Source organism: Trinickia mobilis (genome assembly GCF_017315705.1).
Classification (GTDB): domain Bacteria; phylum Pseudomonadota; class Gammaproteobacteria; order Burkholderiales; family Burkholderiaceae; genus Trinickia_A; species Trinickia_A mobilis.
Genome location: NZ_JAFLRF010000042.1, coordinates 1 through 55,662, shown reverse-complemented (window position 1 = coordinate 55,662; position 55,662 = coordinate 1). Strand labels below are relative to the sequence as shown.

General features: G+C 63.9%; 48 protein-coding genes and 3 pseudogenes. 20 read left to right on the top strand and 31 right to left on the bottom strand.

The window, feature by feature from the left end; translation table 11 throughout:
• Positions 1-445 precede the first annotated feature (445 nt).
• The 11 genes and pseudogenes from J3489_RS31650 to J3489_RS31600 form a co-directional block, all read right to left on the bottom strand.
• A pseudogene (locus tag J3489_RS31650) lies at positions 446-688 on the bottom strand (amino acid permease); the annotation flags it as partial.
• A complete protein-coding gene (locus tag J3489_RS31645) occupies positions 685-1,548 on the bottom strand; it encodes a glycine betaine ABC transporter substrate-binding protein (protein WP_207004763.1) in 864 nt (287 codons plus the stop codon). The gene J3489_RS31645 and the pseudogene J3489_RS31650, both read right to left, overlap by 4 nt.
• A gap of 126 nt (positions 1,549-1,674) precedes the next feature.
• The gene (locus J3489_RS31640; protein ID WP_207004762.1) at positions 1,675-2,835 is read right to left on the bottom strand and encodes an FAD-binding oxidoreductase; all 1,161 of its coding nucleotides are present in this window, start codon (positions 2,833-2,835) and stop codon (positions 1,675-1,677) included.
• A gap of 18 nt (positions 2,836-2,853) precedes the next feature.
• On the bottom strand, positions 2,854-4,095 hold the full coding sequence (locus J3489_RS31635; protein ID WP_207004761.1) for an aromatic ring-hydroxylating oxygenase subunit alpha: 1,242 nt from the start codon (positions 4,093-4,095) through the stop codon (positions 2,854-2,856).
• Between the two features lie 60 nt (positions 4,096-4,155).
• Complete coding sequence (locus J3489_RS31630; protein ID WP_207004760.1) at positions 4,156-4,941, bottom strand: electron transfer flavoprotein subunit beta/FixA family protein; 786 nt, start codon at positions 4,939-4,941, stop codon at positions 4,156-4,158.
• Positions 4,938-6,113, bottom strand: a complete 1,176-nt coding sequence (locus J3489_RS31625) for an electron transfer flavoprotein subunit alpha/FixB family protein (RefSeq protein WP_207004759.1) — start codon at positions 6,111-6,113, stop codon at positions 4,938-4,940. Before J3489_RS31625 ends, J3489_RS31630 begins: the two co-directional genes overlap by 4 nt.
• Positions 6,114-6,117: 4 nt before the next feature.
• Positions 6,118-8,043 carry a (Fe-S)-binding protein gene (locus J3489_RS31620; RefSeq protein ID WP_207004758.1) on the bottom strand — a complete coding sequence of 642 codons (1,926 nt, stop codon included), beginning with the start codon at positions 8,041-8,043 and terminating at the stop codon, positions 6,118-6,120.
• 2 nt (positions 8,044-8,045) lie between these two features.
• Complete coding sequence (locus tag J3489_RS31615; RefSeq protein WP_207004757.1) at positions 8,046-10,109, bottom strand: oxidoreductase; 2,064 nt, start codon at positions 10,107-10,109, stop codon at positions 8,046-8,048.
• Between the two features lie 166 nt (positions 10,110-10,275).
• The gene (locus J3489_RS31610) at positions 10,276-10,818 is read right to left on the bottom strand and encodes a DUF5943 domain-containing protein (protein WP_207004756.1); all 543 of its coding nucleotides are present in this window, start codon (positions 10,816-10,818) and stop codon (positions 10,276-10,278) included.
• Between the two features lie 65 nt (positions 10,819-10,883).
• Positions 10,884-11,855: a dipeptidase gene (locus J3489_RS31605; protein ID WP_207004755.1), complete on the bottom strand. Its 972-nt coding sequence runs from the start codon at positions 11,853-11,855 to the stop codon at positions 10,884-10,886.
• Between the two features lie 68 nt (positions 11,856-11,923).
• The gene (locus J3489_RS31600; protein ID WP_207004754.1) at positions 11,924-13,198 is read right to left on the bottom strand and encodes a serine hydroxymethyltransferase; all 1,275 of its coding nucleotides are present in this window, start codon (positions 13,196-13,198) and stop codon (positions 11,924-11,926) included.
• A 317-nt stretch (positions 13,199-13,515) separates the two neighbouring features.
• Between J3489_RS31600 and J3489_RS31595 the strand changes: the two genes are divergently transcribed.
• The 13 genes from J3489_RS31595 (at position 13,516) to J3489_RS31535 (ending at position 25,679) form a co-directional block, all read left to right on the top strand.
• Positions 13,516-14,589 (top strand): GlxA family transcriptional regulator, encoded by a 1,074-nt coding sequence (locus tag J3489_RS31595; RefSeq protein ID WP_374193508.1) that lies wholly within the window; start codon positions 13,516-13,518, stop codon positions 14,587-14,589.
• 433 nt (positions 14,590-15,022) lie between these two features.
• Positions 15,023-15,199, top strand: coding sequence for a Flp family type IVb pilin (locus tag J3489_RS31590; RefSeq protein WP_207004752.1), 177 nt, complete (start codon positions 15,023-15,025; stop codon positions 15,197-15,199).
• A 94-nt stretch (positions 15,200-15,293) separates the two neighbouring features.
• Entirely contained in the window at positions 15,294-15,788 is a 495-nt protein-coding gene (locus tag J3489_RS31585; protein ID WP_207004769.1) for an A24 family peptidase, read from the top strand.
• Between the two features lie 19 nt (positions 15,789-15,807).
• Entirely contained in the window at positions 15,808-16,812 is a 1,005-nt protein-coding gene (cpaB, locus tag J3489_RS31580; protein WP_207004751.1) for a Flp pilus assembly protein CpaB, read from the top strand.
• A 161-nt stretch (positions 16,813-16,973) separates the two neighbouring features.
• The gene (locus J3489_RS31575) at positions 16,974-18,356 is read left to right on the top strand and encodes a type II and III secretion system protein family protein (protein WP_207004768.1); all 1,383 of its coding nucleotides are present in this window, start codon (positions 16,974-16,976) and stop codon (positions 18,354-18,356) included.
• Positions 18,357-18,373: 17 nt separating this feature from the next.
• Positions 18,374-18,748 (top strand): CpaD family pilus assembly lipoprotein, encoded by a 375-nt coding sequence (locus tag J3489_RS31570; RefSeq protein WP_207004750.1) that lies wholly within the window; start codon positions 18,374-18,376, stop codon positions 18,746-18,748.
• Between the two features lie 16 nt (positions 18,749-18,764).
• Entirely contained in the window at positions 18,765-19,985 is a 1,221-nt protein-coding gene (locus J3489_RS31565; protein WP_207004767.1) for a CpaE/TadZ family protein, read from the top strand.
• Positions 19,985-21,367, top strand: a complete 1,383-nt coding sequence (locus J3489_RS31560) for a TadA family conjugal transfer-associated ATPase (protein ID WP_242540458.1) — start codon at positions 19,985-19,987, stop codon at positions 21,365-21,367. The genes J3489_RS31565 and J3489_RS31560 overlap by 1 nt, the downstream gene beginning before the upstream one ends.
• On the top strand, positions 21,364-22,341 hold the full coding sequence (locus J3489_RS31555; protein WP_207004749.1) for a type II secretion system F family protein: 978 nt from the start codon (positions 21,364-21,366) through the stop codon (positions 22,339-22,341). Before J3489_RS31560 ends, J3489_RS31555 begins: the two co-directional genes overlap by 4 nt.
• Complete coding sequence (locus tag J3489_RS31550; protein ID WP_207004748.1) at positions 22,338-23,288, top strand: type II secretion system F family protein; 951 nt, start codon at positions 22,338-22,340, stop codon at positions 23,286-23,288. The genes J3489_RS31555 and J3489_RS31550 overlap by 4 nt, the downstream gene beginning before the upstream one ends.
• A 107-nt stretch (positions 23,289-23,395) precedes the next feature.
• Positions 23,396-24,148 carry a tetratricopeptide repeat protein gene (locus J3489_RS31545; RefSeq protein ID WP_309491450.1) on the top strand — a complete coding sequence of 251 codons (753 nt, stop codon included), beginning with the start codon at positions 23,396-23,398 and terminating at the stop codon, positions 24,146-24,148.
• Between the two features lie 14 nt (positions 24,149-24,162).
• On the top strand, positions 24,163-24,618 hold the full coding sequence (locus tag J3489_RS31540) for a TadE/TadG family type IV pilus assembly protein (RefSeq protein ID WP_242540461.1): 456 nt from the start codon (positions 24,163-24,165) through the stop codon (positions 24,616-24,618).
• Positions 24,619-24,626: 8 nt separating this feature from the next.
• Positions 24,627-25,679, top strand: coding sequence for a TadG family pilus assembly protein (locus J3489_RS31535; RefSeq protein ID WP_207004745.1), 1,053 nt, complete (start codon positions 24,627-24,629; stop codon positions 25,677-25,679).
• Positions 25,680-25,776: 97 nt separating this feature from the next.
• Here J3489_RS31535 and J3489_RS31530 read toward each other — a convergent pair.
• The 7 genes and pseudogenes from J3489_RS31530 to J3489_RS31500 form a co-directional block, all read right to left on the bottom strand.
• Positions 25,777-26,235 (bottom strand): annotated as a pseudogene (locus tag J3489_RS31530) (MDR/zinc-dependent alcohol dehydrogenase-like family protein); the annotation flags it as partial.
• Between the two features lie 288 nt (positions 26,236-26,523).
• Positions 26,524-27,051 carry a ubiquitination-like system serine protease family protein gene (locus J3489_RS31525; RefSeq protein ID WP_207004744.1) on the bottom strand — a complete coding sequence of 176 codons (528 nt, stop codon included), beginning with the start codon at positions 27,049-27,051 and terminating at the stop codon, positions 26,524-26,526.
• A complete protein-coding gene (locus tag J3489_RS31520; RefSeq protein ID WP_207004743.1) occupies positions 27,048-28,682 on the bottom strand; it encodes a phosphotransferase in 1,635 nt (544 codons plus the stop codon). Before J3489_RS31520 ends, J3489_RS31525 begins: the two co-directional genes overlap by 4 nt.
• A 1-nt stretch (position 28,683) precedes the next feature.
• Positions 28,684-30,021 (bottom strand): HesA/MoeB/ThiF family protein, encoded by a 1,338-nt coding sequence (locus tag J3489_RS31515; protein WP_207004742.1) that lies wholly within the window; start codon positions 30,019-30,021, stop codon positions 28,684-28,686.
• Positions 30,018-30,422, bottom strand: coding sequence for an E2/UBC family protein (locus J3489_RS31510; protein ID WP_207004741.1), 405 nt, complete (start codon positions 30,420-30,422; stop codon positions 30,018-30,020). The genes J3489_RS31515 and J3489_RS31510 overlap by 4 nt, the downstream gene beginning before the upstream one ends.
• Positions 30,419-30,673, bottom strand: a complete 255-nt coding sequence (locus tag J3489_RS31505; protein ID WP_207004740.1) for a multiubiquitin domain-containing protein — start codon at positions 30,671-30,673, stop codon at positions 30,419-30,421. The genes J3489_RS31510 and J3489_RS31505 overlap by 4 nt, the downstream gene beginning before the upstream one ends.
• Before the next feature lie 20 nt (positions 30,674-30,693).
• Positions 30,694-31,593, bottom strand: a complete 900-nt coding sequence (locus J3489_RS31500; RefSeq protein WP_207004739.1) for a BrxR family helix-turn-helix transcriptional regulator — start codon at positions 31,591-31,593, stop codon at positions 30,694-30,696.
• Between the two features lie 524 nt (positions 31,594-32,117).
• Here J3489_RS31500 and J3489_RS31495 point away from each other — a divergent pair.
• The 4 genes from J3489_RS31495 to betA all read left to right on the top strand — a co-directional run bounded on the left by J3489_RS31495 (position 32,118) and on the right by betA (position 36,867).
• Positions 32,118-32,687 carry a lysozyme inhibitor LprI family protein gene (locus tag J3489_RS31495; RefSeq protein WP_242540457.1) on the top strand — a complete coding sequence of 190 codons (570 nt, stop codon included), beginning with the start codon at positions 32,118-32,120 and terminating at the stop codon, positions 32,685-32,687.
• 242 nt (positions 32,688-32,929) lie between these two features.
• Positions 32,930-33,517 (top strand): transcriptional regulator BetI, encoded by a 588-nt coding sequence (gene betI / locus J3489_RS31490; RefSeq protein ID WP_207004738.1) that lies wholly within the window; start codon positions 32,930-32,932, stop codon positions 33,515-33,517.
• 78 nt (positions 33,518-33,595) lie between these two features.
• Positions 33,596-35,083 (top strand): betaine-aldehyde dehydrogenase, encoded by a 1,488-nt coding sequence (gene betB, locus J3489_RS31485; RefSeq protein ID WP_207004737.1) that lies wholly within the window; start codon positions 33,596-33,598, stop codon positions 35,081-35,083.
• A gap of 101 nt (positions 35,084-35,184) precedes the next feature.
• Entirely contained in the window at positions 35,185-36,867 is a 1,683-nt protein-coding gene (betA, locus tag J3489_RS31480) for a choline dehydrogenase (RefSeq protein ID WP_207004736.1), read from the top strand.
• A gap of 51 nt (positions 36,868-36,918) precedes the next feature.
• On the opposite strand, the gene J3489_RS31475 is transcribed toward betA, so the two are convergent.
• From J3489_RS31475 to J3489_RS31445, 7 genes are read right to left on the bottom strand one after another with little or no spacing between them, the layout of a single operon-like run.
• Positions 36,919-37,908, bottom strand: coding sequence for an aldo/keto reductase (locus J3489_RS31475; protein ID WP_207004735.1), 990 nt, complete (start codon positions 37,906-37,908; stop codon positions 36,919-36,921).
• 60 nt (positions 37,909-37,968) lie between these two features.
• A complete protein-coding gene (locus J3489_RS31470) occupies positions 37,969-38,430 on the bottom strand; it encodes a dihydroneopterin aldolase (RefSeq protein ID WP_207004734.1) in 462 nt (153 codons plus the stop codon).
• Positions 38,427-39,056 (bottom strand): sarcosine oxidase subunit gamma, encoded by a 630-nt coding sequence (locus J3489_RS31465; RefSeq protein ID WP_207004733.1) that lies wholly within the window; start codon positions 39,054-39,056, stop codon positions 38,427-38,429. Before J3489_RS31465 ends, J3489_RS31470 begins: the two co-directional genes overlap by 4 nt.
• On the bottom strand, positions 39,046-42,135 hold the full coding sequence (locus J3489_RS31460; RefSeq protein ID WP_207004732.1) for a sarcosine oxidase subunit alpha family protein: 3,090 nt from the start codon (positions 42,133-42,135) through the stop codon (positions 39,046-39,048). Before J3489_RS31460 ends, J3489_RS31465 begins: the two co-directional genes overlap by 11 nt.
• Positions 42,132-42,449: a sarcosine oxidase subunit delta gene (locus tag J3489_RS31455; RefSeq protein WP_207004731.1), complete on the bottom strand. Its 318-nt coding sequence runs from the start codon at positions 42,447-42,449 to the stop codon at positions 42,132-42,134. Before J3489_RS31455 ends, J3489_RS31460 begins: the two co-directional genes overlap by 4 nt.
• 24 nt (positions 42,450-42,473) lie before the next feature.
• Positions 42,474-43,718: a sarcosine oxidase subunit beta family protein gene (locus tag J3489_RS31450; RefSeq protein WP_207004730.1), complete on the bottom strand. Its 1,245-nt coding sequence runs from the start codon at positions 43,716-43,718 to the stop codon at positions 42,474-42,476.
• A gap of 33 nt (positions 43,719-43,751) precedes the next feature.
• A complete protein-coding gene (locus tag J3489_RS31445; protein ID WP_207004729.1) occupies positions 43,752-45,137 on the bottom strand; it encodes an L-serine ammonia-lyase in 1,386 nt (461 codons plus the stop codon).
• Between the two features lie 241 nt (positions 45,138-45,378).
• Here J3489_RS31445 and J3489_RS31440 point away from each other — a divergent pair, with 241 nt between their 5' ends.
• Entirely contained in the window at positions 45,379-46,467 is a 1,089-nt protein-coding gene (locus tag J3489_RS31440) for a GlxA family transcriptional regulator (protein ID WP_207004728.1), read from the top strand.
• A 96-nt stretch (positions 46,468-46,563) separates the two neighbouring features.
• Here the strand turns inward: J3489_RS31440 and J3489_RS31435 are convergent, their stop codons facing one another.
• The 4 genes and pseudogenes from J3489_RS31435 to J3489_RS31420 all read right to left on the bottom strand — a co-directional run.
• Positions 46,564-47,517 (bottom strand): choline ABC transporter substrate-binding protein, encoded by a 954-nt coding sequence (locus J3489_RS31435; RefSeq protein WP_207004727.1) that lies wholly within the window; start codon positions 47,515-47,517, stop codon positions 46,564-46,566.
• Between the two features lie 53 nt (positions 47,518-47,570).
• Positions 47,571-48,545 carry a GlxA family transcriptional regulator gene (locus J3489_RS31430; protein WP_207004726.1) on the bottom strand — a complete coding sequence of 325 codons (975 nt, stop codon included), beginning with the start codon at positions 48,543-48,545 and terminating at the stop codon, positions 47,571-47,573.
• Positions 48,545-49,441: a choline ABC transporter permease subunit gene (gene choW / locus J3489_RS31425; protein WP_207004725.1), complete on the bottom strand. Its 897-nt coding sequence runs from the start codon at positions 49,439-49,441 to the stop codon at positions 48,545-48,547. The genes J3489_RS31430 and choW overlap by 1 nt, the downstream gene beginning before the upstream one ends.
• A pseudogene (locus J3489_RS31420) lies at positions 49,434-50,748 on the bottom strand (quaternary amine ABC transporter ATP-binding protein); the annotation flags it as partial. The pseudogene J3489_RS31420 and the gene choW, both read right to left, overlap by 8 nt.
• 316 nt (positions 50,749-51,064) lie before the next feature.
• Between J3489_RS31420 and J3489_RS31415 the strand changes: the two are divergent.
• On the top strand, positions 51,065-52,051 hold the full coding sequence (locus tag J3489_RS31415) for a TorF family putative porin (protein WP_207004723.1): 987 nt from the start codon (positions 51,065-51,067) through the stop codon (positions 52,049-52,051).
• A gap of 184 nt (positions 52,052-52,235) precedes the next feature.
• A complete protein-coding gene (locus tag J3489_RS31410; protein ID WP_207004722.1) occupies positions 52,236-52,880 on the top strand; it encodes an NADPH-dependent FMN reductase in 645 nt (214 codons plus the stop codon).
• 20 nt (positions 52,881-52,900) lie between these two features.
• Here J3489_RS31410 and J3489_RS31405 read toward each other — a convergent pair whose 3' ends face one another.
• Together J3489_RS31405 and J3489_RS31400 are read right to left on the bottom strand one after the other, a co-directional pair.
• Positions 52,901-54,235: an ABC transporter ATP-binding protein gene (locus J3489_RS31405; protein WP_207004721.1), complete on the bottom strand. Its 1,335-nt coding sequence runs from the start codon at positions 54,233-54,235 to the stop codon at positions 52,901-52,903.
• A 12-nt stretch (positions 54,236-54,247) separates the two neighbouring features.
• Positions 54,248-55,662 (bottom strand): ABC transporter permease (locus J3489_RS31400; protein WP_207004720.1); only part of this gene is annotated, 1,415 nt, incomplete at its 5' end.

Below are 55,662 nucleotides of genomic sequence, written 5' to 3'. Positions count from 1 at the left end.
CTTGCTCGGGCGTCAGGTCTCGCATGGGCAACAGGTGGGCGCGGCCGCCGATTGGACGCGCGAGGCGTCGGCGGGCCTCCGGGGAGCGGTGCAGGTCTGACATGGCCCCCCCGCTCATCGGATGCAACGGCGGCCACTCAGGGCGCGGTCATCGCTCCGGCAAGGTTGGACCCTGGCAAGAGCGGAGCGAATTGTAAATCGAGGGGCGGTTTGTGAGGTGGCGCCGCACGGTGTGTGCATGTCTCGTTCTCCATGTTCTGATCAATGAGAGAACGCAACATAACCAGCCCGATGACTGGCGGGATATAGGAATAGTCTGAAATTCCGTTAAATCTTAGCAGTGCTATGCCTACGGCATCGAATGCGACTATCCGCGAGCCAAGCGGTGCGCGCCCCACATCACGAGCGCGGCCAGCACGAGTGCGCCATAAGGCAAGACCTTGCGCATCGCGCCCATCGCCATCGTGATGCTGGTGCCGTTCCACGCGCCAAACGTGGCGGTCGCGAGATTGCCTTGTGCATCGTGGCCGAGCGGCAAGAGCGGGATGAGATTCGACATCGGCACGTCGCCGGTGATAAACGGCACGATGCCGACTATCAAGAGCGGCGTAAGCGATGCAATACCAAGACACCAAGCGCACGGCCGACTGCTCCGTGCGCTCAACGTTTGCTGCATATCAAGCGTCATTGCGTTCCCGCCAACCAGCTATTGACCCGGTCGGGGTGCGCCGCGATCCATGCATCCGCGGCGGCATCAGGCTTCGTGCCGACTTGAGCCGCCAGCATCACACCGTCGATCTCACCCGGCTTCCATTGAAACTGCTTCAAGAACGCCACCACCGGTTTGGCTTTCGTCTCCAAGTCCGGGTTGACGACATTGTCCACGTGCTCGGCTTCGCCGTAGACCTTCTTCGGATCGTCGAGGAACTTGAGCTTCCACTTCGCAAACATCCAGTGCGGCGCCCAGCCCGTGACGATCACGGGTTTATCGGCATGCATCGAGCGCGCGAGTTCCGCTGTCATCGCGGTGCCCGAGCTCGGCATCAGTTGATAGTCGAGCTTGTAGGCCTTGATCGCATCCGCTGTCTTTGCCATCACGCCCGCGCCTGCGTCGATTCCCACGATACGTCCGCCAAATTCGGACTTCTGAGATTCGAGATCGGCGATGCTGTTCGCTTTCACGTCGGCGGGCACGATCAAGCCGATTCTAGCATCCGTAAAATTTGCACCGAGGTCGACGACCTTCGTCTTGTACTTGTCCCAATACGCACCCTGTGTCACGGGCAGCCACGCGGACAGCGTCGCGTCGAGGTCGCCGCGCGCGACGCCCTCCCACATCATGCCCGCCGCGACCGGAACGATCTGCACCGGATAACCCAGGCGCTTTTCGATGATGCGTGCGGCCACGTTGGTCGTCGCGACGCTGTCGTCCCAGCCTTCGACATAGCCGATCTTGATCGTCGGTTTCGTATCGGCAGCCACGGGCAGCACCGTGACCAGCGCGGCGCTAAGCGCGCCGCAAAGCAGCAGTTGCTTGAGAAGTTTCATCGTGATCTCCTTGTCGTCGACGGTGCCGGCGTCATGCCGGTGATGTCAGGATGATCAGCCAGAAATCGGCGGTAAGTCCGGATTGCGACATCGTCTTGTCATTGCGCGACCCGATCTTTCCCTTGCTTATTTGTCGATGATCAGATCGCTGAGCGGCTTGCTGCAGCAAAGCAGCACCATCCCTTGATCGATCTCGCGCTGACGAATGCCGCCGTTGTGCTTCATATCGACCTGGCCCGACACGAGCTTCACCTTGCACGTGCCGCACATGCCCTGCGTGCACGATGCCGGCAGGCGCACGCCCGCTTGCCGCGCTGCGTCGAGCACGGGCTGGTCGCTGCCGCATTCGATGTCGCGCCGGCTCTTTGCGAACGTCACGGCGAAGCGCGCAACGGTCTGCGGCGTGCCGTCGGGCGCGGTGCGAGCGGTGTCGTGCGCCGCCTCGCTCAAGGCCTGCGCCGCCGATTCGGCCGGCGTGTCGAACGAAAAACGCTCTTCGTGATAGCGGCTGCGATCGAAGCCGGCTTCGTCGAGCAGGTCTCGAACCGCTTTCATATACGGCGCCGGACCGCACGTGAAGATCTCGCGCTCCATGAAGTCCGGAGCCGTCAGCTTGAGCAGCGGCAACGTCAAAAAGCCCGTGATTCCAGGCCAATTCGTGCGCGCCCCAACCCGCTCGCAGACAAACGACGTGCGGAAATTGACTTGATTGGCCGCGATCAGATCGAGTTCTCGCGCGAAGACGATGTCGTCGGGGGTTCGCGCGCTGTGCACGAACACGATGTCGCGATCCTCGTTGAGTTCGTGATGCGCGCGGCTCATCGACATCAGCGGCGTAATGCCCGATCCCGCCGAGAGAAACAAATACTTGCCCGCCGGATGTCGGGCGCACGTGAATTCGCCCGCAGGCCCGAGCACGCGCATCGCCGTGCCCGCCTGCAGATGGTCGTGCAGCCAGTTCGACACCTTCCCGCCCGGCACGCGCTTGACCGTGATCGAAATCGTATGGGGCCGCGTGGGCGCCGACGAAATCGTATAGCAGCGATTGACCGTTTCGCCGTCGATCTCGAGTTCGAGCGTGACGAACTGCCCCGGCTCGAACGCGAACGCGCGGCTTTCCGGCGACGTGAAGAAAAAGCTCTTCACGTCGTGCGTTTCCTGACGCACCTGGCAGCAGACGAGCGTCTCTTCGACGTCGCTCGTCCAACGTTCCGGCAACGCGCTCCAGAATCCGGGCCGCGTGAGCCGGCTGCCGGCGGGCTCGAAGGTCTCCCCGTCTCGCTTCATGGTCCACTCCGGCATTCGCTATGCGTCGATCTGCGCAGCCACGCGACCGATGTACCAATCGCAGAACTTCTCGACAAGGCCTTCGGTGTACGGCGAATAAGGCCCCGGTTCATAGGCGCTGCTTGTTGCGCCGCGCTGCGAAAATTCGACGAGCGCGCGATCCTGGTCGTTGGTCGCGTTCCACACCGCCGTGAGGTTCCTGACGTCATAGTCGACGCCTTCTTGCGCGTCCTCGTGCACGAGCCATTTCGTGCGCACGAGCGTCTCGCCCGCGGACAGCGGAATCACCGAGAACGTCACGATGTGGTCGCTCATGAAGTGGTGCCATGAATTCGGCTGCGTCCAGAACGACAGGCCGCCAAGGTCGGCGCGCTTGAACTCGCCGAGCAGCTTCTTCGAGGCGACCTTCGCGTCGAGCGTCTGCGATTCGCCGCAGCGATCGAGCGGCAGCCGCTGCGTGCGAAATCCCGTCACGTCGCTCAAGCGATCGACTTCCACCGAAGGCAGGTCCATCGCCTCCCACTGCGCGGCGCGCTCGATACAAGTGCGCTCGAATGCGGCCAGCCCGTCCGCGTTGGCCGGCGACGGTTGATAGCCGAAGCCGTACTCGTAGAGTGAAACGGTCAGCTCGGGATGGTTCGCAACGCAGTGGTAGCACTCGCGATTGTTCTCCATCGTCAGCTTCCAGTTGCCTTTTTCGAGGATGTCGATCTGGGCCGCGATCTTGCAGTTCGACAGGTCGTGCGGCAGCAAGTACGGCTCCATCGCCGCGCGCATTACGTCGAAGTCGACAGGCGGTTCGTCCGCGAGGCAGACGAAGATCAGCCCCGCGAGGTTCTGCACGTGAACGGACTTCAGGCTGTGCCTGCAGCGGTCGAACTGCTCGCCCATGTGCTCGGCAAACATCAATTGGCCAGTGAGGTTGTAAGTCCAGCTGTGGTACGGGCACACGATGTTGCCGACCGAGCCCTTGTCGTCATTGCACAGGCGGGCGCCGCGATGGCGGCAGACGTTGTGAAACGCGCGGATCTGCATGTCGTCGTCGCGCACGATCAGGATCGAATCGCGGCCGAGCTCGACGGTCATGTAGTCGCCCGGCTCGGGAACGTCCGGCTCGACCGCGACTTGAATCCAGTGCTTGCGAAATATCGCTTCCATGTCGAGCGCGAAAATCTCGTCGCTCGTATAAAACGGCGCTTCGAGGCTGTAACCCTTTTTGCGCCGGTCCACCAGCGCGCGAATGTCTGCCGATACCTTCATATCGTTGGCTCCGGATTCAGTACGTCTCAGTGCGTACGCGCCTGATGAGGTACAGACGCGTCAATAATCGATGAGTTGATGCTCGCGCAAATACGCGAGGATCACTTGTGCTTTTTCGACCGAACTCCCGTCAATTACGACGCTGCCGCCGCGGCTTTCCGTCGTCGTTGCGGACAGCATCCGGGCGTGCCCGGAGCGCTTTTCCGCGGCAGCAAGCTTCACGGGCTTACGTTCGGCGCGCGCCACGCTCCACTGGGCGGCTTCGCTGTCCTTCTGCATCGCGGTCGGGTTCGTCACGATCGACCCCGCGCGCAAACGGGCGTACGCGTAACGCGGGGCGGCGTTGGCGAGCGGGTGCACGGCCACGACCGCGGGCAATGCGGCGTCGACGCGCCTGCGCAGTCCCTTCGGCAAAAATTGCCGAGCTGCGGCACGGCCGTTGTCGACCGATACGTCGACCGCCGAGCCGATCAACGGATAGCCGAGCGCAGCGGCGAGACGATAAGGCAGCATGCCGGTGTCGTACGCGCCCTCGGCTCGCGTGCCGGTCAGCACGAGGTCGCAGCCTTGCACGCGCTTCGCCAATGCCGGGACGGCATCGTCGCCGTCGCTGCATGCGAGCACATCGATGCGCTCGGCGCCGAGCGCGAGGTAGTCGGTCAGCGCCGGATTCGACGGATCGCCTGCGTGCACGACGTCGAGTGCGGCTTGGCAAGTCTTGGCGAGCGTGCGTGCGATTTCCAGCGCGGCAGCATCGTTGCGGCTAAAGCGCGCCGCGCCGCTCACCGGGTGGCTTCCGACCGACACCAGCACCGCGATCCGTTTCAGCGTTCCTGTGCCGTTCATGCGGCGACTCCTTCGTTGGGGGAGACGGTGACGGCTTCGGAAGCACTCGAGCTCGCCGCATGCGCTGCGCGAGCGCGCCGGACTTCGTCGGTAAGCGCGGCGATGGTCGTCTGCGCGTCGCCGATCACCGTGAGGTTCGCGCGCTTCACGATCGGCGCACTGCCGTCGAGATTCACTGCGATCACGTGCCGGCAATCCTTGATGCCCTGCAGGTGCTGGACTGCACCGGAGATACCCAATGCGATATACACGCTTGCGTCGACGGTTTTACCGGTGGCCCCGACCTGTTTGTCGCGCGTGAAGCTGCCGTTGTCGACCGCGACCCGGCTCGCCCCGATCGCCGCGCCGAGCACGCCGGCGAGCGTTTCGAACGCCGCGACGTCGCTCACGCCGTTGCCGGCCGAGACGATGAAATCGGCCTCTTCGAGCGCGACCTGTGCGGCGTCGATTTCCTCGATGCCGAGATCGCGGTACGCCGGACTTTCGGCGCGAATCGTTTCCTCGCCGATCAAGCGCACGCGTTCGCCTGCGCCGACGAACGGCAGTTTTGGGTCGACCGCATTCGGTGCAAGCAATATCACCTCGGGAAGCCTCCGCGTCGCGAACGATTGCTTGGCATTGGCATAGACGCCGACGTGCGCCGCGTCGATTTCCAGGACATGCGTCGCGATGCTGGCGCCCGCCTGTGCCGCGTAACGGCGCCCCACATCGCCGTCGCCCGACACGCTGTCGGGCATGACGATGTGCACGGGCGCCATGCTTGCGACGCAGGCTTCGAGCGCCCGCAGTGCCGGCTCGGGCGCGAACGCGCGACGCTCGAGCGCGGGCAACTCGATGACTTTGTCCGCGCCGAGCGCCGCCGCGTCGTCCTTCAACTCGCCGAGTACGAGCAGCGCGACTTCGGTGCGCGAGTCCGCAATCAGCGCAGCGGCGGCAACGGCTTGCCGCGCGTGCTCGTCGAGCGAGCCGCGATCGCTGTACGCGACCGCCAGCACGACCCGCTCGACAGCAACCAGCGGGCGGCGCGGCTTGACGCCCGGTCCGTGCGCCGTCTTCGGCACATCGCCGGCTGCCGCACCCGCAACCGCTTCCACGCCGAGCGCGATGCGCCTGAGCCCTGCCGCCGTGATCGTGAACGGGCGACGCGGATCGATTCTTTTGATGGGATTCATGGCCTCACTCCAGCGCGCCGGCGACGAGTTCCGCCACGTCCAGCACTTCAGGACGCGGACCGACCACGCCCTCCAGCATCGCCGTGCAGTTCGGGCAGCCGACCGCGACGACTTCCGCGCCTATCGCACGAGCGTCCGCGATCCGGATATCGGGAATCCGCTGCTTGCCGGGAATATCGGTCAGCGGCGCGCCCCCGCCGCCGCCGCAGCAGCGCCCGCGCATGCCATGCCGCTCCATCTCGACCACCTGGATGCCGATCGACTTCAGCAGCTTGCGCGGCGCTTCGGTCTCGCCGTTATAGCGGCCCAGATAGCACGGGTCGTGATAGGTCACGCGCTTGGCGCGCAGCGCGGCCGCGGCGCTCGGCGAGAGCTTGCCTTGCGCGACCAGCTCCGCGATGAAGCTCGTGTGATGCCGGACCGCATAGCGAGCGCCGAGTGCGCGGTATTCGTTGCGCAGGCTGTGCATCACGTGCGGGTCCGCCGTGACGATCTGCTTGAAGCTCAGTTGATCGAGCGTGCCGATCAGGCGTTTCGCGAGGCGCTGGAACGTCGCTTCATCGCCGAGGCGCCGCGCGACGTCGCCCGTATCGGTCTCGACGCTGCCGAGCACGGCGTAATCCACGCCGGCACGGTTCAACACCTTGACGAGCGCACGCAGCGTGCGCTGATAGCGCATGTCGAACGCGCCTTCGCCGGCAATCAGCAGCACGTCGACGGGCTTGCCCGGTTGCGCCGCCGGCGCGTTCAGGTCGACCGCCCAGTCGTAGCGCGCCGCGATGTCGTAGCCGCCCGCCGAGCCCGTCTCGCGCAAATTGGCGAGCACGTCGGCGCCCTTGCCCGGCACTTCGCCGTGCACGAGGGTCTGGTTGCGGCGCATGTCGACGATCGCATCGACATGCTCGATCAGCATCGGACACTCCTGAACGCACGCGCGGCATGTCGTGCACGACCAGAGCGTTTCGGCTTCGATCAAACCGGCCACGATCGGACGCTGCGGATCGCCGCCATGCTTGCCGAGCGCGATGCCCGGCGTAGGGCTGCCCGCGTACGCCGCGTCCGTGCCGCCGACCATGCCCGTCACGAGATCCTGAATCAGCTTCTTCGGATTGAGCGGCTGCCCCGCGGCGAAGGCCGGACACGCGGCCTCGCATTTGCCGCATTGAACGCAAGCGTCGAAGCTCAGCAACTGGTTCCAGCGGAACTCGACGGGCTTGCCCACGCCGTATTCGTTCGCATCGAGCGCGGGGAGCTTGAGTGCGGTCGGCGGCGTCGCGTCGGCGGCGGCACGCACTTCGCCGGACGCACGGAAGCGCTCCTGTCGCGGATGAAACGCCAGGTGCAGCAAACCGGCGAGCGCATGCTTCATCGGACCGCCCCGCGCGGCCCCGACCGTCATCGCAAACGCGCCCGCCGCAATCAACAGCGCGAAGATCACCGCGAGAGAGCCCGACATCGCAGACGCGGGCACCGTGACGAACAGCACGAGGCCAAGCGCGAACGAGCCGAGCAGCCAAGGCAGCGTCTTCCACGGACCGCGCGACAGCCGCGCCGGCACCCCCTTCGCGCCATGCCGGCGACGCCACACGAAGCCCGCGCCGATCAGCATCGCGAGGGCCGCGAGGACAATCAGCTTGTCGAGCCACGGCGAATAAATCGCGAGCCCGTAGTTGACGAACACGAGCGCGAACGCGGCAATCGCACCGCCCGCCGTCGCGACGTGCGTACGGGCAATGTACGGATCGCGTGCGACCACGTGGTGCAGATCGACGAAATAGCGCTTCGGGATCGCGAAGACGTTCGTCCATCCGAACGCGCCCGCCGCGGTGGCGCGCCCCAGCCGCCAATAGGACGCGCGGCGCACCAGCGCAAACGCCAGACCGGCGACCGAAACCCACAGCAACGCGGTAATGACCAACGCCGGGCTCATGGTCAAAAGTCCTTGCAAAGGCGCAGCGCGTCGTAGATCGCGCCGTGGATGTTGTGCATCGAAATGCAATCGCCGACGCGGAACAGCAGGAAGCGGCCGTTGCCGAGCGGCTCCGCGAGCGACGGCTGCGGCTCGGCGGCGAAGAGCTTGTGCACGTCGACCTGTCCGCGGTTCACGGATTCGGGCTTGAGCTTCCAATAGAGGGTGTCGTTGGGCGCGATGCCGTTCTCGATCACGACTTGATCGACCGCACGCTCCTCCTGCTCCTCGGTGTACTCGTTGCGCAGCACGGCGATCTTCTTGCCGTCCTCCTCATAGACGCGATCGAGCCAATAGTTCGGCGTGTGGATCACGCCCTGCGCGTAGAGACGGCGATAGAAAATCGGGAACGTCGTGCCGCCGACGTCGTCGGCCACCTTGACGTCGGGCGTCACGATCTCGACCTTCGAGCCGCGGCTCGAGATGAAATCGGCGACGCCGGCGCCCGCATGCGTGCTCACGCCGTCGTAGACGAGCACGTTCTGCTTCGGCTCGACGCGCCCCGAGAGCAGGTCCCATGAGCTGACCGCGAGCCCCTCCTCGACGCCCCACGCCGGCACCTGGTTCGTGAAGCTCGAACCGCCCGTCGCAAGCACGATGATGTCCGGCTGCTCCGCGAGAATCGTCTTTTCGTCGGCCGCGACGCCGAGGCGCCGGTCGACGCCGATGCGCTTCGTCTCCATGTCGAACCAGCGGACGATGCCCGCCATCTGCTCACGCTGCGGCGCCTTCGCGGCCAGCAGAATCTGTCCGCCGACTTCGTTCTGCATTTCGAACAACACGACGTCGTGCCCGCGCAGACGCGCGACGCGCGCCGCTTCGAGCCCTCCCGGCCCCGCGCCGACCACCACCACTTTGCGCTTCGGCCCGCGCGACATCTCGATCACGTGCGGCATCGTCGCTTCGCGCGAAGTCGCGGCGTTCTGCACGCACAGCACGTCGAGGCCGTTGTATTGGCGGTCGATGCAATAGTTCGCGCCGACGCACTGCTTGATCTCGTCTTCGCGCCCGTCGCGGATCTTGACGACCATGTGCGGGTCGGCGATCTGCGCGCGCGTCATGCCGACGAGATCGACCATGCCGCTCGCAAGCAGCCGCTCGGCCTGCCCCGCGTCGCGAATGCTCTGCGCGTGCATCACCGGCAGCTTGACGACCGACTTGATGCCCGCCGCGAGGTGCACGAACGGCTCGGGCGGCAGCGCCATCGGCGGCATGCAGTTGGCGAGCGTGTTGTGCGTATCCGCGCCGGAGCCGATCACGCCGAGATAGTCGATCAGCCCGGTTTCAGCCATCGCTTGCGCGATCTCTTTCAGTTGCTCGTGATCGAGGCCGTCTTCGTGGAATTCGTCGCCGCACATGCGCAGGCCGACGCAGAAATCGGGGCCTGCCGCTTCGCGCACCGCGCTCAGCACTTCGACGCCGAAGCGCAGCCGGTTCTTCAAGCTGCCGCCCCACTCGTCCGTGCGAAAGTTCGTGCGCGGGCTCCAGAACTGATCGATCAGATGCTGGTGCGCGGCGGAGATCTCGATACCGTCCATTCCCGCTTGCCGCACGCGCTTCGCGGCCGCCGCGAAATCGCCGATGATGCGGCGGATTTCCTCGACCTCGATCGTCTTCGCGTTGCCGCGGTGCACCGGCTCGCGCACGCCCGAGGGCGTCATCAAATGCGGCCAGTGCTCGCCATGAAACGCCGAGCGGCGGCCCATGTGCGTCGCCTGGATCATGATCTTCGCGCCGTGCCGGTGCATCGCCTCGGCGAGCCGGTTCAACGGCTCGACGATGCGGTCGGTCGCGAGGTTCACCGACTTCCACCATCCCTGCGGGCTGTCGATCGACACCGGGCTCGATCCGCCGCACACCGCAAGGCCGACGCCGCCCTTCGCCTTCTCCTCGTAGTAGCGGATGTAGCGATCGCCGGGCAGGCCGCCCGGCTCGGCATACACCTCGGCATGCGCCGTGCTGACGATACGGTTGCGCACCGTGAGCCGGTTCAGCGTCAGGGGTTTGAACAGATGGGGATAGCGCATCTCAGCCTCCCGCCGGTCCGCCCCAAGGGAGGCTGACGCCCCCTCGGGGGGAGCGTTGCATGGGACCGGAGTAAGCGCTAAAGCGCCAACTCCGGTCGACAGCGAACGATAGTGAGCGTGGGGGACGTTTCATTTTCGACCTCGAACGTAGTGCTCTTTTGACGTGTCATCGAGCGAGCGGCGAAACTTCGAACACGCAATGATCGTGGCCTTCGGCCGCGCATTGCACCTCTTTCGATTGCGAGCGCGGCGCGGGCTTGGCGCTGCCGCTCATGCTGCTCGTGTCGTTCACCCAGTCCATCGCGCCTGCAAACCAGCCGGCGAACAGGTAGCAGAGCTTGCCGTGCTTGCCCGGCTGCGCGAGCACGAACGACGAATGGCGCAGCTCGATGCGCGCACGCGCGCTCGCCGGATCGGCCTCGACGATCTTGAAGAGGCCCCAGCCGCGTTGCGACAAGCGCTTCAAGTAGTGCTCGAAGACCGCCATGCCGCTGATGCCGTGCTGCTTCGACTCTTTGTCGCACCAGTGGTACGCAGACTTGTAGCCGGCCTGGTAGAGAATCTCGGCATACGCTTCGCGGCCGAGCGCTTCCTCGACTGCCGTGTGGTTGTTGGTGAAGAAATGACGCGGCACGTACAGCATCGGCAGCGCGTCGGTGGTCCAGACGCCCGTATTGGGATCGACGTCGATCGGCAGTTGCGGTTGCATCGAATGACTCCGTGGGGTGGCGGCTTGATTGATCGTTTCTGCTTGGCTTGCGCTTGCTCTGATGCTCAAGCGCCCCAAACGTCCTTGAAAACCCTCACCCAGTTCTCGCCCATGATCTTGCGGATGCGGGTCTCGCTCCAGCCCGCGCGCTCCATCGCCGCGGTCAGGTTCGGAAACTCGCCGATCGTGCGGATGCCTTCGGGGTTGACGACCTTGCCGAAGTTCGTGAGGCGGCGGTAGCGGCCCTTGTCGTGCGTCAGCCAGTCGAAAAAATCGACGCTGAAGCCCTGCGTGAAATCGGTGCCGATGCCGACCGCGTCTTCGCCGATCAGATCGACCACGTAGCCGATCGCTTCGATGTAATCGTCGATGGTGGCGTCGATGCCGCGCTTGAGGAACGGCGCGAACATCGTCACGCCGACAAAGCCGCCGGCATCCGCAATCTCTTTCAATTGCTCGTCGCTCTTGTTGCGCGGATGCTCCTTGAGCCCCGACGGCAGACAGTGCGAATAGCAGACCGGCTGCTTCGAAAATGCGATCGCTTCCGACGACGTCTTTCCGCCGACATGCGACAGATCGACCATGATGCCGACGCGATTCATCTCCGTGATGACTTCGCGGCCGAAATCCGACAAGCCGCCATCTCGCTCATAGCAACCGGTGCCGACGAGGTTCTGCGTGTTGTAGCAAAGCTGGACGACCCGCACGCCCATGTCCCGGAACGCCTCGATGTAGCCGATGTTGTCCTCGAACGCGTGCGCGTTCTGAAAGCCGAAGATGATGCCGGTCTTGTTTTCCTGCTTCGCGCGCAGGATATCGCCGGTCGTGCGCACGAGCGTGAGGATCTCGCTGTGCTCGCGAATCTGCTGTTTCATGAGCGCGATGTTGTCGACCGTCTTCGTGAAGTTCTCCCAGACCGACACCGTGCAGTTCGCGGCCGTGATGCCGCCCTTCCTCATGTCTTCGAATACCGAGCGGTCGAACTTCGAGATGTTCAGGCCGTCGATGATGATGCTGTGCTCGTGCAGGGTGCTCATCGAATTCTCCAGGCGTTCTTGCGGATGGTCGGGTTGGCGTGCGCGTGGCGAGCGTATCGTCGTGCGGGTCAGTCAATCGGGAACCGTTCGCACAGCGCGAAGATTTCGCGGCGCACGCGCTGCTCGGCTTCTGCGTCGCCTTCCGGGTGCTTGCGCAGCGCGTCGAACACTTCGAGGATCAGGCGCCCGACCCGGCGGAACTCGTCGACGCCGAAGCCGCGCGTCGTACCGGCCGGCGTGCCGAGACGGATGCCCGACGTGACGGTCGGCTTCTCGGTGTCGAACGGAATGCCGTTCTTGTTGCACGTGATGCCCGCGCGTTCGAGCGCCTGCTCGACCTGCGTGCCCTTGAGTCCCTTCGGGCGGAGGTCGACGAGCAGCAGGTGGTTATCGGTGCCGCCCGTCACGAGATCGACGCCACCGTCCTTGAGCACAACGCCCAGCGCCTCGGCATTGCCGAGCACGCTGTCGATATAGGTCTTGAAGCCCGGTTGCAACGCCTCGCCGAACGCGACCGCCTTGCCGGCGATCACATGCATCAGCGGACCGCCTTGCAGCCCCGGGAACACGGCGGAGTCGATCTTCCTCGCGATCTCCTCGTCGTTGGTCAGGACAAAGCCGCCGCGCGGACCGCGCAGCGTCTTGTGCGTGGTCGACGTGACGACGTGCGCGTAGCCGATCGGATTCGGATGCCGCGCCGCCGCGATCACGCCCGCGATGTGCGCCATGTCCACCATCAGCTTCGCGCCGACGCTATCGGCGATCTCGCGAAAGCGCGCGAAGTCGAGCACGCGCGGATACGCGGAAAAGCCCGCGATAATGAGACTCGGCTTGTGCTGCTGCGCGAGCGCTTCGATTTGCGCGTAGTCGATCCGCAGCGTCTCGCGATCGACGCCGTACTGCACCGCGTTGAACCACTTGCCCGACAAGGCGGGCTTCGCGCCATGCGTGAGGTGGCCGCCTGCATCGAGCGACATGCCGAGCACCGTGTCGCCCGGCTTCGTGAGCGCGAGCATCACCGCGCCATTGGCTTGCGCGCCCGAATGCGGCTGCACGTTTGCATAGCGTGCGCCGAAGATCTGCTTCACACGTTCGATTGCGAGCGTTTCCACCTCGTCGACATATTCGCAGCCGCCGTAGTAGCGCTTGCCGGGATAGCCCTCGGCATACTTGTTGGTCAACACGGAACCTTGCGCTTCGAGCACGGCGCGCGACACGATGTTTTCCGACGCGATCAGCTCGACCTGCGACTGCTGCCGCTCGAGTTCCCTCAGCACCGCGCCGCGCACCGGCGCATCGCGCTCGGCAAGAGTCTGCGTAAAGAATGGAAGCGTGTTCGACATAGTGGGTCCGTGGGTAGTGGGTGGAGCACACCCGCTTGCAGCCAGGCTTGCGGGCTCTCGTACTTGACGGCTCTATTCTTGTCGTTCGCTTTTTGGGCCGATTTACGATTTCAGACGCTTTCTTGGTCTTTTCCGCCATCGAAGTCCATTTTCGACAAGTGACCGGTCGTGCGGAATGGCTCACCGCGCGCCACCGATCTCAGCTTTCAAACGGCTATCAGCGCGCGCACAGTGCAGCACGCGGCAACAAACTAGGGTTAAGCCGTATGGCACGCTTGTTGCCGCGGAATCCACAATAAACGAGCCTTTGTCCCCGCATCGGCAGCAATAATCCAGATTCGAAGGAACGCCTCTCCATGTCGCCCGAGCGAACTGCGTCGCTGTCTCACTTCGCCTTCATGCCCTTGCCGAACTTCACCATGATCGCGTTCACGAATGCGATCGAAGTGTTGCGCATGGCTAACTATCTGAGCGGCGAACCGCTGTACCGTTGGTCGGTCGTGAGCCCAGAGGGCGGGCCGGTGACAGCGAGCAACGGGTTATCCGTCGATACCGGCCCCGTCGAATGCCTCGGCAAGCCTGACATCGTGTTCGTCTGCGGCGGCATCGACGTGCAGCGCGAGACGGCGCCCGCCCATTTGTCCGCGCTGCGGCGCTTCGCGCGCGAGGGTGTCGCGCTCGGCAGTCTTTGCACCGGCACTTATGCGCTCGCCAAAGCGGGGCTGCTCGACGGCTATGCGTGTGCGATTCATTGGGAAAACATGTCGGCGCTAAAAGAAGAATTCCCGGGCACGCGTTTTCTGAAAGAGCTGTTCGTGGTCGACCGCGACCGCGTGACCTGCACGGGCGGCGTCGCACCGCTCGACATGATGCTCAACTTGATCGCCGCGCGCGTGGGGACCGCGCGCGTCACGCAAATCGCCGAACAGTTCATCGTGGAGCACGTGCGCGATACGAGCGCACAGCAGCGCATGCCGCTCGTCGCGCGCCTCGGTTCGGCGAACAAGTCGCTGTTCGAAGTGATTGCGCTCATGGAGAACAATATCGAGGAGCCGCTCTCGCGCGAGGAACTCGCCCGGCTCGCGAACATGTCGCAACGGCAGTTGCAGCGACTATTCCGCGAGCATCTCGGGATGACGCCGACGCATTACTACCTCACGCTGCGTTTGCGGCGCGCGCGGGAACTGCTGCTGCAAACCGACATGTCGATCATGCACATCACGATGGCCTGCGGCTTTCAGTCCGCCTGCCATTTCAGCAAGAGCTATCGCGATGCGTTCGGCACTGCGCCGACGAGAGAGCGGCGCCGGCAGGTTGCGCCGCTTGCGCCTGCGGCCGCTGCGCCTATGTTGCCTGCGGGGATGACGGGCGGTGTGCTGATGCACGCCTAGGCTGCGCGATCAGGGCGCGTTTGAACGGCTATTCGCCTTGCGCCTGGCATTCCGTCCGAACCCGCTTAGACGCAAACCCTCTGCTACAAAGATCGAGCGTACAGCTTCCATGTGCCCAAGCTGGAGGGTCCACGCGCGTTCGAATCATTGAATTAGCGGCCCATTTGCCTTCATTTCTTCGCATAACCGGTACCGGCCATAAGTATTATCAAGCCTTGTCGGCATTTCGCCGTCCTGTCCTGCCGAGTATTTTTTTGAAAAGCAAACGTTTGCTTACGTGACAAATACGTGACAAACGTTCTGCTATCGCCTCCCGGTACTGACATGACTGCCACTGCCAACAATCGATACGGAACCGGGTCACATTGCGTTCCAAGTCACCCCCTCGTCCGGTGGCGTCCCTCCAGAAAGCCACCCTACCTTTGGAGTTCTCATGCTGCAATTTATCAAGTCTCTGTCGCGCGATGAGCGCGGTGTGACAGCACTCGAATACGCAGTGCTCGCGGGGATCGTAGTGGTTGCTCTTGTGGCGGTCGGCGTCATTTTCACTCCCGGCATGACGGGCATATTCCAAAACCTGGTGACCAAAGCTACGGCTGCCGCCGGCTGATACACGTCTCTAACCGGCGCTGTGAGCGCGGGGCTGGCCTGGCGTCGAAGACCGCCGGGCTCTGCTCCCGCGGGCTCTTATGGATCTCGCCCCCATGCTTTACGCTGTCAAGTCGGCTACGTGCGTCGTGTTGGCATCGTTGGCAATGTTCGATATTTGTTTTCGACGTTTGCCCAACCGCTCAATCCTGCTCGTTGCGCTTCTCTATCTGGTCGATGCGGCTCTCGCGCGCCCGAGTGTCGCGTCGGTTGCGGTCCACCTGGGCACTGCTGCAGGCGCCTTTGCTCTGTTCGCCCTGTTGTTCCGGTTCGGGTGGATGGCCGGAGGCGACGTCAAGCTGGCCGCCGCGGTCTTCCTGTGGGCAGGGCCCGCTTTCGCTTTACCGGTTTTGTTCATCGTGTCGTTGTGCGGAGCGGCACTCGGCCTGACGGTGCTTGGGATCGCCCTGTTCCACGGGCGCAGTCGGCGCCTTGACCGCGCGTCGTTGCAGTCAGTCCGGATGGACGGTGTGCCATATGGCGTTCCCCTTGCGATTGGCGGCGTTGCAGCCATTTGGCTGCCCGTGCTGACCTCGCTCCAATTGACTTGATGGCCCCCAGGTTTCGGCAATGCCCAGACTCTTCAAGACGATCCTCCTAGTGCTGTTCGCCGCCGTCGGCGCAGTCGTGTTCCGCGCGCTGTTCGTCGCCGCTTCACAGCCACGCGCGCCGCGGCCGCCGGCAATGGATCGCGTGCGCGTCGCTGCGGCAGGACTGCCCGAAGGACTGTTGCTGCGCGACAGCGACCTCGCATGGAAAGACATGCCTCGCGCGCAAGTCCCGCCAGGAGCGCTGGTCAAAGCAGAGGCTGGGGACGGGCACGATACCGATCTGAAAGGCGATGTGTTACGCCACGCCGCAAGCGCGGGCATGCCTCTGGGCGCCGGTGACGTGATTTCTCCTAATGCACCTGGCTTTCTTGCTGCGGCGTTGAAGCCCGGGATGCGCGCCACTTCCGTCGCGATCGACGACGTGTCGGGGAACGCCGGTCTGATTCAACCTGGTGACTACGTCGACGTGCTGCTGACGCAGCAGCTCGGCGGTTCATCCGGTTCGCTGAACTCGCTACGCGAGGTAGAGAGCGAGACGGTGGTTAGCCGCGTTCGCATCCTTGCAGTCGGGTCAGCCTTTCAGCGACCGAAAGAGGATGCCGCCGAGCCGAAAACGCGAGCACGAACGGTGACGTTCGAAGTGACGCCGCATACTGCGGAGGTCATTGCTGTCGCGACGCACCTAGGTTCCTTATCGCTCGCGCTGCGCAGCTTTGCAACGAGCGACCGCAACGCCCCCGTGGCGGGCACCGAAACGTTACCGCAAACGCCGCCGGTGTGGGCGGGTGATGTTTCTCGCGCCTTGCGCGCGGCGCCCCCCGAGCGTGGGCCTGCGCGCGACGCAGCGACGGGCGCGCGGCCGCGCGCCGTGATCGTCTATCGCGGATCGCAGGCGTCCGCCGCGCCGGACGATTCGCGGCCAGGGGGCGGCACGGGTGCGGCACGCCGTGCGCCGGATTCGCCGATGTCCGTCGGTGCCGCGCAGCCGACACAGTTGGCGCAACAGCCGACTCCTCAACGCTGATGCTTCGTGGCGGCCTTCAGTGGCCAGCCCGTGTTCGACAGCAGGGTGCCGTGTGGCATGTCGTCTATCCGGTACTCCGACAGGAAGGATCCATGTTTCATTGTGTTCATTCGATATTCCGCCTGCGTCCGATGCTCCTGTTCGGGCTCGGCATCGCGCTGATGCACGGAGCGTTCGCCGCCGCCGTCGGTCCGTCGCCGTCGGTCGCGGACGGCGACGCAGCATCGTTATCGATCGCGGCTGGCGGCGGCGAAATGCTGCGCTTGCCCGAGCCGGCGGTCGCAGTGTTCGTCGCGGACCCGGATGTCGCCGATGTGCACGTGCCCTCGTCGCAAACGGTATTCGTGCTCGGCAAGAAGGCCGGCACCACGACGTTGTTCGCGCTCGGCCCGAACAATCGGACGATCCTGCGCAAGACCATCGTGGTCAGCGCCGATACGGTTTCGCTGCAACGTATGATCGACGCCCGCTTCCCTCGATTCCAGCTGACCGTGAGCGGCGCGCCGGGCTCGCTGATGGTAAGCGGCCAGGTGCCGAGCGCGGCCGACGCGGACGCGGTGGTCCAGTCGCTTACGCCTTATCTTCACGATAAGGAAACCGTCGTGAACCGAATGACACTGTCCCGCCCGATTCAGGTCAATCTGCGAGTGCGCATCACCGAAGTGGATCGTAACGTCACTCAGCAACTCGGCATCAACTGGAGCGCGCTCGGTAGCAGTGGAAACTTCTTTGGCGGGCTCTTCAGCGGAAATACTGTGTTCAGCACGGCCACCAGCATCGCCGGCGGCATAGTGGGCGCCGCCACGGGGAACGCCAGTACCGCCAACGGGGCGACCTCAGGGGCCTTTTCCATCCTTGGCGGCTTTCACACGTCTCATCTGGGCATCGACGGCGTCCTCAACGCGCTCGACCAGGAAGGCCTGGTGACGCTGCTCGCCGAACCGAACCTCACCGCCATGTCGGGCGAAACCGCCAGCTTCCTGGCGGGCGGCGAATTTCCGATTCCCGTTCCACAGGGGGGAGTGAACAACACGATCACGATCGAGTTCAAGCCGTATGGCGTATCGCTCGACTTCACGCCGACCGTGCTCGCCGACAACCGGATCAGTCTGAAAGTGCGACCGGAAGTCAGCGAGATCGATACGACCAACAGCATCACGACCGGCGGCATCACCGTTCCCGCGTTCACCGTGCGCCGTGTCGACACGACGGTCGAACTGTCGAGCGGGCAAAGCTTCGCGATCGGGGGGCTGCTCCAAAGCAACACCAGCGACGTACTTTCCGAGCTTCCCGGTTTGGGAACGCTTCCCATATTGGGCAAGCTGTTTTCGTCGAAAAACTATCTGAACAACAAGTCCGAGCTGGTGGTCATCGTCACGCCGTATATCGTCCAGCCAGCCGATCCGGGCCGCCTGCGGCAATCGATCGATACTCTGACGCGGCCCAGCAGCGATATCGAGTATGTGCTCCAGCACGCGCTGGGACTCGATCCCTTGTCCGGCCGGCGGCCACGCCTCGTCGGCGCCGCTGGCTTCGTCTACTGATCTCGGAGGAACGACAGATGCGCCCGCGATTGATTGGTATCGGACTTCTGCCGCTGGCGCTCGCCGCATGCATGTCCGCCCATCCGCCGTTCGGCATGCCCGACGCGTCGGTGATCGGGTTCGACGGTCGCCGGGCGATTTCGCCCGACTGCGCCGCGCTGGACCAGCCGTCAACCTTGGTCGACGCGGGCTCCGGGCGCCCAGGCATGCCGTTCGGCTGCGCGACTTACACGAATCTCGCGGTGATGCTCGCACGGCCGGCTGATCTGACCGAACCGCTGCCCTATGCCGGCGCGGACGCCGCGATGGCGGCAAGCGCGGTTCGCCGCTTCGACGAAAATCGCATCAAGGAGCCCAACGTCACTTCGACCACGACTCGACCGGGTCAGTAACGGGCCACCGACCATCATGAACGCCCAGGAATTTCTTCGTCCCAAGAGTTCGGCCGCGACACACGCGGTGGACTTGCTCGCGGTCCTCTCCGATGCAGCTAGCGTCGAAGCGGTGAAGAGCCTGATCGTCGATCAGGCCATATCGCACGCACGCGCGCAGATCGGCAGCATCGACGACGCCATCAGGCTCTTGCAGGTGCTCGAGAGGCCGCCCCGCCAACTGCTCGTGGACGTATCCGGCTCCACCATGCCGCTATCGGACCTGGAACGCCTGGCCGAAGTGTGCGCTCCATCGGTGGCGGTTGTGGTGATCGGCGATCGCAACGATGTGGGCCTGTTTCGCAGCCTGCTCGAGATCGGCATACAGGACTATCTCGTCAAGCCGCTGACGGTCGAACTCGTACAGCGCGCGCTATCGGCCCGGGACCCTTCGGCACAGGCGCGTACCGGAAAAGTGATCAGCCTCGTCGGTGCCCGCGGGGGAATCGGTGTCACGACGATTGCTGTATCGCTCGCGCGCCATCTGGCCGACGAGACGCAGAGACAAGTCGCCTATGTCGACCTGGACCTGCACGGCGGCGCGGGCAATTCGATGCTTGGGCTGCGCACCAACAACGGCCTGACCGGCCTGCTCGAGGACACGCGAGCCATCGACCCGCAGTCGATCGTCGGGGCCCTGGTTCCGGCCGGTGACCGGCTCTTCGTTCTGTCGTCGGAACTCCCCTACGACGCTGAGTTCGCGCTGCGCCCCGGCGCCATCAGCGAGCTGATCAATACGCTCAAACGGCGCTTTCACTATGTCTTGCTCGACCTGCCAGGCCGGGGTGGACACAGCGTCACAGAAGCGCTCGATGCTTCCCAGGTTGTCTGCATCGTTGCCGATCCTTCGGTCCATGCGGCGCGTGAATGCGTGCGGCTGCTCCGGTTCGCCGAGGATCGCACCGGAGAACCGGTCGTTTCGGTGCTGCTGAACAATCCGCTTGAGCCGGTCGCGGACCGCGTTCAACCCAAGGACTTCCAGCGTGCGCTTGGACGCTCGGTGCTGCATGAGCTGCCGTACGATCCGAAGTCCCTCGCGAGGGCCGAAAATCTGGGCGAGCCGGTCGCCGGCCGCAAAAAGCAGCCCGGGTTCGCCGCAGCAATCGAACGGATCGCCAACGGCCTGACCGGCCGCGAATCGTCGGCGGCGCCTCTTCCGTGGCATGCCCGTCTGATGACACCGAGGAGAACGCCGTAATGTTTGGCGCAAAAAAGCACATGCCGACGGATTCGTTGCCCGCCGACGCACACGTGCGCGCCGAGCAACCGGCGGCCGCTCCGCCCGCGCATCCGCGCATGCCGACGGACGGTCACGAGGCGCTGATTCGCTCGGACAACTTCAAGAAGATCCGAGCCGTGGTGTTTGCCTCGATGAACATGTCTGCGGCGCTGATGAAGACACGCGAGCAGGTGCGCGCCGGCATTGAGGAGATCGCCGTCGACGTAGCGGCGCGAGAGCAACTGAACGTCACTGCTGCGGAGCAGGCACTGATCGTCAGCGAAATACTCAATGACATGTTCGGTGTCGGGCCGATCGAACCGCTTCTGGCTGACGAGACCGTGACGGACATACTGGTCAACGGCCCGGATCAGGTCTACGCGGAGCGGCACGGCCGACTCGAACTCACGCCGCTGAAATTCCGCGACAACGCACATGTGGTCAACGTGGCACAGCGTATCGCCGCTGCGGTCGGCCGACGCGTCGACGAGAGCAGCCCGATGGTCGACGCGCGACTTGCCGACGGTAGCCGCGTCAACGTGGTGTTGCCGCCGATTGCGCTGCGAGGCGCGTCGATTTCGATCCGGAAGTTTTCCAAGCGCAATATCACGCTTGCGCGCATGGCCCAGCAAGCCAATATCTCGCCCGAGATGGTGCGGGTGCTCAAGATCGCCAGCGCCTGCCGCCTCAACATCATCATCTCCGGCGGCACAGGCTCGGGCAAGACCACCTTGCTCAACGCACTGTCGCACCACATCGACGAACACGAACGTATCGTGACCATCGAGGACGCCGCGGAACTGCAACTGCAACAGCCGCACGTGGTCAGCCTTGAAACGCGTCCCGAGAACAGCGAAGGACTCGGCGCGGTATCCCAGCGCGACTTGGTGCGTAACGCACTGCGGATGCGGCCGGACCGCATCATCCTCGGTGAAACGCGTGGCCCCGAAGCATTCGACGTACTGCAGGCGATGAACACGGGCCACGACGGGTCGATGACGACAATACACGCCAACACGCCGCGCGATGCCATCACGCGACTCGAAAGCATGGTGATGATGGCAAACGGCAATCTGCCGCTCACGGCGATCCGACGGCAGATCGCCAGCGCCGTGCACCTGATTCTGCAAATCGAACGCATGCGCGACGGCGTGCGGCGCGTCACGCGCGTAACCGAGCTTGCTGGAATGGAGGGCGACGTGATCATCACGCAGGATCTTTTCGCCTTCCGTTACGACGCCAGCGCCTATCAGGAAGACGTCAAAGGCGCGTTCGAGTCGTCGTCGTTGCGTCCCGTGTTCGCGGCACGCGCCGCCTACTATGGCCTTGAAACGACGCTCATGGAGGCGATGCGCACATGACTCCAGCGGACATCGTGGCAGCGGGTGCGTTTTTCGCCATCGTACTGGCCGGAATGATCGTGTCGTCGTTGCGCGAGATGGCTCGTCGCCGGCCAAAGCCTCGCATCCGGGCGCGGCTGAGCCAGATTCAGCAGTTGCGCGTCGCAAGTCAGCAACCCGCGGCGCGGGACACAAGTGGAGAACTCTTCGAGCGGCCAAAGGACTATGGAGCGATCGAAGCGTGGTTCCAGCAACGCGTGCGGCGCTTGCGAGCCGTGAGCGGTGCGGGCGGCATCCGCCTCGTATTCGCCAGTGGCATCGTCGGCGCGGCGATAGCGTTTATCATCGTGCGCCTTTCACCGCTTCCGGGATGGTCCGCTCCGTTCGTCTACGGAGGCACGCCGGTCCTGGCGATGAGGATCACTCAACGATTTTTGATCGCGCGCTTTCGCACGCGGTTTCTCACGGTGTTTCCGGATACGCTGGACCTGATCATCCGGGCCGTGCGCGCAGGAATACCGGTAGTGCAGGCAATCAGCACGGCTGGGCACGAGGCGGAGGAACCGGTGCGCTCGACCTTTCGCACGATGGGCGACAGCTTGCAACTTGGCGCGGACCTGAAAGAGGTGCTCGACAAGGCCGCCGAACGACTGCAGATCGCCGATTTTTCTTTTTTTGCAGTATGCCTGCTGTTGCAGCGGGAAACGGGCGGGAATCTCGGAGAAACCCTTGAGAATCTGTCGGGCATTATTCGCTCCCGCAGGGACATTCGACTGAAAACCAGCGCGCTGACCGCAGAAGGCCGCATCGCAAGCAAGATCATTGCGGCGGTGCCGTTCTTGATCACCGGCCTGCTCTATGTGATCAACCGGCCTTATGTGGACCTGCTGTTCCATACGCGCGCCGGCCACAAGATGCTGACGTTGGCGGCAGTGCTTCTCGTCGCCGGCCTCTCGATGATTCAAAAAATTTCGAAGCTGGACACATCGCGATGAATTTCATTGGAACCGATACGGCTCGCGAACTGGCGCTGCTGCTCGTGCTGTGCGGCGGCCTGCTGTTCGCGCTGATGTGGCCGCGCAGAACGCGCCGCCGCATCGCACAGCGGGCGTACCACGCGGCGATGGGCGCGGACACACAGCACCTGCCGGGCGCGGAAGAGCACGCTACCGAGATGTGGCAACGGCTCATAAGGCGTTTCGCGACGCTTGGCGAAAGCGTTCCGCTGGGCGATGCGGCTCAGCGCAACAAGTTGGCCGAGCAACTGGTCCGCGCGGGCTTTCGTGAGCGCCGGGCGATCTCCGTGATGATCGGCCTCAAGCTGCTGGCCGGCGCATTGCCGGCACTGGCGGCGATCGTGCTCGGCCCTCATGTGCCTCGAATCGGCGGCTACTTCGTGTTTCGCGCACTGATGATGGGCGGGGCGTTCATCGTCGGGATGATCCTGCCCGAGTTGGCGCTCGGCGCCATGGTCAGCCGTCGTCAAAAAGCAATAGCGTCATGCCTGCCCGATGCGCTCGACCTGCTGGTGATTTGCACCAATGCCGGCAACAGTCTCGTAGTAGGCGTGAAGCGCGTTGCGCGCGAATTGAAAACGATTTGTCCGCCGCTCGCCGACGAGTTCTCTGTCACCGGCGACGAGTTGCAGATCGGCGGTGACAGCGCGGTCGCACTGCGCCGCCTGGCTGCCCGAATCGGCCTGCCGTCGGTACGCGCGCTCGTGACCACGCTGGTTCAGTCGCAACAATACGGCACGCCGATCACGCAATCGCTTCGCATGCTGTCTCGAGCCGAGCGGACCGCGCAAATGCTGGCGCTCGAAGAAAAGGCCGCGAAACTGTCGGTCAAGATGACGTTGCCGATGATGCTTTTCATTCTGCCGACGGTCGGCCTGATAGCAGCCGGACCGGCGGTGATTCGCCTGGTGACCCTATTCAAATGAAACATTTTCCAGTGTTGTTGCGGTCCCTTGCGACTACGTTGCCGCTGGCCTGCGCCCTATTGGCCGGCTGTGCCGGCGGCGGAAGTTTCAGCCCCCGTCCAGTATCGTTGCAACACGGCACCGATGGCACGAGCGACGAACGGCTCGCAGACAGTGTGTTGCAGGCGGGCGACGTTGAACTCGCCGCCACGCTGTTCGAGAAAGCGCTCAAGTCCAACCCGAACTCGCTCGATGCGCAACTGGGTCTCGCCGACTCGATATACGAGACCGGCGACCTGGAGCGCGCCCGCGCGCTATACCAGCTGGCGGCCCTTCAGCTTGCGGCACGACCGGCAGCGCAGCTTGGTCTCGCGCGCATCGCGTTACGGCAGCGTCGCCTCGATGATGCAGCGGCGCTCTATCGCGGCCTGCTCGCGGCGCAGCCTGACAATCCAGTGATCAGCGAGGGTCTCGGCACCGTGCTCGACCTGCAGGATCGACACAGCGAAGCGCAGGACGTTTATCGCAAGGCGCTTGCCGTGCATCCCGAGGTAGAAGGCTTGCGCGTGAACCTCGGCCTGTCGCTGATCCTTCAAGACAAGCCGCGTGAAGGTGCGAACGTCCTGCTCGACGTTGCCGGCCTGCCCGATGCGCCATCGCAAGCGCGCCAGGACCTGGCGCTCGCCTACGGGTTGCTTGGCAATGCGGATGCGGCGAAGAGGATTCTGCTGGTCGACTTGCCTCCTTCGTCAGTCGACGACAACTTGCGCTTCTATCAGAGCCTGCGCGGCAGGCTCGACGAGTATCGAGCCGCAGGCGGCCGCGCGGACGGCACGGCCACGCCGGCAGTTTCGCCGGGCGCCAAAGCGTCGCCGCAATGAATCGGCGCGCGTTCATGTTGAATCGATCGCCGCGAGGTGCGCAGGCGCGCAGTGCGGGACTGCCCCGCGCCAGCCGTGGAGCGATCGCGCTCGAGTTCGTTCTCGTGCTCCCGTTCCTTTTGATTGTGTTGTTCGGCATCATCGACGTGAGCCTCCTGCTAAGCGACAAGGCGCTCATCACCAACGCCAGTCGCGAAGCGGCGCGCGCCGGCGTGGTGGTGCGGGTTCCGCAGTTGACGCCCACCGAGATCAGCAACGTCGCCCTCAACTACTTGCAGAACAGTCTTATCACGGGAGGCACCGCGACGACACCGACCGTAACCGTGAAGCAACCTGTGGGTACGTCGCCCGGCAATCCGCTGAAGGTCACCGTAATCTATCAGTATCAAGGCCTCGTGCTGGGTTCTATATTCAGCTCGCTGACCGGCCCGATTACGGTGACGGCCGTCACCGTAATGAATTACGAATGAGGCCGGCGATGCGCTATCGGACATTCCCTTCGCGACATCGGGCTCCTCGCGCCGCGTCCCGGCAACGCGGCTCCGTTGCACTATTCTTTCTGCTGTTCCTCATAGCGTTGCTGGGCTTCGGTGCATTCGCGATCAACCTCGCCCGTGTGGATGTGGTAATCAACGAACTGCAAAATGACGCGGACGGCGCGGCACTGGCTGGCGCCTCCCAGTTGGTGACTGCCGGCGGCAACGGCTCGAACTGGACCCAGGCCCAGGCGGCAGCGGCCAACGCCGTAACGTTGAACCGCTCCGACGGACAAACGCTGACGACGGGTGCGGTTCAGGCCGGCTACTGGAATCTAACGGGCAGTCCGGCCGGTATGGAAGCAACGACGATTGCACCCGGCATCTACGATGCTCCCGCTGTGCAAGTCACCGTGACGCGCGCGACGAACCAGAACGGAGGCCCGATCGCGTTGTATCTAGGGAGCCTGCTGAACCTGTTGAGCGTGCCGGGCAGTGCCACTGCGGTGGCGGTGGCCGCGGCGCCGAGCACGGTCGATGCGGGCGGCTTGTTTCCCGTGGTCCTGGCTCAGTGCGTCTTCAATCAATACTGGGACGCGACGACCAATCAACCCGTGATCGATCCGACGACGGGCCAGCCTTACGAGTTCCGTATCACCAACGGCCAGATGAATGGCGGCTCGTGTGATGCCGGTCAATGGACCGCGTTTCTCGAAAACGCGAACAATGTGCCGACGATCGACAACCTGATTGTGAACGGCAATCCGTCACCCCTGAGCATAGGCGACAGCATCTGGATCGAACCCGGTGCAAAAACCGCCATTTATGGCTCGGTGCCGACTAATGTGACGGTCGTCATGCCTGTCGCCGCACAGATCGACAGCAAGACGTATGTTCCGATAGTGGCTTTTGCCGCGTTTCACATCGACGCATCGGTCGGCGGCAGTGGGAAATACATTCAAGGACATTTCGTCGGCGGCTACACGCTGACCACGGCAGCGGGCGGCGTCGGACCGGCCTACGGCGCGTATATGGCACCGCGGCTCGCGCAGTGACGGCCGTCGCCGAATGCCGCGATGGATCGGCGGCGGGGACCAAGTCCAGATCTACGCCTATCGCGACAACACATCGATACGATAGCGATCCGCACGCTCAAGCCGCCTTCAACAACCCATGCGGATCGATCACAAACTTCCGCGGCGCGCCGCCATCGAACTTGCGATAGCCTTCCGGCGCTTGATCGAGCGAAATCACCGGCACGTTGACGATCTTCGCAATCGGCAGCCGGTCCCACAGAATCGCCTGCATCAGATTGCGGTTGTATTTCATCACCGGTGTCTGCCCGGTATGGAACGAATGCGACTTCGCCCAGCCGAGGCCGAAGCGGATGCTCAAGCTGCCGTTGCGCCCGGCGGCATCCACGGCGCCCGGGTCGTCGGTCACGTATAGGCCGGGAATGCCGATCGAACCCGCTGCCCGCGTGATTTCCATCAGCGAATTGAGCACCGTCGCGGGTGCTTCTTCCGTGTGTCCGCTGCCGTGGCCGTGCGCTTCAAAGCCGACGCAATCCATGGCGTAATCCACCTCGGGCCTGCCGAGAATCTGCTTCAAGAGAGGTTCATCATCGAGAGGGGCTCGAATCCATTTCGACGCTGGTCAACACAAAGGTGCGGAAAATGCTGCGATTTCTTACCAGACACGGACCACGGACGAGGAGACAACTGGCGGCCATAAGCTGTCCTTCGCCAAGGTCGGCTTTCCGGTAGCTCGTAGAGTGGTACTCGGGCCGGGCGGGGAAGCGAGTGCTTCCAGCTTTCACTTCCAACTTCGACACGCGTAGCCGTTTGGCAAGTCGGCCTGAGCCAGCGCGCAGGCGGCATCAGGCCAACTGCTGGGTTGCTAGGAACGACGGAACATTCCCCGCTGTTTGCCAAGACCTTCGATAAGCCGACCAGACTTGACCAATGCACGACACGCCTCCTGAACATCCCACGGAATTTCGTTGAGCGTATCCGCGACATCGACGTATGGAACGAGACCAGCGCGCGGCCAAACGTCCAAAACCCTCTTAGCGAGTGATCCGATGTCGATGCTTTCTACAGGAGCGGTGCCTGAGACGCGATCGAGACCGAACATCAAGATGCGGTCTCTCCAAATTATGAAGTGGCTCTGACAGCCGGTGTCACGCCATACCGATGGGAACAACGTAACGCTCTTGTCGGCGTCGCAGTAGAAGCGCCAAGCCTTGCCGGCGCGCTTGTCAACGTTCACCGGAATCTGTTCGCCACAGCCGCAAGGGCATTGCAGCAAGAGCCACCTCGGTGTCTCACGGCAAATCAAGACGGCATCGCCAGGTGCTTTCAAGAATTCGTCTGCACCTGCGCGCGACGTGAGTTCAGCTTTGAGTGCAATTCGAAGCGTCTTCATAGGCTGGGCGTGGTTTCCGGCGCCGACAGCGCCATTAGGATTTTTTCTCCGAGCACGTATGCGAGAGCTCGAACGGCCTCACGTGTCAAGGGAGCCGGGTTCACATCCATCTCCTCGGTTGAGGAGCGGAAGTCTTCGGGATTGCATGCCTTCTTAAGCAACACAGCTGCGAGAGTCAATCCATACTGCCGTGGCGAACGCTCCATTTGCCGGGCCTGCATTCGAATCTGGCGTACGCTGTCAACGAACCAAGCGGAGCCGTCCTGCGGAAGACAAAAGTGATCGTCACCATAGAAGGCACTAGCTGAATACATCGAGACCAGCGAAGCCAACAGTGCGGCGCCGGTCCGTCGGTCGCCAATGAACCCATCAATGAAGAGACCGCCTTCGAGGGATGCAGCGTCATAGAGCAGCGGCATGCCGAGTTGAATGCGTTCAAGATCGATAATGACCGCGTCGTTCGAGCGTACGAGCACGTTCGTTGCATGTAGATCACCATGCACGACGCCGACTAGTACTGGCTGACTTATCTGCGATTCAAAGACCTGCCTCAGATATTCCGGTGGGTGAGTTCCACCGTATGCTTCTATCAGCGCAGCGCGATGCGGTGGGATTGCTTTGGGGAAATGGTTGCCTAGGTACTCAGCGAGCGGCACTTCGGCGTCTAGTGCGGCTCTTCGCCACGCAAGTAAGGTCAAATTGAAGAGGTTGCCAATCGCCGGAACCCCTCGCCCCTCGCGAGCGCAGTCCCGCAACGCCTCTGCGCCTGAAACATAGTCGCTCACGATGAGGCCTTGGGAGCGGCCGAGCACACACCGGTCCATCCGTAACCGCGGTCCTAAGTGATATGGCACGTTCTCAAGCGCGGTCGTTCGATACTTGTGGTACTCCCGGCTAACCTTGACTCGACTGCCGAGTTTCACAAAAAACCGATATGGCCAGTCACCCCCGACCACGTTCTTGCTCATGTGCGCAAATGCGTCGTAGGCGCCTACGCCAGAAAGTCCGTTCGCCTTGGCATTCAGCCGAACTGAGGAGCAGTTCCAGAATGCTCGCCGGACGAGAAGCTCTGCTTCCGACTCCAGGTGAATGGCGTTGTGATTGACATCGTAGATTTCAATTTTTAAATCTTGATTGGGTGCCTTACCTGCCGGATTTTGAACAACGAGATTCGCTAGGTTGTCCCACGCTGTTTTGTCCGGCAGCACATGAACAAACGGGGCAAATACCGGATGATTGACGCCTTCGAACCAGTCGCCATAGAAGAACTTCCCATCCGTCTCCACAAAGCCAGAAGGTGGCAACTGCTGACTGTTCAGGGCTCTGAGCACGATGTCCTTGTCGCCGATGGCCTCTGTGTATCTGACATACAATCGGCAGTCATGATTGAGCAAGTCGGCCAATTGCTCTAACTGCTCTCGCACTTGAAATCGTTCCGTTTCGCCTGCGATTTGTGTGAGCACCACGCAATCCGCTGTACTGGCCTCCAGTGCGCGACCAATAGGATCGCTGTTAAGCACAAAGCAATCGAAGCCTCGTCGACCGAACGCCTTTAAAGCTTCCGGAGGTACGTCACCAACGAATGCAACTCGTCTTCTGATAGGGCCCGCGCAGAATTCGTGAATCGGCATTTCAATCAAGCCTCGTGAAGAGTTGTCGATCGCTGCCCCATGCGATCGCTCCCGCACGGGAGCAGATGAAGCAGTTTTTCTTAGCTTGGCCGCGGACTGCCCTGAGGCTTGATGCGCAGCCGTTATAGATCAAGTGCGTCGACTCGAAAGGCGCTCCGGCGACCGCACCTAAGAGCATCGAAACCGCCAGAGAAACGACTGTTCCGTTGAGCGAGACAACCGACGGCGCCGGTTCGCGAGAGCCAGGGATGTATGGATCGAGTCGACGTTCGGGCTCATTCATCATGTCCCGCCGAACTTGCTCCGCGTCAAGAAGCGAACTGCACCACAAACACGGTAGGCCAGGCGCCAGCATTTGGATGCGTCCAAAAATTCCGGTTATGCGACCTTCCGATTGGGTGATCGTCGACCCCATGTCGATGCATGGGATGAGATGCTGGTACGCGATCTGCTGCAGAACCGCACGACTGCCATGTGAGTCGGTGCACGACAAGATTAGGTCTGCGTCGATGAGCTTGCGGGCAACGGAGTCGTGCACAACGTCGCCGACATGCTCGAATATCGTTGTTGCGCTGCTGAAGCCCCGTATGTACTTGGCCGCGACTGAAACCTTGGCCGAGCCGATGTCAGCCACGGTCGCTCCGACTACGCGGTTTAAGTTCACCTCCTCGATGGTGTCGGGATCAACCAAAATGAAGTGACGGACGCCGAGGTGCACGAGTTGCTGTGCAGCGATGGATCCTGTTCCACCCAGGCCGACGATTGCGACTCGAATGCTTTCCAAGCGCTGTTGCCCAAGGGCTCCGAACGCTCGCACTTGACGGTCAAACATAGTCGAAGGAGCATCTACTGAGAAGCCAGGATCGAAGGCGATACTGCGCTTCGGACCGACCATGACCACCCGCAGTTCGTCGGAGGTGCCAAGGATTCTGGCACGCAGGCCGCCAGCGCTCATGACCAGCGCAGCGTGCCGTTTTGGACCGCAGCGAATCGTCAAGAATGCGGACAACACACGCTCACCGCGGTTATCAACAGGCGAGAAGACTGGCGCTTTCGCCCCTGGGTGGGTGTGTACGAAGACCAACGAAAGACCGGACCTCACCGCTTGCTTCGCCACCCGGGCGACAAATCCCGGCGTCAATTCTGCGTCGTGCGTACCTTGGCTCGTGTAGTCAGTAGCCTCGGGATAGCTGATTTCGCGAACAAGAAAGCGCACTTGCCCGTCGCTTCGCCTGCTTTTCGATGCGAAGAGAACCGCACAGCGTTCTTCGACGCAGGGCAGCAGATTGGCTTGGAGCGACTCGAAATCGCCAGCAGCGATGCAGAGTTCGTGCCTCATCGCGCCGGCCGTAGTCGATCTAGGATCAGCTGATAGAACCCTGCAAGCGTGTTGACGTTGGGATTCCACCCTTGGACGTGCCACGAGAACCAAGTTGTGCTTCGTCCTGCCATTGGGTCGCCGGGGATAGGGTTTCCATCGTTGGAAGCCTGTGGCGTTGCTCCGTTGGCAAGCCTCAGGCCACCCGGTTCAACCCAGAAGCAATCCGGTGCGGCGCCCGGGTAGCCAGGAGGCGCCACGAATAGCACCTCTGCGGTGGGTCGATTCCATCCTCCATTCAAGTCGACGTTGCTCACTTTGATGAGCGCCCCCCCGTTGGGCATCTGCTGGCTCTCAACGACGGTGTTTGGACTCTTCTGACGAAGCCGCTCACGTAGTTCTTCGAGTTGCTGTTCGATCATGCTTGCTGCTTCCCGAAGGTGGCCGGCGGCACGGCAAAGAAATGCTTTTCCTTGTGGTCCATCGGCACCGTTTCACCATCAGAGATTGCACGGTCCGGTGTATCACCTTGCTCTTCAAGGTACAACTGATAGTTGCCAGCCACACCTGCGATGTTCTTGATTTCGAGGCCCGACAGATACGTCTTCTCGGTAGCGTATGGCTTGCCGTCAACAAAGAAGTGGTAGGTCGCCGCATGCGCAAGTTCGGTCATTTCAGATTCCTTCACAGTAGTTAGTTGGAAATTTGCACGTCGGGCAGCTTTCTCGCTTTTGCGAGCACATCTGATAGTTCATCCCGGTTCTCGAGTTCAAGAGGCTGCTCGGTAAGAGGGATAGGTTCTAGGCGTTCGAGGTGCAACTGACGAACGACGTAGAACGCTAAGGCTCTGCGGCAGTGGATCGCAAGCCGACCGTTTGTCATTCCGAAGTCAGTTTCGATCGCTGCCCTTTGGCCGCTTGAAAGCCCAGTCCTGGCTTTCACGACGACATCAACATGCGATTGCCAAGCAATGTCGTCCCTAGGGTCGACGCTTCGGGGACGTGAGCCCGACACTTGCATGACCCGCGAGAGAACGAAATCACGGAAATCGGCGTTCGCATGACACCACGCACGCACGTGCCACCGCAGGCCATCGGATGCCAACGCGTGAGGCGCGATCCATCGAACTGAGGGGTCTGGCTGACGCATTGACTGGTAGGTCACTTCAATCTCCTCCTCATCGCGCATCGCCCACAAGAGGCGCAGGAGATTGAGATCTGACACCGGCCTGGACGGGTATCGCACTATGTCGCATGGTGGTTGCCAACCAATGAAACATGCCGATTGGGGAGCAACTCCGGCTGTCAGGTCACTCAGCTGACTCAGGTACAGCTCGGCATCGTTTCCTTCGAAAACGGAAGCAAAGTTGCTGGCGGCGCGGAATGTCTTGGCCTGTTTGTCATAGTGAATGTTGTTAGGTGCCAAGCGCGCATAGTTGGCCAAATCGGCTGACGCCTGCTGAATTGAGATGCCAAAGAACGCGACGAGTTCAGAGCGATTGATCCTGCCTTCCCATCGCAGGCGGAAGTCAATGAACTCAAGGCGACGCTCGGGGCCCCAACGTGCGGACGGTGCATTGAAGTGTTCGGACATGTCTTAATGGGTAGCGTTACTAGATTGATCTAGTTTGTATGCCCATCTTACTCGCCCTTGGAATGCGCCGCAAGGTGTTGCTTGACGAGTACCCTTCTAGGGAGGAAATTATCGGCGCCGCCGGCACTCCGAGCGCGGCTACCCAATCGGTCTACATGCGCCTTCGGAAGGGGCCTGTGGCGAAAGGACATGGACAGGCGTCCTTCATTTGGGCGGGTGCCGGCTGCGGACAGATGCAGCAACATGTAGGTAGCTAACTCATAAACCATTCGGGTTTTGGTGGCGCTTCAGGGATTCGAAACCATTAGCTGCCAACCACACACGCCGCGGCGGCGTCCTGAAGGTCAGCTTCCGGGCGACGAGTTCAGTAGTTCGAATGTCGCAGATGGGTCGCTTCCGGCCATTGCAACGGGACAGGCACCAAGTCTAGCGAATACACATCACATTTCTGATTTCGCATAACGAATGATAAAGTCGCGTACTTCCGTTGTGCTAGAAAATCCTTGCCAAATGAATCAAAGCAAATGAGCCATGTAGGATTGACTGCCTTGCGCATCCGCGAGCGCGCCGTATTGCACTACTACAACGATATCGCAGACAACTGCACACACGGCGTTGGCACGCTTGCACATCATGGCCCCTGCACGGAAGATGAGCTTCGGCGGCCCGTTACACCTGCAATGAAACGCGCATTCGTGATGATCGCAGCCGTGTCCCGGTTGGCACTTGCCGCCCCCAATCCGGTGGACGAATTGGCCGCGCGAAGTGGACTGCCTGCAAGCGAGGTAGGTGCCTTGCTTTCGAACTGCGACGCCGATCAGACCAGCATGAATTTCTGCGCATGGCGAGATCAAATCGTGGCCGAGCAGGAATTGCAGCGAATCGTAGACCAAAAATCCGCTGCGTCACCGGATTGTGGAGTCACATTAAAGAAGAAAATCACGGCGTGGAAAAAAAACCGCGACTCCAGTTGCAAGAAATCAGCTGACCGCGAATGGCATGGCGGCTCCATGCTGCCCGCCGCTATTGCCATATGCGCTACGGCCGAGACGAAGCGCATGACAAAGGCTATTCGCGCGAAGAAATGTAATTGAGCGCGGCCCGGGGCGGACCCGAGGCCGAAGCGGATGCTCAAGCTGCCGCGGTGCGCCGCGCTGTTCGCCGCCGCGACCCGTTCGAGCGTAGTCCGCAACGCCGGGCCGCAATCGTTCAAAACCCGACACGCGCTTGCCCAACGCCGACATCCCAGCGCCTGAGCCGCTTTTATTGATTGAACGTTCAAAATAAAACAACTATCCTCGAGGCCTCTCGACGCACAACGAAACCGGAAACGACCATGCCCAAAGTCGGAATGCGCGAAGTGCGCCGCGCCCAATTGATCGACGCCACGCTGCACACCATCGACGAAGCCGGCCTGTCCGGCACGACGCTCGCGCTCGTCGCGCAGCGCGCCAACATCTCGACAGGCATCGTCAGTCACTATTTCGGCGACAAGAACGGCCTCATCGAAGCCACGATGCGCCACGTCCTGCGCGATCTGTGGGCTGCCACGGCGCGGCGGCGCACCGCGGCGAAGGCCGATCCGCGCTCGCGTTTGCGCGCCGTCGTCGCCGCGAATTTCGATGTGAGCCAGATCAGCGCCCCCGTGATGAAAACGTGGCTCGCATTCTGGTCGCAGAGCATGCATGAGCCGTCGCTCAAGCGCCTGCAGCACGTCAATACGCGGCGCCTCCACTCGAACCTCAGCGCGGAATTCGGCAAGGCGATGCCGCGTGCTGCCGCGCGGCGCTCGGCGAGCGGTCTCGCGGCGATGATCGATGGCCTCTGGCTGCGCGGCGCGCTAAGCGGCGAGCCGTTCGATACGAAAGCCGCGATCCGCCTCGCCAACGACTACATCGATCTGCTGCTCGCTCGACACGCGTAAATACGAATCACGCGTACGTCCCGTTGCTTTCGCTCTCGGTCGCGCCGAAGTCGCGATTTGCGCATCCAAGGAGAAAATATGAACCGCCCCCACGCTTACACCGCTTACGGCCTGCAACGTCTTTACATCGGCGGCGCTTATGTCGACGCCACCAGCGGCGTCACGTTCGACACCTTCGATCCCGCCACCGGTGAGACGCTCGCCTCGGTCCAGCAGGCAAGCGAGGCCGACATCGGCCGTGCGGTGCAATCCGCGCACGAAGGCCAGCGCGCGTGGGCAGCGATGACCGCGATGCAGCGCTCGCGGATCCTGCGGCGCGCGGTCGAATTGCTGCGCGCACGCAACGGCGAGCTCGCCGAGCTCGAAATGCGCGACACGGGCAAGCCCATTGCGGAAACGCTCGCCGTCGACATCGTGACCGGCGCCGACGTGATCGAGTATTACGCGGGGCTCGCCACCGCCATCGAAGGCCGGCAGATTCCGCTGCGCGCCGAATCGTTCGTCTATACGCGGCGCGAACCGCTGGGCGTGTGCGCAGGTATCGGCGCATGGAACTATCCGATTCAGATCGCCTGCTGGAAATCGGCACCTGCGCTCGCTGCCGGGAACGCGATGATCTTCAAGCCGAGCGAAGTCACGCCGCTGTCCGCTTCGAAGCTCGCGGAGATCTACCTCGAAGCCGGCGTGCCGCCCGGCGTCTTCAACGTCGTGCAAGGCGACGGACGCGTCGGCGCCATGCTCGCCGCGCACCCGGAGATCGCCAAGGTGTCGTTTACGGGCGGCGTCGAAACGGGCAAGAAAGTGATGTCGCTTGCGGGCGCGTCGTCGCTGAAAGAGGTGACGATGGAACTCGGTGGCAAGTCGCCGCTGATCGTGTTCGGCGACGCCGACCTCGAGCGCGCCGCCGACATCGCCGTCACGGCGAATTTCTTCAGCGCCGGGCAGGTCTGCACGAACGGCACGCGCGTGTTCGTGCATCGCTCGATCACGGAAGGCTTCAAGGCGCGCGTGCTCGAACGCGTGAAGCGCATTCGCGTCGGCAAGCCGTCCGACCCGGCGACGAACTTCGGTCCGCTCGCAAGCGCGGCGCAGCTCGACACGGTGCTCGGCTACATCGAAAGCGGCAAGCGCGAAGGCGCGCATGTGCTCGCGGGCGGCACGCGCCTCGTCGACGGCGAATTCGCGCGCGGCCAGTATGTCGCGCCGACGGTGTTCGGCGATTGCAGCGACGACATGCAGATCGTGCGCGAGGAAATCTTCGGCCCCGTCATGTGCCTGCTCGACTTCAACGACGAAGACGAAGTCGTCGCGCGCGCGAACCATACGCCGTACGGCCTCGCCGCAGGCGTCGTCACGGAAAGCCTGGCGCGCGCGCACCGCGTGATCCATCGGCTCGAAGCGGGTATCTGCTGGATCAACACCTGGGGCGAGTCGCCCGCCGAAATGCCGGTGGGCGGCTACAAGCAGTCGGGCGTCGGGCGCGAAAACGGCATCACGACGCTCGAGCACTACACGCGCATCAAATCCGTGCAGGTCGAACTCGGCCGCTATCAACCGGTGTTTTGAAGCCCAGCGGGAGGCAACATGAACGACCCCCACGCTCACTATCGTTCGCTGCCCCCCGAGGGGGCGGTTGCCTCCCTTGGGGCGGCCCAGCGGGAGGCAACATGAACGACCGCGAATACGACTACATCGTCATCGGCGCCGGCTCGGCCGGCAACGTGCTTGCGACGCGCCTGACCGAGGACGCCGGCGTGACCGTGCTGCTGCTCGAAGCGGGCGGCCCCGACTATCGCTTCGACTTTCGCACGCAGATGCCGGCCGCGCTCGCGTATCCGTTGCAAGGCCGGCGCTACAACTGGGCCTACGAGACCGATCCCGAGCCTCACATGAACCATCGCCGCATGGAATGCGGGCGCGGCAAGGGGCTCGGCGGCTCGTCGCTGATCAACGGCATGTGCTACATCCGCGGCAATGCGCTCGATTTCGACGGCTGGGCCGAAAACAAAGGCCTCGATAACTGGCGCTACCTCGACTGCCTGCCGTACTTCAAGAAAGCCGAGACGCGCGATATCGGCCCGAACGATTATCACGGCGGCGACGGTCCGGTGAGCGTGACGACCAGCAAGCCCGGCAACAACCCGCTCTTTGCGGCGATGGTCGAAGCCGGTGTGCAAGCGGGCTACCCGCGCACCGGCGACTTGAACGGCTATCAGCAAGAAGGCTTCGGCCCGATGGACCGCACGGTGACGCCGAAAGGCCGGCGCGCGAGCACCGCGCGCGGCTATCTGGATCAGGCACGCCAGCGCCCGAACCTGACGATCGTCACGCACGCGACCACCGATCGCATCCTGTTCTCCGGCAAGCGCGCGATCGGCGCGCAATACCTGCATCGCAACGCGCGCATCACGGCGCACGCGCGGCGCGAGGTGCTGCTGTGCAGCGGCGCGATTGCGTCCCCGCAGATCCTGCAGCGTTCAGGCGTCGGCCCGGGCGCATGGCTGCGCGCGCTCGACATCCCCGTCGTGCTCGATCTGCCCGGCGTCGGACACAACCTGCAGGACCATCTCGAGATGTACATGCAGTACGAGTGCAAAGAGCCGGTCTCGCTCTACCCCGCGCTCCTGAAGCGCAACCAGCCCGCGATCGGCATCGAATGGATCCTGAAAGGCACCGGCATCGGCGCGAGCAATCACTTCGAGGCCGGCGGCTTCATCCGCACGCGCGACGACGACCCGTGGCCGAACATCCAGTATCACTTCCTGCCCGTCGCGATCAACTACAACGGCTCGAACGCGATCGAGATGCACGGCTTCCAGGCGCACGTCGGCTCGATGCGCTCGCCGAGCCGCGGGCGCGTGAAGCTGCGCTCGCGCGATCCGCACGCGCATCCGAGCATCCTCTTCAACTACATGGCCGAGCCGCTCGACTGGCGCGAGTTCCGCGACGCGATCCGGATCACGCGCGAGATCATCCGTCAGCCCGCGCTCGATCGCTATCGCGGCCGCGAGCTGAACCCCGGCGCCGATCTCAAGACCGACGCCGAACTCGACGCGTTCGTGCGCACCCGCGCCGAAACCGCCTACCACCCGTCGTGCTCGTGCGCGATGGGCTACGACGAGATGGCGGTCGTCGACGGCGAGGGCCGTGTGCATGGGTTGGAAGGCTTGCGTGTCGTCGATGCGTCGATCATGCCGCGCATCACCACCGGCAACCTCAATGCGCCGACGATCATGCTCGCCGAGAAGATCGCCGATCGCATTTGCGGACGCGAATCACTTGCGCGTGCCGATGTGCCGTACTTCGTCGCCAACGGCAAACCTGCGCGGCAAACCGCCGATACGAAGTGAAGGCTCCTTGCGCTCCGCGTCGGCACGTGCAGCATGGAGCCGGCGCGGCAGTCAGCGAGCCGCGTCGCCCCAGCGATATTCATGCGTGAGCTCGTCGAGCTTCGCCTTCAATCCGGCGTCGAGCGTCATGTCGGCTGCCGCGAGCGTAGCGGTCAATTGCTCCGGGCGGCTCGCGCCGATGATCGCCGACGTCACGACCGGATTCGCGAGCACCCACGCAATCGAAGTCGTGGAAAGTGCGAGGCCTGCCTCCTCGACGGTCTTCTTCAGCGCCTCGATCGTATTGAACTCGCGCTCGTGCCAATAGCGCTCCTGATACATCGCGCCCGCGTTGCCGACCGTGAAACGCCCTTCCGGGGGCGCCGCATCGCGCCGGTGCTTGCCGGTCAAAAGCCCACCCGCGAGCGGGTTATACGGGATCACGGCCAGACGTTCCTCGCCGGCCAGCGGCAGCAACTCGCGCTCGATCTGCCGAAACAGCAGGTTATAGCGCGGCTGCACCGAAACGAAGCGTGCGAGGCCGCGCAGATCGGCACGTCCAAGCGCCTTCGCGAGCCGATACGCCAGAAAATTCGACACGCCGATATAACGCACGCGGCCTGAGCGCACGATCGTATCGAGCGCTTCGAGCGTTTCGTCGAGCGGCGTGTCCTGATCGTCCGAATGCAGCTGATAGAGATCCACGTAGTCGGTTCCCAGCCGCGCGAGGGACGCGTCGATTGCATCGAGCAAATGCTTGCGCGATGCGCCCTTGTCCCAAGGCGAAGGGCCGACCTTACCGACTGCCTTGGTCGCGACGATGAAGCGCTGACGCTTGCCTTTCAGCCAGCGGCCGACGATTTCCTCGGTCCGTCCAGCCAACTGCTCGCCGCCTCCAAGCGGATACACGTCGGCCGTATCGATGAAATTGATGCCGCCGTCCGTCGCCTGATCCAGGATCTGCTTCGATACGGCTTCGTCGATCTGTAAGCCGAACGTCATCGTGCCGAGGCACAAGTTCGACACCGTCAGGCCGGTATGGCCGAATTTCGTGTATTGCATGATGGCTCCTGGGTTGCGAGGCGATGCGGACAAGGCGACAGCATAGCGCTCGTGCGCAACTCATGCAGGACGCGACCAGGCGTCGAAGTCGGCACGCGTCCAATCCAGCTCGACTCCGATGCGCTTCGTGCCGGGCCGGATCTTCGGCTTGTGCAGCGCGAGCGTCAGCGCATCGAGAGCGGGCCATTCGCGAAACGACAGCACCGCCATCTCGACGGCCAGCATCTCGAGCAAGCGCGTATGCGGCTTCGTCGCGAGAAACGCGGCGATGCGCTCGCAATAGCGCTCGTAGTCGATCCATCCGCCCGTTTCCGACGGCACGCAACGGTACGTCAGGCGCGCATCGATCACGATCGGCTGCGGGGCCGCGTGCTCATGGGGATGAATGCCGATGCGCGTCGGCACGGCCAGCTCGTCGATGAACACGCGCCAGCCGCGCCCGCGGCGTGGCGCGCCTTCACGCAGCGGGTCGAGGGAGGCCGGCAGCTCCGCAAGCGGCACAAAAGGTTCGTGCGGTTTCACGACATCAGCGGCGCGGCAGCGTCGAGCAGGATGCGGCAGAAATAGTCGGCGAAGCTGCGGCGCACGATGATCTCGAACGCGTTCTCTCCAGTCGGAATCAGCACGATCGACGCCTTGAAGAAATGGCTTTGCGCGCACTGTCCGCGTGCGAACACGTGCGGATGCAAATCGAGCGGACACCCGCGCGAGAGCACGTCGCGCACGCGCTCGCCGCTCGCTTCGACCACCGTATAGCCGCTGCCGACGTTGACCGCTGCGGCATAGGCGCCGTCGAAAGCGACGCGCAGCTTCGTCTCCAGCGTCGCCGCGCGCGCCTCGTGCGAGCGCACGAGCCACTCGTCGGGTCCGAGCCACAGCACGTCGCAGCCGTTGCCCTGCGCGACCGTGTTGGCCTTCGCGGGCGGACGGCAGCCGAGCACGCTTTGCACCGCGCTGACGAACGCGGCATCGTCGAGATCGCCGCGCAAATTGACGAGTTCGAGAAACGGCCGCTCGTTCAAGCGGAAATATTTCGACGCCGCCGCTTGATGCGCCTGCATCAGATCCTGCACGCCGACGAGCGGCGATTCGAAGCGCACGCCGCGCTCCACGACGACCGAAGCATGGCCCCTGCCTTCATTCCACATGTTGACGCACTCCTTCGATATCGTAGAAAACCGGGCTCGAAATCTTCGCGGCGACCTGCTTGCCGTTTGCGAGCGGAATCGTGACCGTCTCGCCCATCTTGCCCAAGCCCCCCTTCACCACCGCGAGCGCGATCGAGCGCTCGAGGATCGGGCTGTAGTAGCTCGACGTGACGTGGCCGATCATCGGCGCGATAGCGCCGAACCGGTGATCGACAGCGCCCCCGGACCTGTCGCTGCGCGCCAGGCCCCCCGAGGGGGCAGAAGAACTTGGGGCGGCCCGGCGTTCTCCTGAGAGCGGCGTCGCGACGATCTGGGCGCCTTCCGGCAGCACGCACGAGGCGTCGTCGGTCAGCAAGCCGACGAACTGCTTGCGCCCCTCCTTCGCCGTATCCGAGCGCGTCAGCGAGCGTCTGCCGAGGAAGTCCTTCGACTTCGCGACGAGCCCGCCCATGCCGAGGTCGAACGGCGTGATCGAGCCGTCGGTGTCCTGGCCGACGATGATGTAGCCCTTTTCCGCGCGCAGCACGTGCATCGTCTCGGTGCCGTAGGGCGTGATGCCGAACTCGTCGCCGGCGGCCATCAGCGCTTCCCACACCGTGCGGCCGACGTTGGCCGGCACGTTGACCTCGTACGCGAGCTCGCCCGAGAAGCTGATGCGCATCACACGCGCGGCGACGCCCGCAACCATCCCTTCGCGATAAGTCATGAACGGGAACGCCTCGTTCGCGAATTCGATATCGCCGCACACTTTCTGCAGCACCTTGCGGCTCTTCGGGCCGACCACGGCGAAGGTCGCCCAGTGGTCCGTCACCGACGCGAGACGCACTCTCAGGTTCGGCCACTCCGTCTGCAGCCAGCGTTCGAGCCAGGTGAGCACGCGCGCCGCGCCGCCGGTGGTCGTCGTCATCAGGTAGTGGTGGTCGGCCAAGCGCACGGTCACGCCGTCGTCGAACACCATGCCGTTCTCGTCGAGCATCAGCCCATAGCGGCACTTGCCGACTTCGAGCTTGCTCCACGGATTCGTGTAGACCCAGTTCAAAAGCTGCGCGGCGTCGGGCCCCTGAATGTCGATCTTGCCGAGCGTCGATGCATCGAGAATGCCGACGCCGTTGCGCACCGCCAGACATTCGCGCGCCACGGCGGCATGCATGTCCTCACCCGGCTTCGGGTAATACCAGGGCCGCTTCCAGTTGCCGACGTCCTCGAACATGGCGCCGTGCCCGGTGTGCCATTCGTGGAGGCAGGTCTTGCGGATCGGATCGAGGAAGTCGCCGAGCTCGCGGCCCGCGAACGCGCCGAACGAAACGGGCGTGTAGTTCGGGCGGAACGTCGTCGTGCCGGTTTCGGGAATCGACTTGCCGAGCGCGCCGGCGAGAATCGCCATCCCGTTGATGTTGCCGAGCTTGCCTTGATCGGTGCCGAAGCCCATCGCCGTGTAGCGCTTGACGTGCTCGACCGACTCGAAGCCCTCGCGCGCGGCGAGCAGGATATCGGCCGCGGAAACGTCGTTCTGGAAGTCGACGAACTGCTTCGGTCCGCGCGCGGCGGCCTCGCGGCTGCCGACGAGCCACAGCGGCAAGAGCGGCGTCTCGTCGAGTTCGGCGACCCGCGGCGGCGCCGGCCGCTCGGCCTTGAAGCCGGCCGCCTTCGCCGCTTCGACGCCCGCATCGACCGCAAACCGCAAGCCGCGCGCGAGGCTGAACTCGCCCGCGGCCGCACCGGCGCTGCACTCCGCCTGCATCGCCTTGCCCGGCACGAAGCACGCCTTCTGATCGTTCCAGTGCGCCTTGCCGCCCGATTGCGCGAACAAATGCAGCACGGGGCTCCAGCCGCCCGACATCGCGAGCAGATCGCACGGCAGGCTCATCGGCTTGCCGTCGGCCTTGCCGTTCGCAAACGATGCCACTTCCGCCGACGCGACGCGCCACTTCCCGTGCGCCTGCGTCACCACGGCGCCGTTGAGCACCTTCACGCCTTGGCGGCGCGCGGCGTTCGGCAGCGTGCCGTTGCCTTGCTCACGCGGGTCGACGACCGTCACCTTCGCTCCGCATGCCTTGAGATCGAGCGCGCATTGATAGCCGTCGTCGTTGTTCGTGAACACGACCGCTTCGCGTCCCGGCAGCACGCCGAAGCGCTGCACATACGTCGACACCGCCGACGCGAGCATCACGCCCGGCAGATCGTTGTTGCCGAACACGAGCGGACGCTCGTGCGCGCCGGTTGCGAGAATCACGCGCTTGGCGCGGACCTTCCACATCAGCTCTCGCGTGCCCTTGCGCATCGACACCGGCAGATGATCGGTCAAACGCTGCACGACGGTGACGAGATTGTGGTCCTGATAGCCGAATGCCGTGCTGCGCGTAAGGACCTTCACGTCGGGCATCTGCGAGAGCGCCGCTTCGATTTTCTCGACCCATTGCAGCGCCGGCTTGCCGTCGATCTCCGCCTTGCACGACAGCAGGCTGCCGCCGAGTTCGCGCTGGTCGTCGACGAGGATCACGCGCGCGCCGGCCGCACCGGCCGCGTGAGCCGCGGCAAGCCCCGCCGGACCGCCGCCGACGACGAGCACGTCGCAATGCGCGTAGCACTTGTCGTAGCGGTCCGCATCGCGCGTATCGGGGGCCTTGCCCAAGCCCGCCGCCTCGCGGATCTTCTCTTCGTACTTCGGCCACCATTTGCGCGGCCACATGAACGTCTTGTAGTAGAAGCCCGCCGGAATGAAGCGCGCGATCTTCTGATTGACGGCCATGCGGTCGTGTTCGATCGAGGGCTCGGCATTGACGCTCGCCGCGACGAGCCCCTGATACAGCTCGACTTCGGTCGCGCGCGCATTCGGCACCGCGTACGCGCCGCCCTCGAGCTGCACGATGGCATTCGGCTCTTCGACACCGGCCGTCACGATGCCGCGCGGCCGGTGATACTTCCAGCTTCGCGCGACGAAATGCACGCCGTTGGCGAGCAGCGCCGATGCGAGCGTATCGCCCTGATAGCCCTGATAAGTCTTGCCGTTGAACGTAAATGCGAGCGGGATCGCGCGATTGATCCGGCCACCGGTACCGAGGCGGTCTTTCTGGCTCATTTTTGCTTGCCCTCTTGTGCGGCGTTGCCGGCTGCTTTGGCGGCCGCTTCGGCCTGCGTCGGGAACGTTTGATATCCCTGGATTGCGTAACTCACCGTGTCGCGCGTCGCCATGAACCAGCGGCGGCATCCTTGCGTATGCAACCATTGCTCGCGATGCAGGCCGCGCGGGTTCTTGCGCATGAAGAGGTAATCGCCCCATTCGCGGTCGGTGAGCTTGTCGGTGTCGAGCGGGCGCGCGATGTCCGCTTCGCCCCCGCATGAAAATTCGGATTCGGCGCGCGGCCCGCACCAGGGGCATTCGATCAGCAGCATGGAGGTCTCCGTGTATGCGTAGGGTTAGTGGGCCACGGCTGCGGCGCCGTGTTCGTCGATCAGATGGCCGGTGTAGAAGCGCTCCAGCGAGAACGGCGCATTGAGCGGATGCGGCGCATCGTTGGCGATCGTGTGCGCGAACACCCAGCCCGAGCCCGGCGTCGCCTTGAAGCCGCCCGTGCCCCAGCCGCAGTTGAAATAGAGGCCCTTCACGCCGGTCTTGCTGATGATCGGGCACGCATCCGGCGACACGTCGACGATGCCGCCCCACTGCCGGTTCATCCGCACGCGCGAGAACACCGGGAACATCTCGACGATCGCCTGCAGCGTGCCTTCGATGATCTGAAAGCTGCCGCGCTGGCCGAAGCCCGTGTATTGATCGATGCCCGCGCCGATCACGAGGTCGCCCTTGTCGGACTGGCTGATGTAGGCATGCACCGCGTTCGACATCACGACGGTATTGACGACGGGCTTGATCGGCTCCGACACGAGCGCCTGCAGCGGATGGCTTTCGAGCGGCAGGCGGATGCCGGCCATGTCGGCGAGCGTCGTCGTGTTGCCCGCCGCGACCACGGCCACCTTGTTCGCCTTGATGAAGCCCTTCACCGTCTCGACGCCCGTCACCGCGCCGTTCTCGCGGCGAATGCCGGTGACCTGGCAGTTCTGGATGATGTCGACGCCGCGCGCATCGGCGCCGCGCGCGAAGCCCCATGCGACCGCATCGTGGCGCGCGACGCCGCCGCGCCGCTGGATCGATGCGCCCAGCACGGGGTAGCGGCTATTGAGGTTGATGGTCGGCTCGATCTCCTTGATCTGCGCGGGCGTGAGGAACTCGGCGTCGACGCCGTTGAGCCGGTTCGCGTTCACGCGCCGCTCGGTGTCGCGCACGTCCTGCAGCGTGTGCGCGAGATTCATCACGCCGCGCTGGCTGAACATCACGTTGTAGTTCAGATCCTGCGCGAGGCCTTCCCAGAGCTTCATCGCCTTCTCGTACAGCGCGGCCGATTCGTCCCACAGGTAGTTCGAGCGCACGATCGTCGTATTGCGCGCGGTGTTGCCGCCGCCGATCCAGCCTTTCTCGACCACCGCCACGTTCTTCACGCCGTGCTCTTTCGCGAGGTAATACGCGGTGGCGAGCCCGTGCCCGCCGCCGCCGACGATCACCACGTCGTACTCGCGCTTAGGCTCGGGGCTTCTCCATTGACGCTCCCAGTTCTCGTGATACGACAACCCGTTGCGCAACAAACTGAAAATCGAATAGCGGCTCATGGCTAAAGTCCTGCTTGGCTTAAGGCGTGGTGGTTAGCATTCGATGACGTTCACGGCGAGGCCGCCGCGCGACGTCTCCTTGTATTTCGTCTTCATGTCGGCGCCGGTCTCGCGCATCGTCTTGATGACGGAATCGAGCGACACGTAGTGGTGGCCGTCGCCCTTGAGCGCCAGGCGCGACGCGTTGAGCGCCTTGATCGCGCCCATCGCGTTGCGCTCGATGCAGGGAATCTGCACGAGGCCGCCGACCGGATCGCAGGTCATGCCGAGGTTGTGCTCCATGCCGATCTCGGCGGCGTTCTCGACCTGGTCCGGCGTCCCGCCCATCACGGCGGCCAACGCGGCGGCGGCCATCGAGCACGCGACGCCCACCTCGCCCTGGCAGCCCACTTCCGCGCCCGAAATCGAGGCGGTTTCCTTGTAGATGATGCCGATCGCGGCGGCGGTCAGCAGGAAGTCGACGATGCCGTTCTCGTTCGAGCCGGGCACGAACTTTACGTAGTAGTGCAGCACGGCGGGAATCACGCCGGCCGCGCCGTTGGTCGGCGCGGTGACGACGCGGCCGCCCGCGGCGTTTTCTTCGTTGACGGCCATCGCATAGAGATTGACCCAGTCGAGCATCGAGAGCGGATCGCGCAACGACTCTTCCGAGCGCATCCGCAAGTTCTTGGAAAGTTCGGCCGCGCGGCGCTTCACGCCCATCGGCCCCGGCAGATTGCCCTGCGCCTGGCAGCCGCGCTCGACGCAAGCGGCCATCGTGCGCCAGATCGCGAGCAAGCCTTGGCGCACTTCATCGGGCGAGCGCGACGCGCATTCGTTCGCGAACGCAACCTGCGCGATCGACTTGCCGCTCGCGCGGCATTGCCGCAACAGATCGTCGCCGGTTCGGAACGGATACGGCACCTCGCCGCCAGTCCGGACACCGTTCACGCGATCGCCCTCGCGATTGACGACGAAGCCCCCGCCCACCGAGTAATACTCCTTCTCGACGAGCAACTGGCCGTGCTCGTCGAACGCCTGGAAGCGCATTCCGTTCGGATGCACGACGGCGGTGCCGGTCATCAGCTTGCGATAGAAAGCGACGTCCTCTTTGTCGTCGAAGCGAATCGCGTGCTCGTTCAAAAGACGCAGCGACTTGCCGCGGCGAATCTCGGCAAGACGCGGCTCGATCAGGTCCGGATCGACCGCATCCGGCACATGGCCTTCGAGCCCGAGCAGCACCGCCTTGTCGGTGCCGTGCCCCTTGCCGGTCGCGCCGAGCGAGCCGTACAGCTCGACTTTGACGCGCCGCACAAAGCCGAGCAGGTTCGTATCCTCGACGTGCGAGGCGAAGCGGCACGCGGCGATCATCGGCCCGACCGTGTGCGAGCTCGACGGGCCGATGCCGATCTTGAACAAATCGAAGATGCTGACGTTCATGCTTACCTGCCTCATCGTTCGTGACTTGGCGCCAGTACACCAAAGCGTAGAATCCGCAGATAGAACAAAAACGGCATCGGTGTGGGATGCCGCCGCCAAGGTGGCCTCAACCTGCTGCCAAAGTACGTTTCGCCGACGATTTGCGGCGGAAAATCACAAGCCGGGACGCAAGCGATAGGCGACGCTTCAAGCGTGGCGGTCGCAAGCAGCGCCTCGACCGAACACCGCCCGACATACCCGCATGAAACTCGCCGACTCGCCACCTTTGACCACCGCCGACACCGCCGACCCCGCGCCGAAAGCACGGATCCGCTTCGGCATCGTGCTCCTGCCGAACTTCACGCTGACGGCGTTTTCGGGTTTTGTCGACATGCTGCGCCTCTCCGCCGACGAAGGCGACTACAGCAAGCCGGTGCGCTGCTCGTGGAGCGTGATCGGCGACACGCTCGCGCCGGTGCGCGCGAGCTGCGGCATCCAAGTGACGCCCTGGGAGACGTTCGATACCGTCGAGCCGTTCGACTACGTCGTCGTGGTCGGCGGCCTGCTGCACTCGGGCCCGCAAGCGAACGAAGCGACGCTGCGCTTCATCCAGCGGGCCGCGCGCGGCAACGCGACGTTGGTCGGCATTTGCACCGGCGTGTTCGCGCTGATGCGCGCCGGCGTGCTCGACGGCCACCGGATCTGCGTGAGCTGGTTCCACTACTGGGATTTCGTCGAACGATTTCCGACGGTCAGCACCGATGCGCTGATCGCCGACCGGCTCTTCGTGATCGACCGGCGGCGCATTACGTGTTCGGGCGGACGCGCGTCGATCGACGTCGCGGCAGCGATTCTGCTGCGGCATTTCGAGCACGCGACGGTGCAAAAGGCGCTGCGCATCCTGCTCGTCGGCGAAATGCAAAAGGGCAACGCGCCGCAGCCGCATCCGCCGGGGCTCGAGCCCGCGACGCACCCGAAGGTGAAGCGCGCGATTCTGCTGATGGAACAGCATGTCGGGCGCTCGCTGCCGCTGGAGGAGCTGGCGTGCAAGCTCGATTTGTCGCCGCGTCAGCTCGAGCGGCTGTTCAAGGCGGAGACCGGGAAGAGCCCGCAGGCGTTTGCCAAGCAAGTGCGCCTGCGCACGGCGGCCTGGCTGCTTACGAGTTCAGACCGGACGGTGGCCGATATCGCGTCGAGCTGCGGGTTTTCCGATGCGTCGCACCTGGGGCGCGAGTTCCGCAAGCAATTCGGGGTGCCTCCGGTGATGTTCCGGGAACAGCGCAGCGAAGACGCACGGGCTGACGACATCGTCTGCGGCGAGAATTTCGTCGGCGTCGGCGGCGTTTATTGACGGCCTTGATTCGGTCGTCATCAAAATCGTGACGCCGGCGCCTCGAAGCGCCGGATCAAGCCACCCATTCCCGATCCGGCGCAAGCCGCCGGCCGCTCAATGCGACGCCAGATAGCGCTTCACCGCCGTCACCCCATCCTTCCCGTCGATCGTCGTCACACCCGCGAGCCACGGGTTCAGCACCTGCGGATTCGCCTTCAGCCATGCGAGCGCGGCCTTGTTCGGATCTTCCTTGTTCATGATCGGCACCATCACGTGGTTCTCGATGCCGGTCGTGAATTGCAGGTTCGACACGAGCTTCGCCGCGTTCGGGCAGCGCGCCGCGTAGTCGGGCGGCGTCGCCGTGAACACCTTCGCTTCGCCATAGTTCGGCCCGAACACGTCATCGCCGCCGCTCAGGTAGTCGATCTTCATCTGCACGTTCATCGGATGCGGCTCCCAGCCGAGGAACACGATCCACTGCTTCTCCCGAATCGCCTTGTTCACTTCGACGAGCATCCCCGCCTCGCTCGATTCGACGAGCTTGAACTTGCCGAGGCCGAACCGGTTGCCGTCGACCATCTTCTTGATCAGCGCGTTGCCGTCGTTGCCCGGCTCGATCCCGTAGATCTTGCCGTCGAGCTTGTCCGCGTACTTCCGGATATCCGCGAACGACTTGAGGCCGCCGTTATAGACGTAATCCGGCACGGCCAGCGTGTACTTCGCGCCGGTCAGGTTCGGCGTGGGCAGCACCTTGATCGATCCGGCCTTGACGAACGGTTCGATGATCGGGTCCATCGTCGGCGCCCAGTAGCCGAGGAACACGTCGATTTGCTTGCTCTTGATGCCCGCGAACGTGATCGGCACCGAAGCGATCGTCTTCGTCGGGGTGTAGCCCAGGCCGCTGAAGAGCGTCGACGCGAGGCCGGTGGTCGCCGCAATATCGGTCCAGCCGACGTCGGCAAAGCGCACGTTGCGGCACACGCCGGGGTCGGACGCCTGCGCGGGCGCAGCCGTCATCGCAGCCGCCACGCCGAGCGCGCAAGCCGCCACGGTCAGGATTCGCTTCATTGCTTTTCTCCTCGGGTTTCGATATGTGAAGTGTCGACGACAGGGAAATCCGTTCACTCGGGCCGGCGCCGCTCCAGGCTCGGCGCGTGTCCGAATTGCGCGCGGTATGCCTTGCTGAAATGGCACGGCGAATGAAAACCGCAGACGGTCGTCACGCGCGCGATCGATGCGTCCGTCGTGCGCAGCAGATCGCGCGCGCGGCGCAATCGAAGCGACAGGTAGTAGTGCGTCGGCGAGACATTCAGATACACCTTGAACATGCGTTGCAAATGACGCTGCGACAGTTGCACGAGCCGCGCGAGTTCGTCGAGCGAGAGCGGCTCTTCGATATTCGCTTCCATCAGCCGCACCACTTCGATCAGCTCGGCGCGCGAGAAGCCGACGCGCGCATCCACCGGAATCGGCTGATGATCGGACGCGCTGCGAATGCGCTCGAGAATGAACTGCTCCGAGACCTGCGCGGCAAGGCTCTGGCCGAAACGCCTGCCGACCAGATGCAGCATCAGGTCGAGCGGCGCGGTGCCGCCCGTGCAGGTGAGCCGGTCGCGATCGATGACGAATAGCTCGTCGGCAAAGCGCACGCGCGGGAATTCCCTGTGCAGCACCGACATGTCTTCCCAATGCACGGTGCAGCGGTAGTCGTCGAGGAGGCCCGTGCTCATCAGCGCGTAGGCGCCCGTGCAGATCCCGCCGAGCGGCACGCGGCACTCCGCCAGTTCGGCGAGAAGCGTCTTGACCGGCGCATCGACCGCATTGCGGATCTGCGTGCCGCCGCAGACGATCAGCACATCGGGCACCCCGGACGCTTCGAGCGTGCGCGTGGGCTTGACGGCGATGCCGTTGCTCGCCCGCACGGGCGAGCCGCCGGTCGAGACGATCGACCAGCGGTAGTGCGGCTCCCGCGCCACGTAGTTAGTCATCCGCAGCACTTCGATCGCGCTCGTGAACGCGATCATCGAGAAGTTGGGCAACGTCAGAAAACCGAAATGCGCGGGGGACGGCAACGGCGCTTCCGTCGTGGCCGGCATCACGTCGCTCTCCAAGCGCGGCGCACGCGCATGACATTGCGCAGCCCTGCGAAGCGCGGTGCCGGCGCCGTGCCCGGCGTGCGGCCGAAGCTTTCGGTGATGCGGTCGAGAACGATCGCAAGCAGCACGACCGAAAGTCCGCTCTCGAAGCCAAGCCCGATATCGAGCCGCTGAATGCTCGCGAGCACGTCGTTGCCGAGACCGCCCGCGCCCACCATCGACGCGATGATCACCATCGACAGCGCCATCATGATCGTCTGGTTCACGCCTTGCATGATCGACGGCAGCGCATTGGGGAACTGCACCTTGTAGAGCAGCTGCCACGGCGTGCAGCCGAACGCCTGCCCCGCCTCGACGATCTCGCGGTTCACGTGGCGAATGCCGAGGCTCGTCAGGCGCACCGCGGGCGGCATCGCGAAGATCACCGTCGACAGAATCCCCGGCACGCGCCCGAGGCCGAACAGCATCGCCGCCGGAATCAGGTAGACGAAAGCGGGCATCGTCTGCATCAAATCGAGTATCGGGCGGACGATCGCGGCAACGTGCTTGTTCTTCGCCGTCCAGATGCCGAGCGGGACGCCGAAGACGAGGCTGATGATCGTCGACGACAGCGTGAGGCCCAGCGTGATGACGGATTGATCCCAGAAGCCCGTCGCGTAGATGAGGAGCAGCGCGAGCGTCGTGAAGATCGCGAAGCGCCAGCCGACGCGCCACAACCCGATGCCGATGAAAATCGCCATCAGCGCCCACATCGGGACGGCCTGCAGGCTGTGTTCGACGAAGGCGGCGATGCCCTCGATCACCTTGCCGATCGCATCGAATGTGCTGCTGTCGTGATCGAGCAGGAAGTGGACGGATTGATCGACCCAACTGCCGAGTGGGATGAGTTCAGACATGGGCGCCTCGCGAACGCGTGAGTACTTTCAGAACAGCGGCGCGATCGACCGAGCCGCAATAACAGCCGTCGTCGTCCACGACCGGCAGCGCCCTCGCGCTCGCGACGACGCGCGACACGACATGCTCGAGCGACGCCGCCCGCGAGATGCTTTCGACCTGCGCGATACGCGGCGCCACGGCGGGCGTCGCTGCGTGGAGCGCCTCGCGCGTGACGAAACCGCGGATCTTGCGCTCGGCATCGAGCACGAACGCGTAGTCCGCACTGCCGTTGAGCGACGCCGTCACCGCGGCCGTGTCGGCGTGGCGCACGAGCGGCACGGCGTCGGTCTGCATGAGGTCGGCCGCCGTGAGGTAGCGGCTGGTGTCGACGCCTTCGAAGAACGCGCGCACGTAGTCGTCGGCGGGGTTGCTGATGATTTCCTGCGGCGTGCCGAGCTGCACGAGGCGGCCGCCTTCCATGATCGCGATGCGGTTGCCGATGCGCAGCGCCTCTTCGAGATCGTGCGACACGAACATGATCGTGCGGCGCTGGTCCTTCTGCAGTTGCAGGAGGACGTTCTGCATCTCCTTGCGCTTTAGCGGATCGAGCGCCGAGAACGCCTCGTCCATGATCATCAGCGACGGGTTCACGGTCAGCGCCCGCGCCAGGCCGACGCGCTGCTGCATGCCCCCCGAGAGCTCCGACGGCAGCTTCTGCGCGAAGGCCGCCAGCCCGACCTGCTCGAGCACCGCAAGCGCGCGCTTCTCGCGCTCCTTCTTCGCGACGCCCGCCACTTCGAGCCCGAACGCGGCGTTGGAGAGCACCGTGCGCTGCGGCATCAGCGCGAACGACTGAAACACCATGCTCATGTCCGTGCGGCGCAGCGACGTGAGCGCCGAGCGCTTGACCGCGGCGATGTCGCGGCCGTCGACGATCACCTTGCCCGACGTCGGCTCGACGAGCCGGTTGATCAGGCGGATCAGCGTGGACTTGCCGGAGCCCGAGAGGCCCATCAGCACGAAGATCTCGCCTTCCTGAACGCCGAACGACACGTTCTGCACGCCGACCACCTGGCCGGTGCGCGCGAAGATTTCATCCTTCGTCGCACCGGCCGCGAGCATGTCGAGTGCCTGTTTCGGGTTGTTGCCAAACACCTTGTACAGACTTTCGACCACCACCTTTGGGGCATTCATCGAATCCATCTCCTTCGAGCAGCAGGGCTGCAGGGCCGCAGGCGCCGGCCTGCACAGTGTTCATACATAGTTGCCAGAAAAAAGACGTTGCAGCCGACGAATTCCGACAGACGCTTGCGCAAATGCGACACGCATGGAAACGGACGATCGTCCCGAAAGCGCGCAAACGCCCGCCGCACGCGCGGCTTTGCCGATGGTGCGATGCACGAGACGTCATGCATGAAAAAACGCCGTGTCGCCGGCGTGCAGATTCGCGTCCAAAACGCCATGCGCAATGGCCGATTTGGCTGGACATACTCCGACCGTCATCTCGACCGGACGCCCTCTCGACACCGCAGGCATCGACGCGGGAGGCCCGCCCCTCAATCGAACTGCCCGGTGGAAACCGCAGCCAGCCAGCAGGCAAAAGCACGCAAAGCGGCCCGCCCTCAACGACGGAGATCTTCTTCATGCACGACGGCAAGACGAAGTCACGCTTTACGTCAGCCGCGCTTTGCGGCGCGGCCCTGATCGGCACGCTGCATGCGGCCGCAGCCGAGGCGCAATCGGCCGATGCCAACGGCTCAGGCTCGAGCTCGGAGGCCGCGCCCGCGGCAGCCAGCACGCCGGCGCCCGCGCAGGCCGCAACGCCGGCGTCGGAGGCCGCGCCCACGCTCGCGGCCAATCCGGCCGATCCGCCCGCCCCGGCAGCGGCGGCAGCGCCCGCTCCGGCCGGAGCGTCGCCGCTGACGGCCAACGTGACGCTTGCCTCGCAATACGTGTCGCGCGGCTTCAGGCAGGGCTGGGGCAAGCCGGCGATTCAGGGCGGCTTCGACTACGCGCACCCGAGCGGCCTGTTCGCCGGCACCTGGCTCTCCAGCGTGAGCAGCAAGTTCATCGAGGACGGCACCGTCGAATGGGACTTGTACGGCGGCTACGGCGGATCGATCGGCGATGTCTCGTACACGGGTACTGTGTACTACTACATATATCCGGGCGCCCGCATGGCCGCGAGCGACACCAGCTACAACTACGGCGAAATCGTCGCGGCGCTCACCTACAAGTGGTTCACCGCCAAGTACTGGCTCACGTACACGCCGAACTACTTCGGCTACGACAGCCAGTCGCTCGGGGTCGGCAGCGGACAGCACAGCCGCGGCTCGGGCTATCTCGACTTGAACACGAACATCGATTTGACGCACGGCCTCTCGCTGCTGCTGCACTACGGCTGGCAGCGCGTGCAGAGCTTCTCGGCGTACAACTGGCAGGACGCGAAGGTGGCCGTCTCCAAGACGTTCGACGGCGGCTGGACGCTGACCGGCGCGGTCACCAAGGGCTGGGGCGCGACCGACGTCTACGACAACTACACGACGGGCGCGCGCGATTCGTCAGGCAATATCGCGGTGTCGAATCCGTTGGCGACCACGGTGCTCGCGACGCTCACGAAAGTGTTCTGATGCCGCCCGGCTGCCCCTCATCTGCCGCCTGCCTTCGGTTCCCGGCATATCGATAGAAGAATAAGTCGTTTCCGGCGCAGTTAAGCAGTCGCTACGATGGCAGCTTGAACAATTTGAAAATCTGGCGCCCCGGCGCGCGGCCGGCAAGGCTTCGCGCGGCGCCGCTGACCGACGGAGTGTGGTCTTGACTGCTTTCGAACCTCTTCCTCTGCCGCTCGTCGTGGGCATCGGCGGCACGACGCGCGATGCGTCGTCGACCGAGCGCGCGCTCGGCTTTGCGCTGCGCGGCGCACAAGCCGCGGGCGCGCGGACGCGGCTGTTCGGCGGTGCATTCCTGCACGGCCTCCCGCACTACGCGCCCGAACACCCGGTTCCGACCGGCGCCCAGCTCGAACTGATCGAAGCCGTCCGCGCCGCCGACGCGATCATCATCGCGACGCCGGGATATCACGGCGGCGTATCGGGCCTGGTGAAGAACGCGCTCGACACGCTCGAAGCGCTGCGCGCCGACGAGCGGCCCTACCTCGACGGACGCGCCGTCGGCGCGGTCGTGACGGCCTACGGCTGGCAGGCGGCGGGCACGGTGCTGACGTCGCTGCGCTCGATCGTGCACGCGCTGCGCGGCTGGCCGACGCCGTTCGGCGCGGTGGTCAATACGCTGGAAACGCGCTTCGAGACGCCCGATACGTGCTCGGATGAGAAAGTCGCCGAGCAGCTCGCGACGGTCGGCCGGCAGGCGGCCGAATTCGCGCTGGCGTTCGGGTCGCACCGCGCGGCGCGCCTCGCCGCCGGACGAAGCGTCGCGGAGGCGCTGACGCGGGCGCGCTGAACGCGTCGATGCCGCCCCGGTCAGGCCTCGACGTCCGCCAGGCTGAAAAGCTCCGTCTGGTCGTTGTACGAGAAGACTTCGCCGTAGCGGCCCCAGTTGATGACCGCATCGAGCGTCTGCTGAGCCGCGTTGTCCGACAGGAAGTCTTCCAGCTCCTGCTCGAAACGCACGCGCGGCGCGCGATGCCCCGGACGCTCATCGAGCACCTTCTTGATCTGCGCGGCGAGCGGCACATTGCGCAGCAGATGCTCGGCGAACATCATCTTGCGCTCCTGCGTGCCGAACTCGGAGAAGGCACGCGCTTGCGGCGTCAGGAAGATGTCGCCTTCGCGCATCTCGGCGAAGCCCAGGTGCTGCAGCACTTCGGCGATCGGAAAGAGATCGTCCACTTCGAGATGCAGCGAGCGCGCGATTTCCGGCATGTCCGCACGGCCGTCATACGGCGGCATGGCCAGCGTCTCGATCAGGCCCGCCATCAGATTGGTCGACACCTCCGGCAGACGGCTGCCGAGTTCCAGTTCCTTCTTCGCCGCTTCGCCCACCTGACGCGCCGTCATGCGGGCGTAGATATCGTCGACGAGACGGCGGAACGCCGGGTCCAGACGATTGCGCGGATGCTTGAACGGCACCTGGATCTCGGCGATCACCTTGCCCGGGTTCGACGACAGCACCAGGATCCGGTCGCACATGAACACCGCTTCTTCGATGTTGTGCGTGACGATCAGCACCGACTTGATCGGCAGACGGCCTTGCGTCCACAAGTCGAGCAAGTCGGTGCGCAGCGTTTCGGCGGTCAGCACGTCGAGCGCGGAGAACGGCTCGTCCATCAAGAGCAGCGTCGGATCGACGACGAGCGCGCGCGCAAAGCCTACGCGCTGACGCATGCCGCCCGACAGCTCGCGCGGATAAGCGTTTTCGAAGCCGTCGAGACCGATCAGGTCGATCGCGGCCAACGCGCGCTCGCGACGCTCGCTTGCGCCGACGCCCAGCGCTTCCAGCCCCGCTTCCACGTTCTGCAGCACCGTGAGCCACGGAAACAGCGCGAACGTCTGGAACACCATCGCAACGCCTTCGGCCGGGCCTTCGAGCGGCTTGCCGAGGTAATCGACGTGGCCGTCGGTCGGCTTGATCAGGCCCGCGATGATCCGCAGCAGCGTCGACTTGCCCGAGCCCGAGCGGCCCAGCATCCCGACGATCTCGCCTTCGCGCAGCGTCAGGTTCACGTCGTCGAGCACCAGCAGGTCTTCCTGGGCCTTGTTGAAGCCCCGGCTGACTGACTTGACGCACAGGATCTCGTCGCCGACACGCGGCGGCGTCTGAAGCACTTCCGTAGTCGCAGCTCTAGGATTTAGCATCGCCTATCTCTCTCAGTCGAGTCGAAGCTTGGATTCGGCATATCGATACATCGGACGCCACAACGTGCGGTTGAACAGCGTGACAAACAGGGACATCACCGCAATGCCCAGGATGATCTTCGGGAAGTCGCCCGCGGCCGTGGTCTGCGCGATGTAGGCGCCAAGGCCGTGCGCCGCGACCTTGGTGTCGCCCCATTGGACGAACTCCGAGACGATGCTCGCGTTCCATGCTCCGCCCGAAGCCGTAATCGCGCCCGTCACGTAGTACGGGAAGATGCCGGGCAATATCACCTGGCGCCACCATTGCCAGCCGTGAATGCGGAAATTCGTGGCCGCTTCCTTGAAGTCGTTCGGGTAGGCCGTCGCGCCGGCAATCACGTTGAACAGGATGTACCACTGCGTGCCGAGCACGATCAGCGGCGACAGCCAGATATCCGGGTTCAGGTGAAAGCGCACGATCACGATCACGAACACCGGGAACAGCAGGTTCGCCGGGAACGCGGCGAGGAACTGCGCAAGCGGCTGGATCTTCTCGGCGAGCGCCGGACGCAGTCCGATCAGCACGCCGAGCGGCACCCAGATGACTGAGGAGATCGCGATCAGCAGCGCCACGCGAAGGAGCGTAATGAGCCCGAGCCCGAACACGTGCCCGACTTCGCTCATCGTGACACCCGTGCTCACATACGCGACCACGCGATAGACCACATACACGGTCAGAAGGAGAACGAGAATCCCCCAGATGATGTCGCCGGCCTTCGAGCGCTTGCCGCCGAACTGCACCGGGCCGATGCGTTGTCCGCGAGGCAGCGGCAGGCGTATCGGTATGCGCGCCGCCTTCGCCAGCAGCACGCCCATCGGCACGAGCCCGCGGTGAATCAGGTGCGTGCGGCGAAGCAGATCGAGCAGCCACGATTCCGGCGCGTTGCCCGAACTGGTGGTCTCCATGCGGAACTTGTCGGCCCACGCGACGAGCGGACGGAACAGCAACTGGTCGTAGGCGAGGATCACGATCGTCATCGCCAGAATCACCCAGCCGATCGCGGCGAGGTTCTTGTCCGAGATCGCCTGCGCGAGATACGCGCCGATGCCGGGCAGCGTGATCGTGTTGTTGCCGACAGTGATCGCTTCCGATGCCACGACGAAGAACCACCCGCCCGACATCGACATCATCATGTTCCAGATCAGCCCCGGCATCGAGAACGGCACATCCAGCTTCCAGAAGCGCTGCCAGCCGGTCAGATGAAAGCCGCGCGAGACTTCATCGAGATCGTGCGGCACGGTGGTCAGCGACTGGTAGAAGCTGAACGTCATGTTCCAGGCCTGGCTCGTGAAGATCGCGAAGATCGCCGCGCATTCGGCGCCGGCCACGCGCGTCGGGAACAGCGCGATGAAGAACGTGACCGTGAACGAGATATAGCCGAGCACCG

What these genes read in the sequence shown, in the direction of transcription:
- J3489_RS31645 (WP_207004763.1), bottom strand. Translation starts at nt 1,548, where the DNA reads ATGAAACTTCTCAAGCAACTGCTGCTTTGCGGCGCGCTTAGCGCCGCG.
- J3489_RS31640 (WP_207004762.1), bottom strand. Translation starts at nt 2,835, where the DNA reads ATGAAGCGAGACGGGGAGACCTTCGAGCCCGCCGGCAGCCGGCTCACG.
- J3489_RS31635 (WP_207004761.1), bottom strand. Translation starts at nt 4,095, where the DNA reads ATGAAGGTATCGGCAGACATTCGCGCGCTGGTGGACCGGCGCAAAAAG.
- J3489_RS31630 (WP_207004760.1), bottom strand. Translation starts at nt 4,941, where the DNA reads ATGAACGGCACAGGAACGCTGAAACGGATCGCGGTGCTGGTGTCGGTC.
- J3489_RS31625 (WP_207004759.1), bottom strand. Translation starts at nt 6,113, where the DNA reads ATGAATCCCATCAAAAGAATCGATCCGCGTCGCCCGTTCACGATCACG.
- J3489_RS31620 (WP_207004758.1), bottom strand. Translation starts at nt 8,043, where the DNA reads ATGAGCCCGGCGTTGGTCATTACCGCGTTGCTGTGGGTTTCGGTCGCC.
- J3489_RS31615 (WP_207004757.1), bottom strand. Translation starts at nt 10,109, where the DNA reads ATGCGCTATCCCCATCTGTTCAAACCCCTGACGCTGAACCGGCTCACG.
- J3489_RS31610 (WP_207004756.1), bottom strand. Translation starts at nt 10,818, where the DNA reads ATGCAACCGCAACTGCCGATCGACGTCGATCCCAATACGGGCGTCTGG.
- J3489_RS31605 (WP_207004755.1), bottom strand. Translation starts at nt 11,855, where the DNA reads ATGAGCACCCTGCACGAGCACAGCATCATCATCGACGGCCTGAACATC.
- J3489_RS31600 (WP_207004754.1), bottom strand. Translation starts at nt 13,198, where the DNA reads ATGTCGAACACGCTTCCATTCTTTACGCAGACTCTTGCCGAGCGCGAT.
- J3489_RS31590 (WP_207004752.1), top strand. Translation starts at nt 15,023, where the DNA reads ATGCTGCAATTTATCAAGTCTCTGTCGCGCGATGAGCGCGGTGTGACA.
- J3489_RS31585 (WP_207004769.1), top strand. Translation starts at nt 15,294, where the DNA reads ATGCTTTACGCTGTCAAGTCGGCTACGTGCGTCGTGTTGGCATCGTTG.
- cpaB (WP_207004751.1), top strand. Translation starts at nt 15,808, where the DNA reads ATGCCCAGACTCTTCAAGACGATCCTCCTAGTGCTGTTCGCCGCCGTC.
- J3489_RS31575 (WP_207004768.1), top strand. Translation starts at nt 16,974, where the DNA reads ATGCACGGAGCGTTCGCCGCCGCCGTCGGTCCGTCGCCGTCGGTCGCG.
- J3489_RS31570 (WP_207004750.1), top strand. Translation starts at nt 18,374, where the DNA reads ATGCGCCCGCGATTGATTGGTATCGGACTTCTGCCGCTGGCGCTCGCC.
- J3489_RS31565 (WP_207004767.1), top strand. Translation starts at nt 18,765, where the DNA reads ATGAACGCCCAGGAATTTCTTCGTCCCAAGAGTTCGGCCGCGACACAC.
- J3489_RS31560 (WP_242540458.1), top strand. Translation starts at nt 19,985, where the DNA reads ATGTTTGGCGCAAAAAAGCACATGCCGACGGATTCGTTGCCCGCCGAC.
- J3489_RS31555 (WP_207004749.1), top strand. Translation starts at nt 21,364, where the DNA reads ATGACTCCAGCGGACATCGTGGCAGCGGGTGCGTTTTTCGCCATCGTA.
- J3489_RS31550 (WP_207004748.1), top strand. Translation starts at nt 22,338, where the DNA reads ATGAATTTCATTGGAACCGATACGGCTCGCGAACTGGCGCTGCTGCTC.
- J3489_RS31540 (WP_242540461.1), top strand. Translation starts at nt 24,163, where the DNA reads ATGTTGAATCGATCGCCGCGAGGTGCGCAGGCGCGCAGTGCGGGACTG.
- J3489_RS31535 (WP_207004745.1), top strand. Translation starts at nt 24,627, where the DNA reads ATGCGCTATCGGACATTCCCTTCGCGACATCGGGCTCCTCGCGCCGCG.
- J3489_RS31525 (WP_207004744.1), bottom strand. Translation starts at nt 27,051, where the DNA reads ATGAAGACGCTTCGAATTGCACTCAAAGCTGAACTCACGTCGCGCGCA.
- J3489_RS31520 (WP_207004743.1), bottom strand. Translation starts at nt 28,682, where the DNA reads ATGCCGATTCACGAATTCTGCGCGGGCCCTATCAGAAGACGAGTTGCA.
- J3489_RS31515 (WP_207004742.1), bottom strand. Translation starts at nt 30,021, where the DNA reads ATGAGGCACGAACTCTGCATCGCTGCTGGCGATTTCGAGTCGCTCCAA.
- J3489_RS31510 (WP_207004741.1), bottom strand. Translation starts at nt 30,422, where the DNA reads ATGATCGAACAGCAACTCGAAGAACTACGTGAGCGGCTTCGTCAGAAG.
- J3489_RS31505 (WP_207004740.1), bottom strand. Translation starts at nt 30,673, where the DNA reads ATGACCGAACTTGCGCATGCGGCGACCTACCACTTCTTTGTTGACGGC.
- J3489_RS31500 (WP_207004739.1), bottom strand. Translation starts at nt 31,593, where the DNA reads ATGTCCGAACACTTCAATGCACCGTCCGCACGTTGGGGCCCCGAGCGT.
- J3489_RS31495 (WP_242540457.1), top strand. Translation starts at nt 32,118, where the DNA reads ATGAGCCATGTAGGATTGACTGCCTTGCGCATCCGCGAGCGCGCCGTA.
- betI (WP_207004738.1), top strand. Translation starts at nt 32,930, where the DNA reads ATGCCCAAAGTCGGAATGCGCGAAGTGCGCCGCGCCCAATTGATCGAC.
- betB (WP_207004737.1), top strand. Translation starts at nt 33,596, where the DNA reads ATGAACCGCCCCCACGCTTACACCGCTTACGGCCTGCAACGTCTTTAC.
- betA (WP_207004736.1), top strand. Translation starts at nt 35,185, where the DNA reads ATGAACGACCGCGAATACGACTACATCGTCATCGGCGCCGGCTCGGCC.
- J3489_RS31475 (WP_207004735.1), bottom strand. Translation starts at nt 37,908, where the DNA reads ATGCAATACACGAAATTCGGCCATACCGGCCTGACGGTGTCGAACTTG.
- J3489_RS31465 (WP_207004733.1), bottom strand. Translation starts at nt 39,056, where the DNA reads ATGTGGAATGAAGGCAGGGGCCATGCTTCGGTCGTCGTGGAGCGCGGC.
- J3489_RS31460 (WP_207004732.1), bottom strand. Translation starts at nt 42,135, where the DNA reads ATGAGCCAGAAAGACCGCCTCGGTACCGGTGGCCGGATCAATCGCGCG.
- J3489_RS31455 (WP_207004731.1), bottom strand. Translation starts at nt 42,449, where the DNA reads ATGCTGCTGATCGAATGCCCCTGGTGCGGGCCGCGCGCCGAATCCGAA.
- J3489_RS31450 (WP_207004730.1), bottom strand. Translation starts at nt 43,718, where the DNA reads ATGAGCCGCTATTCGATTTTCAGTTTGTTGCGCAACGGGTTGTCGTAT.
- J3489_RS31445 (WP_207004729.1), bottom strand. Translation starts at nt 45,137, where the DNA reads ATGAACGTCAGCATCTTCGATTTGTTCAAGATCGGCATCGGCCCGTCG.
- J3489_RS31440 (WP_207004728.1), top strand. Translation starts at nt 45,379, where the DNA reads ATGAAACTCGCCGACTCGCCACCTTTGACCACCGCCGACACCGCCGAC.
- J3489_RS31435 (WP_207004727.1), bottom strand. Translation starts at nt 47,517, where the DNA reads ATGAAGCGAATCCTGACCGTGGCGGCTTGCGCGCTCGGCGTGGCGGCT.
- J3489_RS31430 (WP_207004726.1), bottom strand. Translation starts at nt 48,545, where the DNA reads ATGCCGGCCACGACGGAAGCGCCGTTGCCGTCCCCCGCGCATTTCGGT.
- choW (WP_207004725.1), bottom strand. Translation starts at nt 49,441, where the DNA reads ATGTCTGAACTCATCCCACTCGGCAGTTGGGTCGATCAATCCGTCCAC.
- J3489_RS31415 (WP_207004723.1), top strand. Translation starts at nt 51,065, where the DNA reads ATGCACGACGGCAAGACGAAGTCACGCTTTACGTCAGCCGCGCTTTGC.
- J3489_RS31405 (WP_207004721.1), bottom strand. Translation starts at nt 54,235, where the DNA reads ATGCTAAATCCTAGAGCTGCGACTACGGAAGTGCTTCAGACGCCGCCG.